At 69.0% G+C, this 56,035-nt stretch carries 52 protein-coding genes (2 of these 52 running past the window's edge); 20 read left to right on the top strand and 32 right to left on the bottom strand.

All coding sequences use genetic code 11. The features are described from left to right. Together EV640_RS04345 and EV640_RS04350 are read left to right on the top strand one after the other, a co-directional pair. Positions 1 to 1,853, top strand: the 3' portion of a protein-coding gene (locus tag EV640_RS04345; RefSeq protein WP_051501451.1) for a heavy metal translocating P-type ATPase. Its footprint begins 67 nt before the window's first position; the window shows 1,853 of its 1,920 coding nt (coding positions 68-1,920); the start codon falls outside the window, past its left edge; its stop codon occupies positions 1,851 to 1,853. Positions 1,854 to 1,978: 125 nt separating this feature from the next. Further along, positions 1,979 to 2,269, top strand: a complete 291-nt coding sequence (locus EV640_RS04350) for a hypothetical protein (protein ID WP_133725894.1) — start codon at positions 1,979 to 1,981, stop codon at positions 2,267 to 2,269. Here the strand turns inward: EV640_RS04350 and EV640_RS04355 are convergent. From EV640_RS04355 to EV640_RS04400, 10 genes are all read right to left on the bottom strand, one after another. Continuing rightward, complete coding sequence (locus tag EV640_RS04355) at positions 2,197 to 3,117, bottom strand: ABC transporter substrate-binding protein (protein WP_133725895.1); 921 nt, start codon at positions 3,115 to 3,117, stop codon at positions 2,197 to 2,199. The two genes, EV640_RS04350 and EV640_RS04355, sit on opposite strands and share 73 nt — an antisense overlap. 115 nt (positions 3,118 to 3,232) lie before the next feature. Next, positions 3,233 to 3,952 carry an ABC transporter permease gene (locus EV640_RS04360; protein ID WP_133725896.1) on the bottom strand — a complete coding sequence of 240 codons (720 nt, stop codon included), beginning with the start codon at positions 3,950 to 3,952 and terminating at the stop codon, positions 3,233 to 3,235. Continuing rightward, positions 3,949 to 4,710 (bottom strand): ABC transporter permease, encoded by a 762-nt coding sequence (locus tag EV640_RS04365; RefSeq protein ID WP_341802704.1) that lies wholly within the window; start codon positions 4,708 to 4,710, stop codon positions 3,949 to 3,951. The genes EV640_RS04360 and EV640_RS04365 overlap by 4 nt, the downstream gene beginning before the upstream one ends. After that, positions 4,707 to 5,822 carry an ABC transporter ATP-binding protein gene (locus tag EV640_RS04370; protein ID WP_133725897.1) on the bottom strand — a complete coding sequence of 372 codons (1,116 nt, stop codon included), beginning with the start codon at positions 5,820 to 5,822 and terminating at the stop codon, positions 4,707 to 4,709. Before EV640_RS04370 ends, EV640_RS04365 begins: the two co-directional genes overlap by 4 nt. Positions 5,823 to 5,949: 127 nt before the next feature. After that, a complete protein-coding gene (gene purM / locus EV640_RS04375) occupies positions 5,950 to 7,137 on the bottom strand; it encodes a phosphoribosylformylglycinamidine cyclo-ligase (protein WP_036477663.1) in 1,188 nt (395 codons plus the stop codon). Next, complete coding sequence (purF, locus tag EV640_RS04380) at positions 7,134 to 8,690, bottom strand: amidophosphoribosyltransferase (RefSeq protein WP_036477665.1); 1,557 nt, start codon at positions 8,688 to 8,690, stop codon at positions 7,134 to 7,136. Before purF ends, purM begins: the two co-directional genes overlap by 4 nt. Further along, a complete protein-coding gene (locus tag EV640_RS04385) occupies positions 8,677 to 9,000 on the bottom strand; it encodes a hypothetical protein (protein WP_036477668.1) in 324 nt (107 codons plus the stop codon). The genes purF and EV640_RS04385 overlap by 14 nt, the downstream gene beginning before the upstream one ends. 90 nt (positions 9,001 to 9,090) lie before the next feature. Further along, on the bottom strand, positions 9,091 to 9,456 hold the full coding sequence (locus EV640_RS04390) for a sterol carrier family protein (protein WP_200869345.1): 366 nt from the start codon (positions 9,454 to 9,456) through the stop codon (positions 9,091 to 9,093). A 13-nt stretch (positions 9,457 to 9,469) separates the two neighbouring features. Further along, positions 9,470 to 10,846, bottom strand: a complete 1,377-nt coding sequence (locus EV640_RS04395; RefSeq protein WP_133725898.1) for an NAD-dependent succinate-semialdehyde dehydrogenase — start codon at positions 10,844 to 10,846, stop codon at positions 9,470 to 9,472. Between the two features lie 240 nt (positions 10,847 to 11,086). Continuing rightward, positions 11,087 to 12,211 carry an asparaginase gene (locus EV640_RS04400; RefSeq protein WP_133725899.1) on the bottom strand — a complete coding sequence of 375 codons (1,125 nt, stop codon included), beginning with the start codon at positions 12,209 to 12,211 and terminating at the stop codon, positions 11,087 to 11,089. Positions 12,212 to 12,289: 78 nt separating this feature from the next. Here EV640_RS04400 and purD point away from each other — a divergent pair, with 78 nt between their 5' ends. After that, positions 12,290 to 14,569: a phosphoribosylamine--glycine ligase gene (gene purD / locus EV640_RS04405; protein ID WP_036477675.1), complete on the top strand. Its 2,280-nt coding sequence runs from the start codon at positions 12,290 to 12,292 to the stop codon at positions 14,567 to 14,569. 7 nt (positions 14,570 to 14,576) lie between these two features. Here the strand turns inward: purD and EV640_RS04410 are convergent, their stop codons facing one another. Continuing rightward, positions 14,577 to 15,752: a MarP family serine protease gene (locus EV640_RS04410; RefSeq protein WP_133725900.1), complete on the bottom strand. Its 1,176-nt coding sequence runs from the start codon at positions 15,750 to 15,752 to the stop codon at positions 14,577 to 14,579. 263 nt (positions 15,753 to 16,015) lie between these two features. On the opposite strand from EV640_RS04410, the gene EV640_RS04415 reads away from it, so the two are divergent. Next, complete coding sequence (locus tag EV640_RS04415; RefSeq protein ID WP_036477681.1) at positions 16,016 to 16,693, top strand: Crp/Fnr family transcriptional regulator; 678 nt, start codon at positions 16,016 to 16,018, stop codon at positions 16,691 to 16,693. Positions 16,694 to 16,865: 172 nt separating this feature from the next. Here the strand turns inward: EV640_RS04415 and EV640_RS04420 are convergent, their stop codons facing one another. Genes EV640_RS04420 through sp36 form a run of 3 tightly spaced genes read right to left on the bottom strand, consistent with a single transcriptional unit; the run spans position 16,866 to position 18,837 of the window. After that, complete coding sequence (locus EV640_RS04420; RefSeq protein WP_243832222.1) at positions 16,866 to 18,197, bottom strand: carboxylate--amine ligase; 1,332 nt, start codon at positions 18,195 to 18,197, stop codon at positions 16,866 to 16,868. Beyond that, on the bottom strand, positions 18,187 to 18,660 hold the full coding sequence (locus EV640_RS04425) for a RidA family protein (protein WP_208292183.1): 474 nt from the start codon (positions 18,658 to 18,660) through the stop codon (positions 18,187 to 18,189). Before EV640_RS04425 ends, EV640_RS04420 begins: the two co-directional genes overlap by 11 nt. A 9-nt stretch (positions 18,661 to 18,669) precedes the next feature. After that, on the bottom strand, positions 18,670 to 18,837 hold the full coding sequence (sp36, locus tag EV640_RS13565; protein ID WP_166645872.1) for a Sp36 family protein: 168 nt from the start codon (positions 18,835 to 18,837) through the stop codon (positions 18,670 to 18,672). Positions 18,838 to 18,986: 149 nt separating this feature from the next. Here sp36 and EV640_RS04430 point away from each other — a divergent pair, with 149 nt between their 5' ends. The 4 genes from EV640_RS04430 to EV640_RS04445 are packed head-to-tail and all read left to right on the top strand — an operon-like array spanning position 18,987 to position 25,985. Beyond that, positions 18,987 to 21,248 (top strand): transglycosylase domain-containing protein, encoded by a 2,262-nt coding sequence (locus EV640_RS04430; protein WP_051501452.1) that lies wholly within the window; start codon positions 18,987 to 18,989, stop codon positions 21,246 to 21,248. 23 nt (positions 21,249 to 21,271) lie between these two features. Next, on the top strand, positions 21,272 to 22,156 hold the full coding sequence (locus EV640_RS04435) for a metallophosphoesterase (RefSeq protein WP_243832223.1): 885 nt from the start codon (positions 21,272 to 21,274) through the stop codon (positions 22,154 to 22,156). 12 nt (positions 22,157 to 22,168) lie between these two features. Continuing rightward, positions 22,169 to 24,052, top strand: a complete 1,884-nt coding sequence (locus tag EV640_RS04440) for an ABC transporter ATP-binding protein (protein WP_051501454.1) — start codon at positions 22,169 to 22,171, stop codon at positions 24,050 to 24,052. Beyond that, entirely contained in the window at positions 24,045 to 25,985 is a 1,941-nt protein-coding gene (locus EV640_RS04445) for an ABC transporter ATP-binding protein (protein ID WP_133725901.1), read from the top strand. Before EV640_RS04440 ends, EV640_RS04445 begins: the two co-directional genes overlap by 8 nt. Before the next feature lie 5 nt (positions 25,986 to 25,990). Here EV640_RS04445 and aroQ read toward each other — a convergent pair whose 3' ends face one another. Together aroQ and acs are read right to left on the bottom strand one after the other, a co-directional pair. Then, complete coding sequence (aroQ, locus tag EV640_RS04450; protein ID WP_036477684.1) at positions 25,991 to 26,443, bottom strand: type II 3-dehydroquinate dehydratase; 453 nt, start codon at positions 26,441 to 26,443, stop codon at positions 25,991 to 25,993. 129 nt (positions 26,444 to 26,572) lie between these two features. Next, positions 26,573 to 28,585 (bottom strand): acetate--CoA ligase, encoded by a 2,013-nt coding sequence (acs, locus tag EV640_RS04455; RefSeq protein WP_051501455.1) that lies wholly within the window; start codon positions 28,583 to 28,585, stop codon positions 26,573 to 26,575. Between the two features lie 117 nt (positions 28,586 to 28,702). Here acs and nth point away from each other — a divergent pair, with 117 nt between their 5' ends. Together nth and EV640_RS04465 are read left to right on the top strand one after the other, a co-directional pair. After that, a complete protein-coding gene (gene nth, locus EV640_RS04460; protein WP_243832224.1) occupies positions 28,703 to 29,485 on the top strand; it encodes an endonuclease III in 783 nt (260 codons plus the stop codon). A gap of 49 nt (positions 29,486 to 29,534) precedes the next feature. Then, the gene (locus tag EV640_RS04465; RefSeq protein ID WP_208292184.1) at positions 29,535 to 30,263 is read left to right on the top strand and encodes an NUDIX hydrolase; all 729 of its coding nucleotides are present in this window, start codon (positions 29,535 to 29,537) and stop codon (positions 30,261 to 30,263) included. A gap of 29 nt (positions 30,264 to 30,292) precedes the next feature. Here EV640_RS04465 and EV640_RS04470 read toward each other — a convergent pair whose 3' ends face one another. Next, positions 30,293 to 31,030: a PIG-L deacetylase family protein gene (locus EV640_RS04470; RefSeq protein ID WP_036477690.1), complete on the bottom strand. Its 738-nt coding sequence runs from the start codon at positions 31,028 to 31,030 to the stop codon at positions 30,293 to 30,295. A gap of 200 nt (positions 31,031 to 31,230) precedes the next feature. On the opposite strand from EV640_RS04470, the gene EV640_RS04475 reads away from it, so the two are divergent. The 5 genes from EV640_RS04475 (at position 31,231) to EV640_RS04495 (ending at position 35,321) form a co-directional block, all read left to right on the top strand. After that, complete coding sequence (locus EV640_RS04475) at positions 31,231 to 32,376, top strand: CpaE-like family protein (protein ID WP_133725903.1); 1,146 nt, start codon at positions 31,231 to 31,233, stop codon at positions 32,374 to 32,376. Further along, positions 32,369 to 33,523: a TadA family conjugal transfer-associated ATPase gene (locus EV640_RS04480; protein WP_133725904.1), complete on the top strand. Its 1,155-nt coding sequence runs from the start codon at positions 32,369 to 32,371 to the stop codon at positions 33,521 to 33,523. Before EV640_RS04475 ends, EV640_RS04480 begins: the two co-directional genes overlap by 8 nt. A gap of 194 nt (positions 33,524 to 33,717) precedes the next feature. Next, positions 33,718 to 34,416: a type II secretion system F family protein gene (locus EV640_RS04485; protein ID WP_133725905.1), complete on the top strand. Its 699-nt coding sequence runs from the start codon at positions 33,718 to 33,720 to the stop codon at positions 34,414 to 34,416. After that, complete coding sequence (locus tag EV640_RS13965; RefSeq protein WP_133725906.1) at positions 34,409 to 35,005, top strand: type II secretion system F family protein; 597 nt, start codon at positions 34,409 to 34,411, stop codon at positions 35,003 to 35,005. The genes EV640_RS04485 and EV640_RS13965 overlap by 8 nt, the downstream gene beginning before the upstream one ends. A 10-nt stretch (positions 35,006 to 35,015) precedes the next feature. Beyond that, positions 35,016 to 35,321 (top strand): thiamine-binding protein, encoded by a 306-nt coding sequence (locus EV640_RS04495; protein ID WP_036477695.1) that lies wholly within the window; start codon positions 35,016 to 35,018, stop codon positions 35,319 to 35,321. Here the strand turns inward: EV640_RS04495 and EV640_RS04500 are convergent. Beyond that, positions 35,308 to 36,276: a DUF4031 domain-containing protein gene (locus EV640_RS04500; RefSeq protein ID WP_036477699.1), complete on the bottom strand. Its 969-nt coding sequence runs from the start codon at positions 36,274 to 36,276 to the stop codon at positions 35,308 to 35,310. The two genes, EV640_RS04495 and EV640_RS04500, sit on opposite strands and share 14 nt — an antisense overlap. 237 nt (positions 36,277 to 36,513) lie before the next feature. Here EV640_RS04500 and EV640_RS04505 point away from each other — a divergent pair, with 237 nt between their 5' ends. Next, positions 36,514 to 37,518, top strand: coding sequence for a TAXI family TRAP transporter solute-binding subunit (locus tag EV640_RS04505; RefSeq protein ID WP_036477701.1), 1,005 nt, complete (start codon positions 36,514 to 36,516; stop codon positions 37,516 to 37,518). Then, a complete protein-coding gene (locus tag EV640_RS04510; protein WP_200869348.1) occupies positions 37,515 to 39,635 on the top strand; it encodes a TRAP transporter permease in 2,121 nt (706 codons plus the stop codon). The genes EV640_RS04505 and EV640_RS04510 overlap by 4 nt, the downstream gene beginning before the upstream one ends. A gap of 92 nt (positions 39,636 to 39,727) precedes the next feature. Here EV640_RS04510 and EV640_RS04515 read toward each other — a convergent pair whose 3' ends face one another. The 4 genes from EV640_RS04515 to EV640_RS04530 all read right to left on the bottom strand — a co-directional run bounded on the left by EV640_RS04515 (position 39,728) and on the right by EV640_RS04530 (position 42,744). Beyond that, the gene (locus EV640_RS04515; protein ID WP_036476260.1) at positions 39,728 to 40,006 is read right to left on the bottom strand and encodes an Lrp/AsnC family transcriptional regulator; all 279 of its coding nucleotides are present in this window, start codon (positions 40,004 to 40,006) and stop codon (positions 39,728 to 39,730) included. Positions 40,007 to 40,082: 76 nt separating this feature from the next. Beyond that, entirely contained in the window at positions 40,083 to 41,213 is a 1,131-nt protein-coding gene (gene menC / locus EV640_RS04520; RefSeq protein WP_133725907.1) for an o-succinylbenzoate synthase, read from the bottom strand. Continuing rightward, positions 41,213 to 41,914 carry a MurR/RpiR family transcriptional regulator gene (locus EV640_RS04525; protein ID WP_133725908.1) on the bottom strand — a complete coding sequence of 234 codons (702 nt, stop codon included), beginning with the start codon at positions 41,912 to 41,914 and terminating at the stop codon, positions 41,213 to 41,215. The genes menC and EV640_RS04525 overlap by 1 nt, the downstream gene beginning before the upstream one ends. Beyond that, positions 41,911 to 42,744: a hypothetical protein gene (locus tag EV640_RS04530; protein ID WP_133725909.1), complete on the bottom strand. Its 834-nt coding sequence runs from the start codon at positions 42,742 to 42,744 to the stop codon at positions 41,911 to 41,913. Before EV640_RS04530 ends, EV640_RS04525 begins: the two co-directional genes overlap by 4 nt. 51 nt (positions 42,745 to 42,795) lie before the next feature. On the opposite strand from EV640_RS04530, the gene EV640_RS04535 reads away from it, so the two are divergent. After that, complete coding sequence (locus tag EV640_RS04535; RefSeq protein ID WP_133725910.1) at positions 42,796 to 43,962, top strand: M20/M25/M40 family metallo-hydrolase; 1,167 nt, start codon at positions 42,796 to 42,798, stop codon at positions 43,960 to 43,962. Positions 43,963 to 43,969: 7 nt separating this feature from the next. On the opposite strand, the gene EV640_RS04540 is transcribed toward EV640_RS04535, so the two are convergent. The 10 genes from EV640_RS04540 to EV640_RS04585 form a co-directional block, all read right to left on the bottom strand. Continuing rightward, entirely contained in the window at positions 43,970 to 44,368 is a 399-nt protein-coding gene (locus EV640_RS04540) for an Rv3654c family TadE-like protein (protein ID WP_036476266.1), read from the bottom strand. Then, entirely contained in the window at positions 44,365 to 44,715 is a 351-nt protein-coding gene (locus EV640_RS04545; protein WP_036476268.1) for a TadE family type IV pilus minor pilin, read from the bottom strand. Before EV640_RS04545 ends, EV640_RS04540 begins: the two co-directional genes overlap by 4 nt. Further along, complete coding sequence (locus EV640_RS13570; protein WP_036476270.1) at positions 44,699 to 44,953, bottom strand: DUF4244 domain-containing protein; 255 nt, start codon at positions 44,951 to 44,953, stop codon at positions 44,699 to 44,701. The genes EV640_RS04545 and EV640_RS13570 overlap by 17 nt, the downstream gene beginning before the upstream one ends. A gap of 390 nt (positions 44,954 to 45,343) precedes the next feature. Then, on the bottom strand, positions 45,344 to 46,366 hold the full coding sequence (locus tag EV640_RS04555; protein WP_133725911.1) for an aldo/keto reductase: 1,023 nt from the start codon (positions 46,364 to 46,366) through the stop codon (positions 45,344 to 45,346). Positions 46,367 to 46,487: 121 nt separating this feature from the next. After that, positions 46,488 to 47,165: a methionine ABC transporter permease gene (locus EV640_RS04560; RefSeq protein WP_036476272.1), complete on the bottom strand. Its 678-nt coding sequence runs from the start codon at positions 47,163 to 47,165 to the stop codon at positions 46,488 to 46,490. Further along, positions 47,162 to 48,190 (bottom strand): methionine ABC transporter ATP-binding protein, encoded by a 1,029-nt coding sequence (locus EV640_RS04565; protein WP_133725912.1) that lies wholly within the window; start codon positions 48,188 to 48,190, stop codon positions 47,162 to 47,164. The genes EV640_RS04560 and EV640_RS04565 overlap by 4 nt, the downstream gene beginning before the upstream one ends. Next, a complete protein-coding gene (locus EV640_RS04570; protein WP_133725913.1) occupies positions 48,187 to 49,197 on the bottom strand; it encodes a MetQ/NlpA family ABC transporter substrate-binding protein in 1,011 nt (336 codons plus the stop codon). The genes EV640_RS04565 and EV640_RS04570 overlap by 4 nt, the downstream gene beginning before the upstream one ends. A gap of 387 nt (positions 49,198 to 49,584) precedes the next feature. Beyond that, positions 49,585 to 52,011, bottom strand: coding sequence for a DEAD/DEAH box helicase (locus EV640_RS04575; RefSeq protein WP_133725914.1), 2,427 nt, complete (start codon positions 52,009 to 52,011; stop codon positions 49,585 to 49,587). Between the two features lie 63 nt (positions 52,012 to 52,074). Continuing rightward, positions 52,075 to 53,121, bottom strand: a complete 1,047-nt coding sequence (locus EV640_RS04580) for a homocysteine S-methyltransferase family protein (RefSeq protein WP_133725915.1) — start codon at positions 53,119 to 53,121, stop codon at positions 52,075 to 52,077. Positions 53,122 to 53,231: 110 nt separating this feature from the next. After that, positions 53,232 to 53,933 carry a GNAT family N-acetyltransferase gene (locus tag EV640_RS04585; protein ID WP_133725916.1) on the bottom strand — a complete coding sequence of 234 codons (702 nt, stop codon included), beginning with the start codon at positions 53,931 to 53,933 and terminating at the stop codon, positions 53,232 to 53,234. 88 nt (positions 53,934 to 54,021) lie between these two features. Here EV640_RS04585 and trhO point away from each other — a divergent pair, with 88 nt between their 5' ends. Further along, on the top strand, positions 54,022 to 54,972 hold the full coding sequence (gene trhO, locus EV640_RS04590; protein WP_084479633.1) for an oxygen-dependent tRNA uridine(34) hydroxylase TrhO: 951 nt from the start codon (positions 54,022 to 54,024) through the stop codon (positions 54,970 to 54,972). Then, on the top strand, positions 54,969 to 56,035 hold the 5' portion of the coding sequence (locus EV640_RS04595; protein WP_133725917.1) for a DUF7059 domain-containing protein. Its footprint extends 619 nt past the window's final position; only the first 1,067 of its 1,686 coding nucleotides appear in the window; its start codon is at positions 54,969 to 54,971; its stop codon lies beyond the right edge, outside the window. The genes trhO and EV640_RS04595 overlap by 4 nt, the downstream gene beginning before the upstream one ends.

The following is a 56,035-nucleotide window of genomic DNA, read 5'->3' on the forward strand; positions in this document are numbered from 1 at the left end:
TCGGCGGTGCCTTGGAGCTGAGTGCTCAGGGACCTGCGGCTCGCTGGCTGATCTCCGGATTCGCCGTGGTCATCGCGCTGCTGCAGGTCCGTCGAATGGTCAAGGACCTGCGCGCCGGAACCTACGGCATCGACCTGCTCGCGGTCACCGCCATCGGCTCCACCGTAGCGGTGGGGGAGTATTGGGCCGCACTGGTGGTCTGCCTGATGCTCTCCGGCGGCGAGGCGCTCGAGGACTACGCCGCCGGCCGTGCCCGCCGGGAGCTGACCGGCCTGCTGGAGAACGCCCCGCACACCGCGCACCGGCTGGGCCCGGAGAGCGGCCCCGACAGCGGCCCCACAGATATCCCGGTGGAAGCGGTCCGCGTCGGTGACCGGCTGCTGGTGCGGCCCTTCGAGGTGGTGCCGGTGGACGGCGTGCTCACCTCTGCCGCCGCCACCTTCGATGAGTCCTCACTCACCGGGGAATCGCTGCCCGTGGAACGTGTCCGCGGCGAGGACCTGCTCTCCGGAGTCGTCAACGGCGGTGAAGCCATCGAGGTGCGCGCCACCGCCGGCGCCTCGGAGTCCCAGTACCAGCGGATCATCGCGCTGGTCCGAGAGGCCCAGGAATCCAAGGCCCCCTTCGTCCGGCTCGCCGACCGGGTCGCGGTGCCCTTCACCCTCGGCGCGCTGGGACTGGCCGCCGGGGCCTGGGCGCTCTCCGGGGACCCCGCACGCGCAGCCGAGGTGCTCGTCGTCGCGACGCCCTGCCCGCTGATCATCGCGGCGCCGGTGGCGTTCATGGCGGGCATGTCCCGTGCGGCCAGCAACGGGATCATCGTCAAGAGCAGCGGCACGCTGGAACAGCTGGCTCGGGTGAGGACCGCCGCCTTCGACAAGACCGGCACCCTGACCCACGGCAGGCCAGAGGTGACCCAGGTCCACGCGCTCGGCCTCGCCCCAGAGCTGATGCTCGCGCTCGCCGCGGGAGTCGAGCAGTACTCCTCGCATCCACTGGCCGCCGCCGTGGTCGCCGCCGCCCGCGCCGGCGGAGCAGGCGTGCCGCCCGCGGAGGAGGTCACCGAAGTCCCGGCCAACGGGGTGCGTGGGACGGTGGAGGGTCGCGTCGTGCTGGTCGGCAGCGTCCGGTTCATCGCCCGGGAGACCGGCTCGACCCCGGACACCCCGCCGGTGGGGCACAGCGGGGTCCACGTGGCCGTGGACGGCCGCTACGCGGGCTATATCGCCCTGGCCGACGAGCTGCGCCTGGAGACCCGGGCCACGATGTCCTCGCTGCACCGGGCGGGGGTGAACACCACGATGATGCTCACCGGCGACGGAGAGCACGTGGCCCGCCATATTGCGCAGCAGGCCGGCATCGACGACGTGCGCGCCGACCTGCTGCCCGAGGACAAGGTCACCGCGGTGCAGGCCGCGCAGCCGCGGCCCGTGATGATGGTGGGCGACGGGGTCAACGATGCGCCGGTGCTTGCGGTCGCCGACGTCGGGGTGGCGATGGGGGCGCGCGGCTCCAGCGCCGCCAGCGAGTCCGCCGACGTCGTCATCACGGTCGATGACCTCGGCCGCAGTGCACGCGCGGTGCACATCGGTCGGCGCACCATGCGGGTCGCCTGGCAGGCGATCTGGATCGGCGTGGGCATGTCCGTGGTGCTGATGCTCATCGCCGCGGCCGGCCTGCTCCCGGCCATCGTCGGTGCCTGGCTGCAGGAGGTGGTCGACCTCGCCTGCATCCTGTGGGCGCTGCTGGCGATGCGCCCGAGCCGGTCGGAGCGGACCGAATCCACCCGGATGGCGCGGGAGCTGGCGGCCGCTGGCACGGCGCCGGGGGACCCCGCGGCGGCGCTGCGGTGAGCGGTGCCCGGGGCAGTGATGACGCCGTTCGAAAGAATCTTTGAGAATCTGCGTGCCGCGAGGCGCTCACCGCCACCACCAGTCAGCTCCTCGGCGCCGGGGACGCCGAGGACGCCGAGGCCACCGTGGTCGACATCGTCACCCAGGGATCCGAGGTGCTGATCTTCATCGACATGTACACCGACGGCTCACGCCCCGCAGGAGACATCGTTGAGGACGTCTACGACCGGGTGCACAGCCTGGTCGCCGCCGAACAGCGAGACTCCACGACCTTGAAGATACGGATTCTCGGGATCACCCGGGATCACCAGCGATCACCGAGCGCAGGCAGCCCGCTTGCGGCTCAGCGGAGCCCGTTCTCGCTGAGCCAGTCCTCCGCGATGCCCCGAATGTTCTCACCGTCGGTGGCGCGCTGATTCATGGTCATGAGGTCATCGGTGCTCAGCTCGGCCGAGACGGCGTCCAGCGCCTCTGCGACCTCTTCCGTGGCGGCCCCCTCCGAAAGGATCGGCAGAATGTTCTCCGCGGCGAAGAGCGACTGGTCATCTTCGAGGACCACGAGCTCGTTCTCCTCGACCTGGGGATCGGTGCTGAAGAGGTTGGCCACGTCGATCTGCCCGCTGGTGACCGCGGTCAGCGTCAGCGGTCCGCCCGCGTCGAGGACCTGGAAGTCCTGGAACTCGAGTCCGTAGACGTCCTGAAGCCCGACCACGCCGTTGTGCCGGTCGATCCACTCGGGCGGTCCGCCCAGGACGAGCTCCTCAGCGTGCGGCTCGAGGTCCGAGAAGGTCTCCAGCTCGTACTCCTCGGCGGTCTCCTGCGTGACCGCAAGGACGTTGCGGTTCTGCGCCTCGGCGGCGTCGAGGCCTGCCAGGCCGCGCTCCGGGAGCAGCTCCTGGAGCGCGGCGAGCACGTCCTCGGTCTCAGTGGCCTCGGACTCGGCGTCCAGGTGCATCATCAGCGCCCCGGCGTAGTCCGGGACCAGATCGATGGAGCCATCCTGGACCGCCTCGATATAGACCTCCCGGCTGCCGATGTTGAAGTTCTCGGACACCTCGATCCCGGCGTCCTGCAGCGCGAGCGAGTAGATGTTCGCGATCAGCTGGCTCTCCGGGAAGTCCGCCGAACCGATGGTGACGGCGCCCGGTTCGGAGGCGTCACCGCCAGCGGCGTCGTCGTTCTCCAGGGGATCTCCGCCACAGGCGGAAAGGGTCAGCAGGCCGGCTGCTGCCACAGCGGCGGAGGTCAGGCTCAGTCGTCTCAAGGGTTCTCCTGTGCGGGTGCGGATGTCGTTGTCTGGAGTGCTCTGGTGTGTGGGTGTGTGGATGCCTGGGTGTGTGGAAGCAACGGTGGGGAAGCCTCGGTGTCGGGGCTGGCCCTCAGGTCGCCGGCGCGGCGCCCGCGGTGACCTTTAGGCGCCGCTCGGAGCGGCGCAGCCCCGGAGAGATCGTCAGGCGCCCGGCGAGCAGGAACCCCAGCTCCAGGACGAGCGCGACGACGGCGACGAGTGCGGCGCCGGCCGCCATCTGGCCGAAGTCGTTGTTCGCGCGCCCATCGATGATGTACCGGCCCAGCCCGTTGAGTGAGACATAGGCGGCCACGGTGGCGGTGGAGACGATCTGCAGCATGGCGCCGCGGACGCCCGAGATCATGAGCGGCAGCGCGCAGGGAAGCTGGACCCGGGTCAGGACCTGCATCGGGGTGTAGCCGAGCCCGGTGGCGGCGTCCACGGCGCTGCGGTCTGCGGTCTGGATCCCGGTGGAGGTCCCGGTGAGGATCGAGGGGATGGCCAGCAGCACCAGGACCAGGATGGCCGGCGCGGTGAACACCAGCGAGCTGCTGAACAGCGGGGCGGCGAGCATCACCACGACGATCAGCAGACCCAGGGTCGGGAGCGCGCGCAGCGCATTCGCCATCCCCGCCACGACGGCCTCGCCGCGTCCGGTGTGCCCCACGTAGATCCCCAGCGGGACGGCGATCGCGAGCGCGAGGCCGAGTGCGATGAGCGAGTTGAGCAGGTGATATCCGATCCGGACCGGGATCCCGGTGCTCCCGCTCCAGTTCCCCGGATCCGCGAAGAATTCGATGAGTCCGCTCATGACAGGACCCCCTTGCCGGATCCCTCGGAGGGTGATGGCCGGCTCGGGCCTGTGGTGGCGCCCGCGCTGGCGGGCCGGGTCTTGGTGGCGCTGGCGGACCGGGCCGTGACGGACCGGGCTGCGGCTGGCCGCCAGGGGGTCAGCATCCGGGAGAGCCCGAGGATGAGCAGGTCCAGGACCACGGCGATCAGCAGGCACAGGATGATGCCGGTGACGATCGGGGTCATCAGGCCCAGCGAGTAGCCCTGGGTGAAGAGCGAGCCGAGCTGCTGGACGCCGATGATCGCGGCCATGGTGACGATGCTGATGTTCGAGACCACGGCCACCCACAGCCCGGCCAGGATCACCGGCACCGCGACCGGAAGCTGCACCCGGGTGAAGCGTTGGAAGGCGCGATACCCCATCGCCTCAGCGGCCTCCACCGTCTCGCGGGGCACTGCGGCGAGGCCGTCGGCGACCACCCGGACCATCAGGGCCAGGGTGTAGATGGTCAGCGCGATGACCACGTTGATCGGGTCCAGGATCTGGGTGCCGATCACTCCGGGCAGCAGGACGAAGAAGGCCAGGGAGGGGATGGTGTAGAACAGCCCCGAGGTGCCGACGATCAGCCCGTAGAGTCGCGGAACCTGGTGGGCCCACCAGCCCAGCGGCAGTGCCAGGGCCAGTCCCACCACGGTGGGGATCAGCGTGAGCCAGAGGTGCGCGAGCGTCAGCTCCAGGATCCAGGAGAGGTTGGAGCTGAGCCAGGTCAGGTTCACGACGCGGCCCGGGTGGCGGCTGCGGCACCCTTGGCGCGGCGGATGGCTGCGACTACGTCGTCGGTGCTGACCACCCCGAGCAGGGCGCCCTCGGCGTCGGTGACGATCCCGTCCCCGTTGGGGCTTGAGAGGGCGGCGTCGAGGAAATCGCGCAGCGGTGCGCCGAGCGAGGCGGTGGAACCGGCGTGGTTGATGGCGGAGTCCTGCAGTGCGGCGCCCACCTGGTCACGGTGCGCCCAGCCGATGGGACGACGCTGGGCGTCGACGGCGACGAGCCACCCGTCCGGGCGGAAGCGCAGCGCCTCGGCAGCTTCGCCGAGCACCGCAGACGCCGTCTGCAGGATCGGGGTGTGTTCATCTGCCCCGGTGAAGCCGAGCGAACGGTACCCGCGTGAGCGGCCCACGAAGTTCGCGACGAAGGCGTCGGCCGGATCCCGGAGCAGCACCTCCGGTGACGCGACCTGGGCGAGGTGACCGCCCTGGCGCAGCACCGCGATCTGATCGCCGAGGATGAGCGCCTCATCGATGTCGTGGGTGACCAGGACGATGGTCTTGCCGATGCGCTCCTGGAGCCGGAGGAACTCCTGCTGCAGCTGGGCCCGGACGATCGGGTCCACCGCGCTGAAGGGTTCATCCATCAACAGGAACGGCGGGTCGGTGGCCAGGGCCCGGGCCACTCCCACGCGCTGCTGCTGGCCGCCGGAGAGCTGCCAGGGATACCTCTGCGCCAGCGACTCATCCAGTCCCACCAGCTCAAGCAGCTCCATGGCCCGTTCTCGTGCCGGGGACTTCTTGGTCCCGAGCAGCCGGGGGAGTGCACCGACGTTGTCGACCACGGTGCGGTGCGGGAAGAGCCCGGCGTTCTGGATGACGTAGCCGATCCGACGGCGCAGCTCGACCTTGTCGATGCCGGAGGTGTCTTCGCCGTCCATGGTGATGCTGCCCGAGGTGGGATCGATCAACCGGTTGATCATCCGCATCGAGGTGGTCTTCCCGCAGCCGCTGGGCCCGACCAGCACGGTGATCTCGCCCTGCGGAGCCTCGAGGCTCAGGCTGTCGACGGCCACGGTGCCGTCCGGGTAGGTTTTCGACACCTGGTCGAAGACGATCATCCGGGTTCTCCTTGTCTCCTCCGAGCCCATGGGACACCGGACGATCGTTCCTGACCTGCGATGAGACACCCCTGGGTTCCGGGGTGGGGGCCTCGCTCAGCGGTCGCAGCGTCGAGGCGAGGTGGGCTCAGGAGCCGTAGCGATTGGTCAGCAGCACGCCGCCGCCGTCGACGCCCTTGGCGCCCTGCACGAAGTCCAGGCCGGCGTCGGCCACTCGGGACTCCTCGGGACGGTAGGCGCTGACCTCGCCCATCACCCAGGCGGTCTGGCCCGAGGCGGTGAGGTGAGCCACGGCGTCCTCGGCCCTCTCGGCGGAGACCACCGCGACCATGCCCACACCGAGGTTCAGCGTGCGCTCCAGATCGGCCTGTGGGACCGAGCCCAGCCGGGCGATCAGCGAGAACACCGCGGGCCAGGACCAGGTCGAACGGTCCACGGTGGCCATCAGCCCCGCGGGCAGCACGCGCGCCAGGTTGGCCGCGAGGCCACCGCCGGTGACGTGGCTGAACCCGCGCACCGGAGCCTCGGGGGAGATCTCACCCTCGGTCGGGTCGCCGTTGAGCGCGGTGACCAGGTCCAGGCAGGGCGTGGTGTAGAGCCGGGTGGGTTCCAGCAGCTCCTGGCCCAGCGTGCGGCCGAACTCCTCGACCTCGCGCTCGTAGCCCCAGCCTGCGGAGGAGACCACGCGGCGGACCAGCGAGTAGCCGTTGGAGTGGATGCCGGAGGAGGCCATGCCGATGATCACGTCTCCGGCGCGGACCCGCTCCGGGCCCAGCACGGCGGAGGCGTCCACGACGCCGGTGGCCGCGCCCGCGACGTCGTACTCATCTTCGGCCAGCAGTCCGGGGTGCTCGGCGGTCTCCCCGCCGATCAGCGCGGTGCCGGTCTCGGCGGCGGCCTTGGCGATCCCGGAGACCACCGCGGCGATCCGGGCGGGCTCCACCTTGCCGGTGGCGATGTAGTCGGTCATGAACAGCGGCTTCGCGCCCATCACCACGATGTCATCGACCACCATGCCGACCAGGTCGAAGCCGATGGTGTCGTGGATGTCCATCGCCTGGGCGATGGCCACCTTGGTGCCGACCCCGTCGGTGGAGGTGGCCAGCAGCGGCCGGGGCAGCCGCTTGAGCTCGGAGGCGTCGTAGAGCCCGGCGAAGCCGCCCACACCGCCGAGCACCGCCGGGGTGTGAGTGGCCTCGATATGGGCCTTCATCAGCTCCACGGCGCGGTCACCGGCCTCGACGTCGACTCCGGCGGAGGCATAGGTGATCGGAGCGCCGGAGCTGGTCTCGGCGCTGGTGTTCTCAGAAGTCACTTCTTGGCCTCCGCGAGGGGGATTTCGTCGATTTCGAATTCGGCATCGGGTCCTGGGTCGCAGCCGCCGCCAGGGTTCTGCGAGGAATCGGCCGGCTGCTCCAGCAGCATCTTCCCCCGGCGGCTCTCCGGCGGAAGCTTGATCGGGTAGACCCCGGAGAAGCAGGCGGTGCACAGGGTGGAGCGGGGCTGCTGGGTGGCGGCGATCATCCCGTCCTCGGAGATGTAGGCCAGCGAGTCGGCCCCCACCGCCTGGGTGATCTCGTCCATGGTGGCGCCGTTGGCGATCAGCTCGGCCCTGGAGGCGAAGTCGATCCCGTAGAAGCAGGGCCATTTCACCGGTGGGGAGGAGATCTTCACATGGATCTCGGCGGCGCCGGCCTCCTTGAGCATCCGCACGATCGCACGCTGGGTGTTGCCGCGCACGATCGAGTCATCCACGACCACCACGCGCTTGCCGCGGACCACATGGTCCTGGACGTTGAGCTTGAGCCGGATCCCGAGCTGGCGCAGGGTCTGCGAGGGCTCGATGAAGGTCCGACCGACATAGGCGTTCTTGATGAACCCCTGCGCGAACGGGAGCCCGGAGGCCTCGGCGTAGCCCACCGCCGCCGGGGTTCCGGATTCGGGGACCGGAATCACGATGTCGGCGTCGTGGGTGTCCTCGCGGGCCAGCTGGCGGCCCATCTCGACCCGGGACTCATAGACCGAGCGGCCATTGATGTTGGCATCCGGGCGGGCCAGGTAGACGTATTCGAAGACGCAGCGCGAAGGGTTGGCGGCGGCGAAGCGGTGGGAGCGCACGCCGTCGGAGTCGATGGCGATCAGCTCGCCGGGCTCGATCTCGCGGATCACCGAGGCGCCCACGGTGGCCAGCGCCGACTGCTCCGAGGCGACCACCCAGCCGCTGGCGAGGCGTCCCAGCACCAGCGGGCGCACGCCGTGCGGATCCCGGGCGGCGTAGAGCGTGTTCTCGTTCATGAACACCAGGCAGAATGCGCCCTCCAGGGTGGGCAGCAGCGCCATCGCCTGAGCTTCGAGGCTGTCTCCGGGCTGTTCCTTCAGCAGCGCGGTCACCAGCGCGGTGTCGGTGGTGTTGCCCTGGTTGAGTTCGCCGAAGTCGGCACGTCCGTGGCGTTCGATGATCCGGTCGCGCAGATCTGCGGAGTTCGTCAGGTTGCCGTTGTGGCCCAGGGCCACGGTGCCGTGCGGGGTGTCCCCGAGGGTGGGCTGGGCGTTGGACCACTGGCTGGCCCCGGTGGTGGAGTAGCGGCAGTGCCCGACGGCGATGTGCCCGGTCAGCGAGTTCAGCGTGGACTCGTCGAAGACCTGGGAGACCAGGCCGAGGTCCTTGTAGACCCGGATGCTCTTGCCGTCGGAGGCGGCGATCCCGGCAGACTCCTGGCCGCGGTGCTGCAGCGCGTAGAGCCCGTAGTAGGCCAGTTTGGAGACTTCCTCTCCGGGTGCCCAGACGCCGAAGACACCGCATTCGTCCTGCGGCAGCGGGTCCTCGTCGAGGAGATTGAAGTTCAGCCGACCATCATTCCGGGTCATGCGCAGGAGTCCTCTCTGCAGAGTCGAGCTTCTGCAGGTCATAAGTGCGGGTGCGCTTCCGAGAGCGCCAGTCGATGAACAGCCAGGTCACAGCGCCCAGGGCGAGGCCAGGCATCGCGAAGGCGACGGTGAGATAGCCCAGCGAACCGCCGAGCGAATAGTCATCAGCCGGTCCGGTGACCAGCACGACGACGACGGCGGCCAGCACGGCCGCGAACACACCTGCGATGAGGAAGGGGCTCAGTCTGGGGGTGGGACGAACGGTCACCTGCCGAGGCTCCGACTCGCCGGACTGCTCGCGTGAAGACATATCCCACATGCTACCGGCCCAGCCTGGGTGCCTGGCACCTGCGAACTGGTGCTCGGGTTGATCGGCCGCAGCGGCGGGGCCGGGGAGGGTTCACCGGTGGCGCGGCAGCAGGGGCAGCAGCGCCGAGAGGTCCGCGCGGGTGCCGGAGGCGGAGATCCGCCCGGCGGCACTGGCGCTCGCCCAGCCGGTGGCCCCGGTGGCGAGCTCCAGCCAGTCCTGCGGGGCGAGTTCGACCACGTTGGGCGGGGTACCCCGGGAGTGGTTGGGCCCCTCGATGCACTGGGTCACCCCGAAGGGCGGGACCCGGACCTCCACGGAGTTCCCCGGGGCCAGCTCGGCAAGCTCCTCGAGGCAGTACCGCACGGCAGCGGCCACGGTCCTGCGGTCGGAGTCTCCTGACTCCCACGCGCGGACCGCGGCCCTGCCGTCCTCGGCGCTGATGCGACGTCGTGGCATGCTCAGCGGCTCATCATCCGGCGATCTTGACCAGACGCCGGTTGACGAACTCCGCCATGCCGTAGGGGCCGAGCTCGCGGCCCACGCCGGAGCGCTTCACACCGCCGAAGGGCAGCTCGGCGGAGGTGCCGGCGGGCTCGTTGACGAAGATCATGCCGGTGTGGATCTGCTCGCCCACCCGCTGGGCGTGGGCGACGTCGGTGGCGAACACCGAGGCTGAAAGGCCGTACTGGGTGTCGTTGGCCAGTGTCACAGCCTCTTCCTCGTCGGCGACCTTGTAGACCATGGCCACCGGTCCGAAGAGCTCTTCGCCGTAGGCGCGCATCTCTGGGGTGATCCCGGTCAGCAGGGTGGGCTGGTACCAGGCGCCCCCACGCTGGTCGAAGTCTCCGCCCAGGTGCAGGGTGGCGCCCTTCTCCACGGCGTCATGGACCTGCTCGTGGAGATCCTCGGCGGCCTGCACCGAGGACATCGGGCCGATGAACGCCTCCTCGGAGAGCGGATCGAGCAGCTCGATCTTCGAGAGCGCCTGCTGGAACTGCTCGAGGAACTCGTCGTAGAACTCCGCCGGGACGATGACACGCTTGGCGGCGTTGCAGGCCTGCCCGGCGTTGGCCATCCGGCCCTGGACCGCGCCCTTGACCGCCTGGGGCAGGATCTCGCGATCCAGCACCAGCAGCGGGTCGTTGCCGCCGAGCTCCAGGACGACCTTCTTCAGGTGCTCCCCGGCGGTGGCGGCGACCTTGGTGCCGGCGCGCTCGGAGCCGGTCAGCGAGATGCCCGCGACGCGGGGGTCCGGGATCACGATGTCGGCGATCTGCCCGCTGGAGGCATACACGTTGGTGTAGGCGTGCTCCGGGAAGCCGGCGTCCCGGAAGATCTGCTCCATCGCCGCGGCGGACTCGGGGCACTGTGAGGCGTGCTTGAGCATGATCGTGTTGCCGATCATCAGGTTCGGCACCGCGAAGCGGGCCACCTGGTAGTACGGGAAGTTCCACGGCATGATGCCCAGAAGCACGCCGAATGGGCGGCTCTGCATCACGGCGCTGCCGTCCGGGGCGTCGGTGATCGGTTCATCGGCGAGGAACTCGGCGCCGTGGTCGGCGTAGTAGTGGAAGATCGAGATCACGATGTCGAGCTCGGAGCGGGCCTGCTTCATCGGCTTGCCCATCTCGCGGGTGATGATCGTGGCCAGCTCGTCCTTGCGCTCCTGGTAGATCGCGGCCGCGCGGCGCAGCAGCTCGGCGCGCTCGGAGAGCTCGGTCTTCGACCAGCTGGTGAAGGTCTCGGCGGCGTGATCGAGCGTCTCGCGGAGCTGATCGTCGGTGAGGGTGGCGAACTCCGCCTCGACCTCACCGGTGGCTGGGTTGGTGACTTTGTAGTCGGCCATGGGAATCTGTGCCTCGCTTTTCAGTGGTCGATAGGTGACCTGTCCGCCGACGCGGCGGACTTCATCGACGGTATGGCTCCGCGCGGTGCGGCACAAGCCGATCGGGCGCTGAGCGGGGGTAGTTCACCACTGCGCGAAACCGGAACGATCTGAGGAATATAAACAGCGTGCAGCACACCTGTTCCGGGAGGTCTCGCCGGGAGCCCTTGCCGCAGCGGCGGCGGGGCCTGGAACCGGGGTTCAGAGGCGTTCGAGCAGCGCCGGGGCCAGCCGGATGCTGCCCACCTGCTCCGCGCCGAGGCCACCGGTGATCGGCTTGACGATCTTGCGCAGCACCGGTCCCAGGGCGTCGAGCTCGATCACGCCGCGGGCCGCGAGCATGCTCAGTGCCACCAGGTTCGTGGCGCGGGAGGACCCGTCGAGGACCTTGACCGCGACGGCGGTGCCGTCCGGCGCCCCGACCACCAGGACGCCCTCGGCGCCGAGCTTCGCGGTCAGGCCCAGCTCCTCGAGCACCAGGGTGTTGGCCTCGCCGCGACCATGCACCGCCCACGGGTAGTCCAGCATCGCCTGGTTCACCGTGAACGCGTGGACCTCGGCGTCTCGGCGCGAGGTGGCGGCGGTGAGCTTGGAGAAGCCGCGGGCCAGCCCGGTCAGCGAGAGCGCCGGGGCGGGCGCGCCGCAGCCGTCGACCCCGACCACGGTGGGGGTCTCGCCGCAGTACTCGGTGATCACGTCCATGATCACCCGCTGCAGCGGGTGGGAGCGCTCGAGGTAGGTGTTGAGCCGCCAGCCGTTGGTGCGGGTCGCGGCCAGGAACGCTGCATGCTTGCCGGAGCAGTTGAAGGCCAGCGGGGTCTCGGTCTTGCCGGCCTCCAGGTGCACCCGCAGGTCCTGGTGCCGGGCGGGCCAGGCCGCCGGGCACTTCAGCGCCGAGGCGTCGAGGCCCTCGGCGGCGAGGACGCTCGCGGCGAGCTCCTGATGCTTGCGCGAGCCCACATGGGACCCGCAGGCCAGGGCCACCGCCTCCGGGGAGATCAGCGCGCCGGACCGCAGCGAGGCGATGGCCTGGAACGGCTTCAGCGTGGAGCGCGGGAACATCAGCCGCTCAGGAGCGCCGATGGACTCCAGCACCACCCCGTCGGGACCCACCAGCACCGCGGAGCCGATATGTCGGGATTCCACGACGCCGGCGCGGGTCACCACGGCGAGTTCGGCGGACTCCGCGACCGAGGCCGGCTCCAGGCCCGGCTGCTCGAAGGTTCCGGCATCGGATCCGGCGGAGGTCCCGACGGAGGCTCCCGCGGAGGCTCCGGAGGAGGACGGCACCGAGGGTGCAACGGGTGAGCGGCGCGCATCATTCATGGCCTCAGTCTACGGAGTGCGGGCCCCACGCTGCCGGAGCGGACCTGCGTCCGTGTGCCGTTCGATAGGCTGAGCGACGTGAAGGTACTTGTAGTCGGCCCCGGAGGCCGCGAGCACGCCATCGTCCGAGCACTGCTGCGCGATGAAGCAGTCACCACCGTGGAGGCCGCGCCGGGCAATGCCGGCATCGCGGCGCAGGTCCGCTGCCACAGCATCGATGCCCAGGACGGGGCCGCGGTGGCCGCGCTCGCCGTCTCCGGAGGCTTCGATCTGGTGGTCATCGGTCCCGAGGCGCCGCTGGCCGCCGGGGTGGCCGACGCCGTCCGGGCCGCCGGGATCCCGGCCTTCGGGCCCTCCGCCGCCGCCGCGCGGCTGGAGGCCTCCAAGGCCTTCGCCAAGGAGATCATGGCCGCCGCCGAGGTGCCCACCGCCGGAGCGGTGCATGTCACCGACCTCGCCGCCGCGGCCTCCGCGGTGGACCGGTTCGGCGCGCCCTATGTCATCAAGGACGACGGCCTCGCCGCCGGCAAGGGTGTGGTGGTCACCGAGGACCGCGCCGAGGCGCTGGCCCATGCCGAGGCCTGCTTCGCCGCCGGGGGCTCCGTGGTGATCGAGGAGTTCCTCGACGGCCCCGAGGTCTCGCTCTTCGTGCTCTCCGACGGGGTGAACCTGGTGCCGCTGTCCCCGGCGCAGGACTTCAAACGGATCTTCAACGACGACGCCGGCCCCAACACCGGCGGCATGGGCGCCTACACCCCGCTGGACTGGTTGGAGGGCTACACCGAGACCGACGCCGCCGGCGTGCAGCGCGACTTCGTGCAGATCGTGGTCGACACCGTCGCCGCTCCGACCCTGGCCGAGATGTCCCGCCGCGGAACCCCCTTCGTCGGGGTGCTCTACTGCGGGCTCGCCGTCACCTCCCGCGGCGTGCGCGTCATCGAGTTCAACGCCCGCTTCGGCGATCCGGAGACCCAGGCGGTGCTCGAGCGTCTCGCCACCCCGCTGGGTCAGCTGCTGCTGGACTGCTCCACCGGCTCGCTCGGCTCCGCCCGCTCCCTGGACTGGGCGCAGGGCTACGCCGCCGACGTCGTGCTGGCCGCTGCGGGCTACCCGGAGGCCCCGCGCAAGGGTGACCTGATCAGCGGCACCGCGGAGGCCGAGAGCCTCGAGGGTGTGGCCGTGCTGCACGCCGGCACCGCCGCCGACGAGCAGGGCCGGCTGACCACGGCCGGCGGGCGAGTGCTCGCCGTCGTCGGGACCGGGGCGTCGCTGGCCGAGGCCGTGGACCGCGCCTATGCCGGCGTGCAGAAGATCAGCTGGACGGGCGCGCAGCACCGCACCGACATCGCCGCGAAGGCGCTCGCCGGAGAGATCAAGCTCGGCGGGGGACCTCGCGGGTCAGCGGAAGGCGAACCAGCGCGCCCCGCCGAGACCGGGTCCACTGACGCCGGGTCCGTGGCCGCGTCTGAGCAGGAGCTCCCCGGCTGGGTGCACCTGTCCTCCGGGAAGGTCCGCGACCTCTACCGGCCCGCCCCCGGATCGGCCTGGGCCGGACAGGACGTGGTCCTGATGGTCGCCAGCGACCGGATCAGCGCCTATGACCACGTGCTCTCCACGCCCATCCCGGACAAGGGCATCATCCTGACTCAGCTGAGCCTGTGGTGGTTCGACCAGCTCGAGGCGGCAGGGATCTCCCACCACGTGGTCTCGGTGGAGGTTCCCGAGGCCGTGGCCGGACGCGCCATGATCTGCCGAGACCTGCAGATGATCCCGGCCGAATGCATCGCCCGCGGCTACCTCACCGGGTCCGGGCTCGCCGAGTACCGGCAGAACGGCACCGTGACCGGACTTCTGCTGCCGGAGGGCCTCACCGACGGCTCGCAGCTGCCGGAGCCGATCTTCACCCCCTCCTCGAAGGCCGCCCAGGGTGACCACGACGAGAACATCAGCTTCGAGACGCTCACCGAGAACGTCGGAGTCCCGGTGGCGGGGCAGCTGCGCGAGGCGACGCTGCGAATCTACGTCCTGGCCGAGGAGATCTGCCGCGAGGCCGGGGTGATCCTGGCCGACACCAAGCTCGAATTCGGCTTCGACCCGGGCGGGGCGCTCACCGTGGCCGATGAGGTGCTCACTCCGGACTCCTCACGCTTCTGGCCCGCGGAGAGCTGGGAGCCCGGCGCGGCGCAGCCCTCCTTCGACAAGCAGTTCGTCCGGGACTGGCTGACCTCGGACGAGTCCGGGTGGGACCGGAGCTCGAACCAGGCCCCGCCGGCGCTGCCGCAGCGGGTCACCGACGCCACCCGTCAGCGCTACCTGGACGCCTACCAGCGGATCACCGGGACCGAACTGATCTTCTGACCCGCGTTCAGCGGTCGGTGCACTGCCCGGTGGAGACCGTCTCGGAGTAGCGGTCCGGGTCGGTCAGCACCGGCCCGGCCTGGTCTGCGGTGATCGCGAAGCCGACGTTGCTGCCCTCCACGGCGCGGGCGAAGACGACCCCGGCCACATCCCCGGACTGATCGATCAGCGGTCCGCCGGAGTTGCCCTGCCGGACATCGGCGCTGAGCTGGAAGATCTCCAGTGTGCTCGGGGAGCTGCCGTAGATGTTGTTGACCTGCGAGACGTCGCGCGCCTGGACCACCGCGCTGCCCGCGGAGAACGGGCCCCCGGCCGGGTAGCCCATCACGTAGCCGGAGTCCCCGACGTCGAGGCCCTGGCTGATCTGAAGCGGCGCCACATCCAGCCCGTCCACGGCGATCAGAGCCAGGTCGGAGGCCGGATCGAAGTGCACGGCGCGGCCGCTGAGCACCTCACCGTCCGGCATCTCCACAGCGGGCTCAGCCACCCCGGCGATGACATGAGCGTTGGTCACCACACGGGTGGGGGAGACCGCGAAGCCAGACCCTGACTGGGACTGTCCACACTGTTCGGCCACTCCGGTGATCCGACCCACCGAGGCGGCGGAGGCGAGGCCGGCGTCGTTGAGATCCTGGTCCTCGGGCAGCTCCGCAGGTTCGGGCACCAGCTGAGCGATCTCCGGGATGTCAGAGTCCAGCACCGCGGTGCGGACCTGGGCGAACCAGGACTCCGCCTGGTCCGGGACCGCGGAATCGATGGTGCTCAGCACGGTGGACTGCTTCATCGCCTGGTTCACCGCGGGGAAGCCCATGGCGGAGATGGAGAAGGACAGCAGCGCGATGACGAACACGGCGACCACCACGTTGACCAGCCCGCCGACGAGCGAGCTGATTCCGCGCACGGCGCGGGAGTTGAACATCCGCTGGACCTCGGCCCCGGCGGCGGAGCCCAGCCCGTGGCCGGCGGTCACCAGCACGATGACGGCCGCGAGCACCGCGATCACCCGCCAGAGCGGATCAGGGACCCAGGACGCGACCAGCGGGACTGCGAAGAAGGCCGCGGTGGCACCGACCAGGAAGCCGAAGACCCCGCCCAGGGTGGCCCAGACGCCCTTGCGCAGGCCTGCCAGGAGGAAACCGAGCAGCACCACCACCAAGATCACGTCGAGTAGGGTGATTCCCATCGGTGGCGGACTCCTTATGGTTCAGGTGGCTCTGGCTCTGGCTCTTGCGCGGGATCGCGGCGAGGAAATGCGGCTCGGAGCGGCGGTTCGGGACTGCTGCACCGGGGCCGCTGCGTCGAGCCTCGGGCCGCACGGATCGGTCCCCAAAGAATGACATAGAATCCTTGGCCGCTTGCTGAACGTTTCCGCACGTCGAGGCGAACTGGTAACTTCTAAGCAACGAGACTCTGTTATCTCACACATCCAGGAAGAACGGATCGCCCATGGATCTTGAAGTACTGCGCCGCGCACCGCTGTTCGCCACGCTCGACGACGACGTCTTCAGCGCCCTCATCAAAGAGCTCAATGAGGTCGACCTCTCCCGCGGGTCATCGGTCTTCCACGAGGGTGACCAGGGTGATCAGCTCTACTTCATCATCTCCGGGAAGATCAAGCTGGGACGCACCACACCGGATGGCCGGGAGAACCTGCTGGCCGTGCTCGGCCCGGGTGAGATCTTCGGTGAGATGGCGCTGTTCAACCCCGCGCCCCGCACCGCCACAGCCACCGCGGTGTCCGAGACTCGGCTCGCCGGTCTGCGCCACGACAGCCTGCGCAACGTGATCACCACCAACCCCGAGGTCTCGGTCCAGCTGCTGCAGGCCCTGGCCAAGCGACTGACCCGGACCAACGAGTCCCTCGCGGACCTCGTCTTCTCGGATGTGCCCGGCCGTGTGGCCAAGGCGCTCCTGGACCTGGCCGACCGCTTCGGTCGTCCGGCTCCGGACGGCGTGTTGGTGGCCCACGAGCTCACCCAGGAGGAGCTGGCCCAGCTGGTCGGAGCCTCCCGCGAGACCGTGAACAAGGCTCTGGCCGAGTTCGTCCAGCGCGGCTGGCTGCGCCTCGAGGCGCGCGCCGTGGTGATCCTGGACATTCAGCGGATCCGCCAGCGCTCGCGCTGAGCTGAGCCCGCTGGTTTCGCCCAGCACCGACTCCAAAGATGAGTCTGCAGACACAGAAGGAGCGCCCGGCTCAGTGCCGGGCGCTCCTTCTGTGTCTGCCTGCGTCTGTGGGGGAGGCGGGGCTGCGCGACCGGCAGGGATCGCGCAGGATCGCCCGAGGTGCGCCCTGAGGCTATTCCCCGGTGACCCGTGAGGGTGGATAGAACCGCAGGAATTTGCGCACCAGCGAGGCCTGCGCGGCCAGCAGCAGCGCCATGCGGCGCGGGCTGCGGTCGGCCGCGTAGAAGAACGGGTTCCGCCTGCCGCCAGAACGCAGGATCCGGGCGATCCGGCGTCGTCGTTCCGGGTCTGAGACGTAGCGGCTGGCCAGCCAGCCCGGCAGCACGGTGTAGACCGTCTCGGCCTGGTCCTCCACGCGGGTCGTCTCGCCCTCGGCGGAGAGCTCCCCGCGGATGAAGTCCCGCACGTAGTACTCGACCGGGTTGTTGCCAGCACCGGTGATGTAGTAGCTGGAGCGGCCCAGACGCGGGTTGAGCTCGAAGAACTTGGTCTTGCCGTCGCGCGGATCGTATTTCAGGTCGAAGTTCGCGTAGCCCACCCAGTCCAGCTCGGTGAGCAGCTTCTGTGCCTGATCCACGGCTTCGGAGTTCTTCGTCGTGAGGATCACCGAGGGGTTGCCCAGCGCGGCGGGGGAGTGGTCCTCCACCACGGTCTCGCCCCAGGAGGCGAACCTGATCACCGAGTTCTGATCGGCATAGCAGGTGAGTACCCGCATGTTCTGGTCGTCGCCGGGAACCTCCTCCTGCACCACGAAGCTGGCCCGGTACCCGGCGGCGTGGACCTTGCCGAAGAGCTCGGCGAGCTCCTCCGGGGTCTGCACCCGGTGGACCTTGTGCTTGCCCTCGAACTCGGTCCAGTACCAGGCGGTCACATCGGCAGGCTTCGCCCAGACCGGGAAGCTGAGCTCCAGCGGGAGCTGGGCGTCCAGATCGGCGCCGAAGTCCACCACCCGGGTGACCGGATGGTCCACGCCGAGATTCTCGGCCAGCGCGGTGAAGTTGTCCTTCACGGTCGCTGCGTCGAACCGAGCCCGGTCGACATAGGGGACGACCACGTCCTGGCCCAGGTCCTCCGGGTGGGCCTCGCGCAGCTCGATGATCGCCTGCACTGTGGAGTCGATGGCGCCCAGCAGCAGGATCGGAATGCCCTGATCCCGCAGCCGCCGGATCGGGGCGAGGTTCAGCCCGGTGCGCACATGCTCCATCACCGTGCCGTTCTCGATCTCAAGGTGGGTGATGATCTTGGAATGCTTGATCATCCACATCTGGTGCTTCGAGAGCACCAGTGAGGTGATGCCGTAGGCCTCATGGAAGGCGCGGGCCGCGCCATAGGCGCCGGCGTCGCCGCCGATGATCACCGGGGCGAAGCCGACCTCGGCCCAGGCGCGCTCCTGCTCCTGCCACCGCGGGTCCTGGGTCAGGACCGGGGAGGCCTCAGCGGACATGGGCGATGAGGTCGACTTCCACCGGGGTGTCCAGCGGCAGCACCGGCACGCCGACGGCGCTGCGTGCGTGCTGCCCGGCCTCGCCGAAGGCCGCCCCGAGCAGCTCCGAGGCGCCGTTGAGCACCTTGGGCTGACCGGTGAAGCTCGGCACCGAGGCGACGAAGCCGCCGACCTTGGCGATCCGGGTGATCCGGTCGAGGTCGCCCACGGCCGCCTTCAGCGCGCCGATGCAGTTGAGCGCGCACTGCCGCGCGAGCTCATAGGCCTGCTCCTCGGTGACCTCGGCGCCGACCTTGCCGGTCATCGGCAGCGCGCCGTCGATGAAGGGCAGCTGTCCGGAGACATAGACGACGCCGTCGGCGATGACCGCCGGCTGATAGGAGGCCACCGGGGGGACCACCTCGGGAACGCTCAGGCCGAGCTCGGCCAGGCGCGCTTCAACAGCAGAGATCTGCTCAGCCATATGTCTGACTCAGTTTCGCGGGCGCTTGAGGTAGGCGACGGGGGCGTTGCCCTCCGGGCCGGGCAGCACGGTGACCAGCTCCCAGCCGTCCTCGCCCCACTGGTCAAGGATGCCCTTGGTGTTGTGGATGATCAGCGGAATCGTCGCGTATTCCCATTGGGTCTCAGATGCACTCATATTCTCAGACTAACGGACGCCCGCCGCGACCAAGAAGCGTCCGACCCGATCCGCGCCGATCCGCGCCCGGATCCCCGCCCCGATCCGCACCCAGGTCCGTGTGACGTCACCTCCCGCGTGGCTTTGACCTTGCCGCTAGGATGAAGCCCATGGCGTCGCGTAAATCTCCCCTGTTTGATACTGCCACCACGGTCGGCAAGATCATGTCCTTCCTGGGCGTGAGTGCTCTCTGTGGCCTGCTGGCAGCAGGGTTGATCTTTCCGCTGGCAGCCTCCGGAGGCGCCGCCGCGGCCGCCGGCACGGACATCCTCGAGGACATCCCCGCCGAGCTGGCGGAGGAGCCGCTGAGCGTGCCCTCTCACATATACGCCTCCGATGGCACCGAGCTGGCGACCTTCTACGCCGAGAACCGTCAGCCGGTGGCACTGGAGGACATCTCCCAGGAGATGATCGACGCCATCATCGCGATCGAGGACGAGCGCTTCTACGAGCACGGCGGCGTCGACCCCCGCGGCCTGTCCCGCGCGCTGGTGCACAACGCCACCTCGGATTCCCAACAGGGCGCCTCCACGATCACCCAGCAGTATGTGAACAACATGTTGATCAACGCGGTCGTGATCACCGGTGAGGGCCGCCTGACGATCTCCGGCACCGGGGAGAAGACCTACGCCGACAAGCTGCGCGAGATGAAGCTCGCCGTCGCGGTGGAGCAGGAGATGACCAAGGACGAGATTCTCGCGGGCTACCTCAACATCGTGCTGCTCGGTGGCCGCACCTACGGCGTGGAGGCGGCCGCGCAATATTATTGGGGCATCCCGGCCTCTGAGCTCAACGTGGCCCAGTCCGCGGTGCTGGCTGGCATGGTGCAGTCGCCCAACGGCTACAACCCCGAGGTCGACCCCGAGGCCTCCCAGGCTCGCCGGGACATCGTGCTCGGCTCGATGCTCGACGAAGAGGTCATCACCGAGGAGGAGTACGACGAAGCCGTCGCCTCCGGACTCGGACTGGACATCAGCCGCGAAGAGGTCGGCTGCGTCTCCGCCAGCATGGGCGAGTACTTCTGTGACTACGTGCGCCGCGAGATCCTCGCCAGCGACACCTTCGGCCCGGACGAGGCGGCCCGAGAAGAGCTGCTCGACCGGGGCGGCCTGCGGATCACCACCACCCTGGACCCGGACGCGCAGACCGCGGCCGAGGAGGGCGTCATGGAGACCGTTCCCGCCGATGACAGCTCTGGCGCCGGTGCCGCGATCTCCTCTGTGGAGCCGGGGACCGGCAACATCCTCGCCATGGCGCAGAACCGCGTCTTCACCCCGGAGCCGGGCGACGGAAACACCACGTTGAACTACAACGTTGATGCGGAGGACGGCGGCGGCAACGGGTTCCAGCCCGGATCCTCGCTGAAGCCCTTTGTGGTCGCGGCCTATCTCGAAGAAGGCGGGGAGACCGACGACGTCGTCGACGCCTCCGTCGACGAATGGGGTGACACTTCGCGCTGGGAGGCCAGCTGCCTGGAGCGCGGGTACACCACCTCGGACCAGGACTGGACCGTGGGCAACGTCGAGGAAGACTCCAACCGTCGGATGACCATCGACTATGGCGTCTACTTCTCGGTCAACACCGCGACGCTGGCCACCGCTTCGGACATGGACCTCTGCGCGATCACCAACCTCACCGACCGCCTCGGCGTCCACCGGGCCACCGACACCAGCCAGGGGCTCTCCCCGCAGAACCCCTCGTTTGTGCTGGGCACCGATGAGATCGCCCCCCTGACCCAGGCGGCCGCCTACGCGGCCTTCGCCGCCGACGGCACCTTCTGCGAGCCCCGCGCGATCCTGGAGGTCACCGACACCCACGGCAACGAGTACGACGTGCCCGAGGCCAACTGTGATCAGGTCATCGACGAGGACATCGTGGCCCAGGTCAACGACATCACCATCAACATCGCCGAGGGCACCATCGCCGCCGGCGACCCGCCGTTCCCCATGGCCGGTAAGACCGGAACCACCGACGAGGCGGCTCACACCTGGTTCGTCGGGTACTCCTCCGGAGTGTCCACCGCGAGCTGGATCGGCAACCCCGAGAGCAACCAGGGCTACCGCGGACGCACCGTGGCCGGCGAGTTCTACGAAGAGTTCTTCGGCTCCACCCTGGCAGCCCCGATGTGGTTGGACTACATGGAGCAGGTCGGAGGCGACTATGACACCTCAGACTTCCGTGAAGCCGATGATTCCCCGTTCGAAGACCGGCGCGACCGTGAGCGCTACCGCGACGGCGGCACCGTCTCCGAGGGTGGTGACCCCGGCACCGACGGCTCCGCTGTCGATTCCGAGGACGATTCCGACGACGATTCCGACGACGAGAACTCGAACAACGGCGGCAACAACGATTCCGACGGAGACGACGACTGAGCCCCACCGCATCCCTGAAGGTGGTGGGCCTGGGTGTCAATGACTTCCAGGTCCGCCATGTTCCTGTGCCGCTGCGTGCCGGGGCCGGACTCCGGATCCTGCACATCTCCGATATTCACTACGTCCCGGGCCAGCGCAAGAAGTTCGCCTGGCTGCAGTCCCTGGCGGAGCTGAACCCCGACCTGGTGATCAACACCGGGGACAATCTCTCGCACCCTGATGCGGTGGGAGAGGTGCTGGAGGCGTTGGGGCCGCTGCTGCGGTTCCCGGGAGTCTTCGTCGGTGGATCCAACGATTACTTCGCGCCGACCTGGAAGAACCCGCTGCGTTACTTCCGAGGCCCCTCGAAACTCGATGCGCACCCCGAGGATCTGGACTGGCAGCGCCTCTTCAGCGCCTTCGAGTCCAGCGGCTGGAAGAACCTCAACAACCGGACCGCCGAACTGAGCGTGGCCGGTCAGACCCTGAGCTTCTCCGGGGTGGATGATCCACACATCGGCCGAGACGACTTCCGGGGTTGGCCCGCAGACGCGGCCGCCTCGCCGGAACAGGACTCGAGTGCCGACCCGCTGCGCATCGGTGTGGCCCACGCTCCGGTCTCCGCGGCGCTGAACACGCTGGCCGGCAGCGGCGCCGAGCTGATCCTCGCCGGGCACACCCACGGCGGGCAGGTCTGCCTGCCTGGTGGTCACGCCCTGGTCACCAACTGTGACCTGCCGCGTCCTCAGGCCAAGGGCCTGAGCTCGGTGCAGGTCCCGGCACGGAAGGTGTCAGGCCATCCGGAGGAGCCCGCCCGGACCGTCCCGCTCCACGTCTCCGCAGGCATCGGAACCTCCCGGACCGCCCCGGTGCGGCTGTTCTGCCCTCCGGAGGCCACCATCATTGAAGTTCAGCACGAAACGACATAGGTTAGTTGCTTGATGCAACGAGTAGTTGGAGTTGAGAGAACCGAGACCTCCGGGCGCAGTCGCACGCTCTGGCAGGCCCTGGCTCGGCTCGGCCCCTATCTCGAGGGCCTCAAGCTCCGCTGGACCCTGGGCCTGATCGCAGCAATCGGCGCCGGCATCGTCGCACTGTCCATCCCGCAGGTCCTCCAGGTCCTGGTGAACTCGCTGCTTGATGACGACGCCCAGCTCAGCGCCGTGTGGGGCGCCGCAGCGGTGATCCTCGCGCTGGGCGTGCTGGAGGCCGGACTGGTCTACCTGCGCCGGTTCTTCGTGATCCCGCCAGCCTCGGATGCCGAGACCTCCATGCGCACCCGGCTCTTCGACAAGCTCCAGGACCTCTCCGCCTCCTTCCATGCCGCCTGGGGAGCCGGGCAGCTGCAGTCCCGCGCGATCGCCGACCTGAACCTGCTGCGCCGATGGTTCGCCTTCGGCTCGCTGATGCTGATCACCTCGGTGGTCAGCCTGCTGGTGGGCTTCACCCTCATGGCCACGCTCTCGCCGCTGCTGGCGGTGGTCTTCCTCTGCGCCGCGCTGCCGATCATGATCATCGGGCCGCGGTTCCGGAAGAAGTTCGTGTACTACTCGCGGGCCTCGCAGGACCAGGCCGGGGACGTGGCCACCAAGGTCGAGGAATCGGTGCATGGCATCCGGGTGCTGAAGGCCTTCGGCCGCGGGGACTACGCCCAGGAGGGCTTCACCGAGGAGGCCGACGAGCTGCGCGACCTCGAGGTCTCTAAGGCTCGCACGCTGGCGAAGTTCCTGATGGCCATGGTGATCCTGCCCGAGGGGATCCTCGGGCTGTGCCTGCTGATCGGGCTGTGGCAGGTCGCCAACCAGGAGACCACCGGCGTGACCATCGGCGCGCTGGCCGCATTCTTCGCCACCGCCGCGGTGCTCAAGGGCCCGATCGAGGGCGTGGGCATGATGCTGGGCATGACCTTCACCGCCAAGACCGCCATCGACCGGCACGCCGACGTGATGGACACCGCCACCGAGATCACCTCGCCGGAGGCCCCCGTGGTGGCCCCGGAGCGCGGGGTGCTTCAACTCGAGGACGTCCATTTCCGCTACCCCGACACCAAGCCCGGGGACCGGGACCTGATCGACGGGGTCACCTTGGAGGTCCGGCCGGGCGAGACCATGGCACTGGTCTCCGCCACCGGCGGGGGCACCTCCACGCTGCTGAACCTGATCCCCCGGCTCTATGAGGCCACCGGCGGTGCGATCCGGATCGACGGGGTGGACGTGAAGGACTTCAGCCTGGCAGATCTGCGCTCCCGGATCGGGGTCGCCTTCGAGGACCCGATCCTGTTCTCCACCTCGGTGAAGTCCAACGTGCTGCTGGGCACCTCCCACCTGCGCGACGTCGACGACCCGCAGGACCCGCACCGTGACGCCGCACCAGCACCAGATGAGCTCGACGAGGTGCTGCGCCGATCCCTGACCACCGCCGACGCCGAGTTCGTCGACACCCTGCCCCGGGGTGTGGACACCCCGGTCGGGGAGGAGGGGCTGAGCCTCTCCGGCGGTCAGCGTCAGCGCCTGGCGCTGGCCCGCGCGATCGCCTCCGCCCCTTCGGTGCTGCTGCTCGATGATCCGCTCTCCGCCCTGGATGTCCGCACCGAGGAGGCGGTCACGCACCGGCTGCGCGAGGTGCTGAACCGGACCACCACGCTGATCGTCGCGCACCGACCCTCCACCGTGGCGATGGCGGACCGGGTGGCGATGCTCGAGCACGGCCGGATCAGCGACGTCGGCACCCACTCGGAGCTGCTGCAGCGCAGCCCCGCCTACCGCGAGGTCATGAGCGCCAGCGTGCGCCCCATCAGCGCCGAGGAGGTGCTCAGCCATGAGTGAGGCTTCCGAGCGAGCGACCGGCGGAGGCCGCCGCGCCGTCGCGGGTGAGGCCCCCGACGCCGAGGCCGCCCACGCTGGCGTCCCCGACGCCGGGGCCAACTTCGCCGCCGATGACCGCTTCGCGCACCTGCGCGGCACCGCCGGCGAGGAACAGATCCAGCTGGACAAGGCCGAGCGCCGGTTCATCCGACGTCGTTCCTGGAAGCTGCTGGTCCAGCTCTCCGTCGGGGTGCGGCGCAAGCTGCTGCTCACGGCGATCTTCGTGGTGATCGCCCAGGCCGCCCAGGCCTCGATCCCGCTGATCGTCGCCTGGGCCATCGACTGGGGGCTGCCACGGATGATCGAGGGGCAGAGCTCGGGCATGTGGCTCCCCGGCCTGTCCTACATCGCCTGCGCGGTGATCGCGGGAGTGCTGATCTTCCACTACACCCGGATGACCGCCGAGGCCTCGCAGCAGATGCTCTTCACCCTGCGCGGAGAGGTGTTCCGCAAGACTCAGGCGCTGAGCCTGGACTTCCACGAGGACTACACCTCGGGCAAGGTGATCTCCCGACAGACCTCGGACCTGGAGTCGCTGCGCGAGCTGCTCGACGGCGGGATCAACTCGCTGGTCCAGGGTGTGATGTTCATGTTCTTCACCGGTGTGACCATCTGGATCATGGACATCCATTCGGGCCTGATCCTGGTCGCCGCGCTGTTCCCGATCGCGGTGCTGGGTCGCTGGTACCAGCGCAACTCCGAGGTGGCCTACCGGCGCACCCGGGTCTCCTCGGCCAAGATGATCGTGCATTTCGTGGAATCCATGACCGGCATCCGCGCCGTGCAGGCCTTCCGCCGAGAAGACTCGCGATCCCGGCAGTACCGGCGCCTGGCGGCAGACTATCGAGAGGATATGGTCCGCTCGATCTCCCTCTTCGGGGTGCTCCAGCCCTCCCTGATGCTCATCGGCAATGTCACGGTCACCGCGGTTCTGCTCTGGGGCGGCTACCGGGTGCTCGAAGGTGATCTCGGGATCGGTGTGCTGGTCGCCCTGGTGTTGGCGACCAAGCGGGTCTTCCAGCCGCTGGACATGATCGCGATGTTCTACAACTCCCTGCAGTCGGCCACCGCGGCCCTGGAGAAGGTCTCCGGGCTGTTGGAGGAGAGCCCCACCGTCACCGAGGCCCGCCACCCGCGGCATCTGAACGAGGCCCGTGGCGAGCTGGAGTTCAGCCAGGCCTCGTTCCGCTACGCCGAGGACGGCCCGGTGGTGCTCCACTCCCTGGACCTGCACATCCCAGCAGGTCAGACCGTGGCCGTGGTGGGACGCACCGGTGCCGGGAAGTCCACCCTGGCGAAGCTGCTGGCGCGCTTCTACGACGTGAGCAGCGGCGCGGTGACCCTCGACGGCGTGGACCTGCGGGACCTCGCGACGGCCGATCACCACCGCCACGTGGCCATGGTGACCCAGGAGGCGTTCCTGTTCTCCGGGACCATCCGAGGCAACATCGCGCTGGGCCGGCCGGAGGCCTCCGAGCAGGAGATCATCGCCGCGGCCAAGGCCGTGGGCTGTCATGACCTGATCCTGGAGCTGCCCGAGGGCTACGACACCGATGTCAACAAGCGTGGCGGAAGGCTCTCAGCCGGCCAGCGGCAGCTGATCTCCTTCGCCCGGGCGTTCCTGGCAGACCCTGCGGTGCTGATCCTCGATGAGGCGACCTCCTCGCTGGACCTGCCCAGTGAGGCGCTGGTGCAGCAGGGGCTGGAGCGGCTGCTTGGCAACCGCACCGCGCTGATCATCGCGCACCGGCTCTCCACCGTGGCGATCGCGGACCGGGTCCTGGTCATCGACGACGGCCGGGTAGTGGAGGACGGAGCACCTGAGGAGCTCGCGTCGCAGGGCGGCTACTACGCCAAGCTCGACGCGGCGTGGCGCAGCTCCATGGGAGCCTGAGCAGCTCAGTTCTCGCGCAGCAGCGAGGCCAGGTGGTCGATGGCGTAGCGGTAGCCGTTGAGCCCTGCGCCGGCGATCACCGCCGCCGCGGCGGGGGAGACGTAGGAGTGCCGGCGGAACTCCTCGCGGGCGTGGACGTTGGAGAGGTGCACCTCCACCACCGGCAGGTTCACCGCGCGCAGCGCATCGGCGATCGCCACCGAGGTGTGGGTGTAGGCCGCCGGGTTGATCACGATCCCCGAGGCGTTGTCCTTCGCGGCCTGGATCGCATCGATGAGGGTGCCCTCATGGTTGGACTGCAGCAGCTCCGCCTCAAAGCCGAGCGCGGCGGCGGACTCGCGGCACAGGGTTTCGATGTCGGCGAGCGTGGAGGAGCCGTAGATTCCGGGCTCCCGGGTCCCCAACAGGTTCAGGTTGGGTCCGTTGATGATCAGCAGGCGCGGAGTCTCAGTGGGCATGTTCACACCTTACCGGCCACGCTGAGACCCCCACCACGCGCTGAGGGGCGGATTCTCCGGGTATTCAGCCCCTCGAAGGGGGCATAATGCCCGGAAAATCCGCCCCTCAACACGGGGTGAGCGGTGCGGCTAGGAGGCGCCGTGCTTGGCGCGCATGTCCTCCGCGATCTGCAGCATCACCGTGGGATCGGCCAGCGTGGAGGCGTCTCCGGCCTCGCGACCCTCGGCCACATCCTTGAGCAGCCGGCGCATGATCTTGCCGGAGCGGGTCTTCGGAAGCTCAGGCACCACCAGCACGTTGCGCGGCTTGGCGATCGGGCCGATCTCCTTGCCCACATGAGTGCGAAGATCCTGCTCCATCTGCGCCTTGTCCCCGCCCTCGGAATCGCCGCGCAGGATCACGAACGCCACAACAGCCTCGCCGGTGGTCGCGTCCTTGGCTCCGACGACGGCGGCCTCAGCCACCGCCGGGTGTGAGACCAGCGCCGATTCGATCTCGGTGGTGGAGAGCCGGTGTCCGGAGATGTTCATGACGTCATCCACCCGGCCCATGAGCCAGACGTCGCCGTCCTCGTCGGTGCGCGCGCCGTCGCCGGCGAAGTACACGTCACCGAAGCGGGACCAGTAGGTCTCCTGGTAACGCTCCGGGTTCTTCCAGATCCCGCGCAGCATGGCGGGCCATGGCTCCTTGATGACGAGCAGGCCGGCCTCGCCCTTCTCCAGCGGGGTGCCCATCTCATCGACGATGCCGATGGAGATGCCGGGCACCGCGGTCTGCGCGGAGCCTGGCTTGGTCGCGGTCACACCGGGCAGCGGTGCGATCATGTGCGCGCCGGTCTCGGTCTGCCACCAGGTGTCCACGATCGGAGCCGGCTCCTCCTTGGGAGCCTTGCCGACGCCGTTGTTGGCGCCGATGACGTCACGGAACCAGAGCCAGGCCTCAGGGTTGATCGCCTCGCCCACGGTGCCCAGCACCCTCAGGGTCGAGAGGTCGAACTGGTCCGGGATCTCCCGGCCCCACTTCATGCAGGTGCGGATCAGCGTCGGCGCGGTGTAGAACTGCGTCACCCCGTACTTCTGCACGATCTCCCAGAGCCGGCCCTTATGCGGGGTGTCCGGGGTGCCCTCGTAGATGACCTGGGTGGCACCGTTGACCAGCGGGCCGTAGACGATGTAGGAGTGCCCGGTGACCCAGCCGACGTCGGCGGTGCACCAGTAGACGTCGGTCTCTGGGTGCAGGTCGAAGGTGTCCCGGTGGGTCACCGCGGTCTGGGTCAGGTAGCCGCCGGTGGTGTGCAGGATGCCCTTGGGCTTCCCGGTGGTGCCGGAGGTGTAGAGGATGAACAGCGGGTGCTCGGAATCGTGCGCCACGTAGCTGTGCTCGGTGGACTGCTGCGGCACGACATCGTGCCACCAGACGTCGAGGTCCTCGTTGAAGGCGACCTCCTCGCCGTTGCGCTTGACTACGATCACGTGCTCCACGGTGTGCCCGGGCGCCGCGAGCGCGTCGTCCACGGCTGGCTTCAGTGTGGAGGGTTTGCCGCGGCGGTAGGAGCCGTCGGCGGTGACCACCAGCTTCGCCTCGGCGTCATCCACGCGGGAGCGCAGCGCATCGGAGGAGAACCCGCCGAAGACCACCGAGTGGATCGCGCCGATGCGGGCGCAGGCCAGCATGGTCACGATAGTTTCGGGGATCATCGGCATGTAGATGGCGACCCGGTCACCCTTGGTGAGGCCGAGGGATTCGAAGGCGTTGGAGGCGCGGGCGACGTCGTCGGCCAGCTCCTGATAGGTGATGCTGCGAGAGTCACCGGGCTCACCCTCGAAGTGCAGCGCGATGCGGCTGCCGTTGCCGGCCTCGACGTGGCGGTCCACTGCGTTGTAGGCCGCGTTCACCTCGCCGCCGACGAACCATTTGGCCACCGGGGCCTCGGACCAGTCGAGCACCTCGGTGAAGTCTTTGTCCCAGCTCAGCACGGAACGGGCCTGATCGGCCCAGTAGCCGAGACGATCCTCGGCGGCCTTGTCATACCGGTCCTGCGTGGCCACGGCGTTCTTCGCGAAGGTTTCGCTCGGGGGGAAGACCTGACCCGACTTTTGCATCGAGTCCAGTTTGTTCTCTTGCTGGGGATTCGGGGTCATGTGGCTCCTCCTTGGATACTCCTGTGTTGCCGCTCACAATACATCCTTTGCCGCCGTGGGCCTGAGGCGAATATCACATAGCGGACACCCCTCCTGGGCTTTCGTAGAATGGTCTCGATGCCTGAAGAGACCCTGCTGGGAAAGAAGCGCCGCGTGCGCCGGATTCACCGTGTCCTGGGGCAGGTGTACTCCTACGCCGTGGCCGAGCTGGACTTCAGCAATGCCTTCGAGCTGCTGATCGCCACCGTGCTCTCCGCGCAGACCACCGATGTGCGGGTCAACGCCGTCACGCCTGAGCTGTTCCGGCGCTGGCCGGATGCGCACGCCATGGCCCACGCCCCGGAGGAGGAGCTGGCCGAGGTGATCCGGTCCACCGGTTTCTATCGCGCCAAGACCCGTTCGCTGCTGGGGCTCTCGAATGCGCTGGTCAGCGATCACGACGGCGAGGTGCCGGGTTCACTGGACGCGCTGGTCAAGCTGCCCGGGGTGGGCCGCAAGACCGCTTTCGTGGTGCTCGGGGATGCCTTCGGCAAGCCTGGGCTCACCGTGGACACGCACTTCGGCCGGCTGGCCCGCCGGCTGGGAATGACCCAGCAGCAGGACCCGGTGAAGGTCGAGCAGGAGGTGGCGGAGCTTTTCGAGCGGCGGGACTGGACCGATCTGTCCCACCGGCTGGTCTTCCATGGTCGTCGGATCTGCCACTCCCGCCGACCCGCCTGCGGCGCCTGTCCGATCGCCTCGCTGTGCCCCTCCTTCGGGGCCGGAGAGGTCGACCCCGAGACCGCCGCCACGCTGCTGAAGTATGAGTTGGCGCCGGGACGCGATGAGCTGCTGGCCAAGATGCAGGCCGGGCAGACCCGCAGGCAGCTGCGCGCCCAGGGGTACCCGCTCAGTGCGTGACGCCGAGACTGCCCCGCAGGGTCCCGATACGCCTGGCATGGACGCGCCCGTGGGGTTCTCGCTGACCGGCGCCACGGTCCCGACCAGGCTCGAGGCGCTGCTGCAGCAGGGTCGCGACTACGTCCTGGCGCATCCGGAGTCCTCGGGGTCCGGCGGCTGGTGGAATCAGCGTCCGGCCACCACAGCGCCCCGGAGCACCCCGGCCGGGATGCAGGACGCCCGGCAGGCGGCGGTGCTGATGCTCTTCTGCGCCCCCACGCCCGAGGACGACGAGGCGCACCTGCTGCTGACCGAGCGCTCCCCAGGACTGAAGAAGCACCCTGGTCAGATATCCTTCCCCGGCGGCGCTCAGGAGAAGTCTGATCGCGACTCGACGGCCGCGGCGCTGCGCGAGGCTCAGGAAGAGGTGGGGCTGGACCCCGCCCGGGTCCGGGTGCTCGGCGCCCTGCCCCCGGCTCCGGTGCCGATAAGCGGCTTCATGGTGACGCCGGTGATCGGCATGGCCGGACACACCGGTCTGCTGCGCCCGCAGTCCGGAGAGGTGGAACGGGTGCTCACCGTGAGCCTGAAGGCGCTGATCCACCCGGAGAACCGGCGCACCGCGGCCCTGCATCGGGCGGGCACGGTGTTCAAGGCCCCGGCGTTCCTCGTGGAGGGCACGCTGATCTGGGGCTTCACCGGCATCTTGGTGGATCGGGTGCTCAATCGGCTGGGCTGGGAGGAGCCTTGGGACCCCGGTCGCATCGTGGACCCGCAGGACTACCTGCCGGGTCTCTAGGTTCGGGTCGCTGGGCGCTGCGGCGCGAGTCAGGCCATGCGGTGCACGGCCACGCCCAGGGCGTGGTCCACCCCGGGCAGGCCTTGGGCCTGCTGAGCGGCCATGGACTCGAGCATCTCTCGGGTCTCGGCGGCGCCGCCCAGCTCGGCCAGATACTGCTCGTGCGCCTCCAATGAGGCGAGCCCTCGCTGCAGCGGCTCCCCGCTGATATCGATCACATGGGTCGGCCCGGCTCCGAACACCAGCAGCTCGCGCACCGCCCAGGGCTCGAGCCGTTCCTGCTCCAGGAGTTCACGGAACACCCAGGGGTTGTCCGCGTCGCGGATCGCGTCCAGGGTGGCCAGTCCAGCGGCGCGGTGATCCGCATGGTTCAGCCCCCAACCGACCTCCAGCGCCCAGGTCTGGGTCAGCACGACCTCGGGGCGCAGCTCTCGGATGCGTCGGGCGATCTGCCGTCGGGCGTCCAGCGAGGCCTGAAGCGTGCCGTCGGGCAGATCCAGGATCACCAGGTCTGTGACCCCGACCAGCTCGCAGGCCCGGCGCTGCTCCTCGGCGCGGATCGCGGCGGCCTCCTCGGGATCCTGGCTGCGCATCCCGGCCTCCCCCGCGGTGAGCAGCAGGTAGGAGACTTCGGCGCCCTGGGCGGTCCAGCGGGCGACGGCGGCCGAAGCGCCGTACTCCATGTCGTCCGGGTGCGCCACGACGCACAGGACCCGGCGCAGCTCTGCGTCGGGATACTCGGGCAGGGCGGCGGGATCTTTGCTCATCTGCCCAGTCTAGGAGCGGCTGGGTGTCCGGGCGGAGGGACTGGTGCCGGCTGCCGCGCAGCGTTGTCGGGTGCCCCGCCGCGTTGCCGGGTGCCGCCAGCGTTTTCCCCACCCTGGTATGAACTGCGCGAGGCAGAGTCGCTGCCCACAGCCCCGCCGTCCCCGCGCTCCGCCGATGCCGAACCCGGCAGGGTGGGTTCATGGACGTCGCACCTCGCCTGCTGCTGATCACCGAGGATCGAGCGCTGCGCGATGACGTCGCGCTGATCGCCGCCACCGTAGGGGCCGCGCTCGAGTCCCGCCCGCGCTGGGAGGCAGTGGTGCCGAGGGAATGGGCAGTGCTGATGTGTGGGACCGACCGCCTGCCGCCGCGCTCATGGCTGGGACGGGGAACGCTGCTGCTGGGAATCACCGGGGAAGCTCAGAGCCAGAGCCAGAGCCAGAGTCAGTGTGAGGAGCAGCAGCTGTGGAAGCTCGCGGCGGAACAACCAGGGCTGCAGCCTGTCCCGCTGCCGGCGGGGGAGGCCTGGCTGGCCAGACATCTGGGCGCGCGGGTGCTGGATCGGAACCCTGGACGGGTGCTGGCGGTGGCCGGCGTGTTCGGAGGCGTCGGAGCGAGCACCGTGGCGTACCTGCTCGCCGCCGAACAGGCGGTGAGAGGAGCCTCGGTGCTGCTCGTCGATGCCGACCCGGCCCCCGGGGCTGGTCTCGCCGGGCTGCTGGGCGCTGAGGAGGGACGGTCCGGTGACCGAAACCGACGCGTCAGGTCGCTACGTCGCGGCGGCGGGGAGGCCGGGCTCGGCGAGGCGCTCGGATGGGCGGAGCTCGCCGCTCTTGAAGGAGAGCTCGCCTCCCCACAATTGGCGGCCGCACTGCCGATCCACGACGGGTTCCATGTGCTCAGCGGAGCGCCCGGCGTCGAGGTGCGGCGGCGCATGCTTGAACCGGTGGTGCGCTCGGCCCGGCGGGTCTTCGACACGGTGGTCGTCGATGTCGGGCGCGATTCTGACGCGGTGTCCCTGGTGCGCGAGCACCTGGATCAGCTGCTCCTGGTCACGCCTTGCACCGCACGGGGCGCCGCGACCGCACGGCAGCTGGGCGAGTCAGAGACGGGGGTGCCGTTGAGGCTGGTGGCCAACGGCGCCTCACACGCCGGGTGGAGTCCACAGGAGCTGGCGGTGGCCACGGATCTCCCACTGGCCGGGGACATCCCGGAGCAGCGCTGGCTCCGCCGGGAAGATGCCCTCGATGCCGCCTATGAGCTGCTGCGCTCCCGTCGCGGTGCGGCCTTCATAGGGGCGCTGCTGGAGGTCTTGGACCTTGAGGAGCAGGTGCGGCATGAGTGACCAGCAGCTTCACGCGCTGCGCGAGACCCTGACCAGCTCCACCGAGCCGGTGACCGCCGCCCGGATCGCCGAAGCGGTCCGCGCCTCGGGACTGGCGCTGGGGTCACGCACCACCGGGGAGCTGGTCAGGACGCTGCGCGATGAGCTCGTCGGGCTCGGCCCGCTGCAGCCGCTGGTCGAACAGCCCGGTGTCACCGATGTGCTCATCGACGGTCACCGTCAGGTGTGGACCGACGGCCCGGAAGGGTTGGCCCAGACCGCGGTGCGCTTCGCCACGGAAGAGCAGGTGCGCGGACTGGCCAGGCGGCTCATCGCGCTGTCCGGGGGTCGGCTTGATGAGGGCCGGCCCTGTGCCGACGGGCGGATCGGTGACTGTCGGGTCCATGCCGTGATCCCGCCGGTCGCGGTGGAGGGGACGATGATCTCGGTGCGGATCTCGCGGGGCTCCGCGGCGACGTTGGAGCAGCTTGCCCTCCAGTGGGACGCCCCCGAGGTCTGGCTCCCGGTGATCCGCGGCGTCGTCGACGCCCGGTTGAACTGCTTGATCTCTGGAGCCACCGGCTCTGGGAAGACCAGTCTGCTGGGGGCCATGCTCGCGGCGTGCCCGCACCAGGAACGGATCATCATCGTCGAGGACACCACCGAGCTGCGGCCGGATCATCCGCATGTGCTGCATCTGCAGCAGCGTCGGGGCAACGTGGAGGGAGCCGGTGAGCTCGGGATGGGCCAGCTGGTCCGCGAGACGCTGCGGATGCGCCCGGACCGGCTCATCGTCGGGGAGTGCCGGGGAGGCGAGCTCAAGGACTTTCTCACCGCGATGAACACCGGACACCAGGGCGCGGTGGGGACGGTCCACGCGAACTCGCCGCATGCGGTGCCGGCCAGACTCATCGCGATGGGAGCGCTCGCCGACCTGCCTCCGGAGTCCGTGGCGCTTCAGGCGGGGGCCGCCCTGGATGCGGTCATCCACATGGAGCGTCGCCGAGGTCGACGGATGCCCGTCGCGATCTCGATGATCCGCTGCATGGGGCGGGCGCTTCAGATGGTGCCGGCGCTTCTCGCAGAAGACCTCGACTCAGGGGACCCTCCGGGCGTGCAGACTCAGGTCGGCTGGGATGAGCTGACCCGGAGGATCGGACTGCGATGACTGATCCTGCGCAGCTGCCCCTGCTGGCCGTCCTCAGCGGTGCCATGATCGTCGCTGGGCTTCTGGGCATCACCCCACGTCGGGGAGCTTCGAGGGGGCCGTGGCGCCCCAGGCCGCTGCGCTCTGGACTGCTGATCGGGTGGGTCTGGCTTCGCGCGCTGCCGCGGAGGTGGAGATCCGGCCAAGGAGGCGAGGTGAATGATCTGCGCTGCAGCGCAGGGTCTCTGCTGCACCAGTACGCCGCACTGCTGCAGTCGGGACGCTCCCAGGCCCAGGCCTGGGTTGACCTGAGTGATCATTGGCGCTCGCGAGAGGACGCGCAGCTGCTGGCGCAGATCTGTGAACGGGCGGCATCCGCGGAGCAGGCCGGTCTCGGCGCGGTGGTCGGGCTTCGGCGGAGCCTCGCGGAGGTCGCCGCGGCGCACCGCCCCAGGGCCGGGCCCGTCGGCTGGAGCCATGTGGTCACCGAGTCCAGGACTGCTGCCGAGCCCGCCGCTGATGCCGGTGCCGGTCCCGGCCCCGGTCTCAGCCTCGGTGCCGCGGCGGTCCTCACCGAGGTGCTCCAGGGATTGATCAGCATCCATGCGCTCTCACAGTCCACCGGCGCACCCCTCTCGAGGTTGTGCCGCAAGGCCGCGGATTCGCTGGAAGACTCCGCTGCGCTGGACGCCGCCGTGCGAACCGCGGCGGCCGGCCCGCGACTGACCCAGCTCATCCTCGCGGCGCTGCCTCTCGGCGGACTGGCCATGGGTGCACTGATGGGGGCGCAGCCCCTCGCGGTGCTGTTCGGCTCGACTCTGGGGTGGGGGTGCCTGGTGTCGGGTCTGGGTTGTCTGCTGCTCGGCTGGCGCTGGAGCGCCCGGATGATCCGCGCGGTGACGCCGCATGGCTGAGGGACAGGTGCTTCTGGGGCTCGCATGCACCCTGCTGATGGGGCTCCTCGTGCTGCTGCTGCCGGTTGCGTCCTCACCGCCGCGCCGACGGCCAGCCGCCGAGTGGCGTGCTTCCCGCAGGGCGAGGACAGCCCACAAGCGGGCATCGGGAGCGTCCCCGCGGGACACCCCCGATGCCGCGACGCTGCTCGACCTCACGGCGGCGATGCTGCGCGCCGGAGTGGGCATCGAGCCCGCGGTGCACCGGATCTCCGAAGATGTCCCAGGCTGTGCGCCGCTGGGCCGAGTGCACCGGCGACTCGTGGCCGGACAGCCGTGGAGACAGGCCTGGTCCTGCGTGGACTCCCAGCCCCAGCTGCGCGAATTCGGCGAAGAGCTGGCGTTCGCCCATGCCACTGGCGCGCCGACGGTGGAGCTGCTGGAGCTGACCGCGCTCCAGGCGCGCCGACGTCGCCGCGCCGCGGTGGAGGAACAGGCAGCCCGGCTCTCGGTGCAGATGGTGCTGCCGCTGGGGCTGTGCTTCCTGCCGGGATTCATCCTGCTGGGGGTGATTCCGGTGGTGCTGGGCCTGGTCGAGGAACTGGCGTAATCTATGACCCATGTTGGCAGCCTTCTCCGTTGCGCCCGTCGCCGCAGACACCCCCGATGGTTCGCTCAGCGCAGCCGTGGCCGAAGCCGTCCGAGTGGTGCGTGATTCTGGGCTTCCGCACGAGACGACCTCGATGTTCACCACCATCGAAGGTGAGTGGGACGAGGTCTTCGATGTCATCCGACGCGCCACCGAGGCGGTGAGCGCGGTCAGTCCGCGGGTCAGTCTCGTGGTCAAGGCCGACATCCGGCCCGGCTTCACCGGTCAGCTCAGCGAGAAGGTGACCCGGCTCGAGGAGCGCCTCAGCGGCGGCTGAGCTGCGCAAGCTCGCGCGACAGATTGTCCCGGGCCTGAGGCTCCCAGCGCTGGATTCCCGTGGCAGTGCGAAACAGCGAGGGAGAGCCGAGCAGCTGCCGGAGCACCTGTGCCCTGCCGTGGCGGAAATCTTCCTCAGCCACATGGCTGTAGTCCACCCGCACGGCCGCGGTGTAGCGCGCATAGTCATCCGGCGCCTGAGCGAGCACCTGGAGGTCGGCGTCCACCAACACGGCCCCCCTGCGATCGGCAGGGTGAGGATCGTGACTCGCCGTGAGTCGAACCAGCCGCGCGGTCTCTTCCACCGCGTGCTCGGGAAGCAGCGCCTCGAGCCGGGTTTCCGCCAGCGTCGCTGACTCCTGCTCATCGGTTCCGGCGACGCCGGTGTAGACGGCGTCGTGGAACCAGGCGGCCAGGGCCACGACCGGACGCTGTCCTGTCTCGAGCTCTCCCGCCCGCTGCAGCGTGCCCACACCGCGCAGCACCGCGCTGAGGTGGGTCGGCGCATGATAGCTCCGGTGCGGCTCGGACCAGCGGGTGAGCAGCTCCTCGCCCAGCGCCAACCACGCCCCGTCCGCGGCGAGCGAGCGGGTCAGCGCAGTGCCGTCCTCGGTCTCACCGGCAGATTCGGCCAAGGCCCACTGCGTCCCCAATCGAACCCAGGCGCGCAGGAGATTCCGGCGCAGCTTCTCGGGTCGCTGCTCGGCCGGGATGCGCAGCCCGCAACCGAGCAGGATCCGGGTCAGCTCACGCCCCGAGACCGGCACCGCGCCCAGCGCCGTGAGGTCCTCGAAACGGTGGGCCGGGACATCGTAATGGTCCTGGTCGAAGGCGCGGATGCTGATTCCAGCGGCACCGGCGATACGGTGCAGCTCCTCGAGGGAATGATCCGAGATCAGATGGGAGAACACGGTGCCGTGGGCTGGCCAGCTGGGCGGGTCGATGTAGATCGTCATCTCGACTCCTCCCGGCCATCGCGGCCGTCGTCACGGTTTCATTCTGCGGAAAACACGAAACACCCTGCTCATCCGTATAGGACAGTCTATGGAGGGTATCCAGGGAGCCGGTAAAGTGTCTTACACCACGGTAGGGTGGCTGACTACACATCGCACCGTGTACTCAACCCGCTGGGCACTCAACGAACCTCTGACGACCCACCGCACCTTTGAATCACTTGACTGAGGAGAAGACTCATGAAAATGCGTCGCACAACAATTGCAGTCACTGCTGCAGCCGCTCTTGCCCTGTCCGCCTGTGGCGGAGACGACAACGGTGGAGACGAAGACGTCCAGACCGGAGACGAGGACAGCTTCACCAATGAGCTGACGTTCGGCACCGGTGGCGTCGCCGGCACCTACTTCCCGCTGGGCGATGAGCTCGCCTCGATCTTCGAGGACAACATCGAAGATGTCTCGGTCACCGCGATCGAGACCGGCGGCTCCGCAGACAACCTGGGCGGCATCTTCCAGGAAGAGATGCAGCTCGGCCTGACCCAGAACGACACCGCAGAGATGGGCGTCAACGGCGAGATCGATGACCTCGACGGCATGGAGCTGGACAACTTCGGCTGGATCGCGAACCTCTACCCCGAGGCCGCGCACATCATCGTCCGCGAAGACTCCGGCATCGAATCCATCGAGGACCTCGAGGGCCAGACCATCGCCGTGGGCGACGTCGGCTCCGGCACCCGCGCGATCTCCGACGCTATCCTCTCCACCCACGGCATCGAGGAAGGCGACTACACCGCTGAAGTCGCCGACTTCGGCACCTCCACCGAGATGCTCGCCGACGGCCAGATCGATGCGTCGATCTTCGTGGTCGGCGTTCCCGTGGCTGGTCTGACCCAGCTGGCAGCCTCCACCGATGTCGCGCTGCTCGGCATCGAGGATGACATGACCGAGTCCATCTCCGGTGAGTCCGGCGCCGAGTCCTATGACATCTCCGCCGACGCCTACGACTTCCTCGACGAGGACGTCACCACGGTCTCGGTGTTCGCGGCCCTGGTCGCCTCCACCACCCAGGTCAGCGAGGACCTCGGCTACGAGATCACCGCCGCCACCCTGGAGAACGCCGAGGACGTGACCCTTGAGATCGGCGAGAACATCAGCGAGGAGAACGCCCTGACCGGCATCGGGAGCATCCCGCTGCACCCCGGCGCGGAGCGTTACTTCGAAGAGCAGGGCATTGACCTGCCGTGACACGCAGCACTGCTGAGAATCGTTCCCCGGCTCCTGCTGATGTGCAGGAGCCGGGGGTCGGTGGTGAGGAGCGCGCAGCCGAGATCCTTCGGAAGGTCGACACCTCGAGCCGCTTCCGGACGGATCTGGGCTGGTGGACATGGATCGTGGGCGGCCTCTCGGTGGCCTTCACGCTCTACCACCTCTATTACGCACTCGAGCGACCCTTCACCGGCTGGATCCACGGCGCGCTGCACCTCGCAGGCGCCACCTCCCTGATCTTCCTGCTCTACCCGGCGAGCAAGAGGCTGCTCAACGCCACGCCCAGCGGTGTGCTCTGGAAAGACCTGCTGCTAGGCCGTGGCCGGGGAGTTCCCTGGTACGACGCACTGCTGGCCGCGGCAGGCATGGCGGTCAACCTCTACATCGTCTTCCGCTACGAGTACCTGGTCGGCAACGCCGTGCAGATCCTCGGCTTCAGCGCGCTGGACTACACCGTGGCCGTGGCCGGCACCCTGCTGGTCCTGGAAGCCACCCGTCGCTGCGTCGGCCTGCCCATCGTGATCATCGCCGCCTGCGCCATCGCCTACGCCATCTTCGGCAATATGAGCCCGATCTTCCCGCACCGCGGACGATCCTGGGACGCCTTCGCCACGGAGACCTTCCTCTCCACGCGCTCGATCTTCGGCACCCCGCTGCAGGTCTCGGCGAACTTCATCTTCCTCTTCCTGCTCTTCGCGGTGGTCCTGCTTCGGACCAACATCGGACAGTTCTTCAACGACCTGGCCTTCCGCGCGGCAGGCAAGTACACCGGTGGCCCGGCCAAGGCCGCCGTCGCCGCCTCGGGCCTCCAGGGCATGGTCTCCGGGTCCTCGGTGGCCAACACCGTGGCCTCCGGCTCGTTCACGATCCCGATCATGAAGAAGGCCGGGTTCAAGCCGCACTTCGCCGCCGCCACCGAGGCCACGGCCTCCACCGGTGGACAGCTGATGCCCCCGATCATGGGTGCTGCGGCGTTCATCATGGCGCAGAACGTGCCGAACCTGGAGTACAACGAGCTGATCGTCATCGCGATCATCCCGGCGCTGCTCTACTTCCTGGGTGCGTTCCTCTCGGTGCACTTCGAGGCGAAGCGCCGGGAGATCAAGGGTCTGCCGGTCGAAGAGCTGCCCAGCATCCGGTCGCTGGTCACCCGCGCCGACCTGCTCCTGCCGCTGGTCGTGATCATCAGCACGCTGATCGCCGGACTGACGCCCACCCGGGCGGCGCTGCTGGGCATCGCGACGGCGATCGTGCTGAGCTTCTTCCGGTCCTCCACCCGGCTGAACGTGCGCGGATTCGTGGAGCTGTTCATCGCCGCCGCGCGCACCGCTCTGCCGGTGATCGCGGCCTGTGCCACGGCCGGCATCGTGGCAGGAACCGTGACTGCAACGGGGCTGGGCGGCCAGCTCGGCCGCGGACTGGTGTCCCTGGCCGGCGGCAGCTTCCTGCTGGTGCTCTTCTTCGTGATGATCGCCTGCATCATCCTCGGCATGGGCCTGCCGACCACTGCGAACTACGTGGTGACCGCCTCGGTCGCGGCGCCGATCTTGTACAACAACTTCGACGTCCCGCTGATCGCGGCGCACATGTTCGTGTTCTTCTTCGGCATCCTCGCCGACATCACGCCACCGGTCTGTCTGGCGGCCTACGCCGGCGCGGGCATCGCCGGGGCCAACCCGATGGCCGCCGGTGTGGCGGCGGTGAAGATCGCGCTGGCCGGGTTCCTGATCCCGTATGTGTTCATCCTGCAGCCGGCGCTGCTGCTGCAGGGAACCTGGGACGAGCTCACGATTGCCCTTGTCACCGTGATCGTGGGGTTGATCGCATTGTCCTCGGGCCTTGCCGGGTATCTGTTCCTGCGCGCCACGGTCATCGAGCGGACGCTGTTGATCGTCGGCGGTCTGCTGCTGATCTACCCGGATCTGACCTTCTCGGTGGGCGGCATGGTCGCCCTCGCCGTGGCTGTGGCGCTGCAGTTCATACGCCGCGGACGTGGGGACGGATCTGCGGAGAAGTCCGCATCCGAGGACGACGGCGCCCAGGTCAGCGCGCGCGGTGGCGGTTCTGTGGAGAACCCCGCACCGGGGATGGCCTGAGCCGGAACGCCCCTGCTGAACACGCTGGACCCTGCAACACCGAGGGCCCGACCGGAATCCGGTCGGGCCCTCGGTGTTGCAGGACGGTGGTGCTACTCCCCGCCGAGGCTGAAGCTCGCCTCGAGCTCCTGGTCCGAATAGGTCCGGAACGCGACCATCGTCTCGGTGTCATGGACCGTGGCCACCTTGGAGATCTTCGCCGGGACCAGGTCGCTGAGATCCTCCAGGTTCGGGGTCTTCACCATCGCGACCAGGTCCCACTTGCCGGTGACCGAATAGACCGCCTGGACCTCTTCGATGTTGGCGATGTCCTGCGCGGACTCAGGGATCCGATGGGGATCGGTCTTCATCATCACGAATGCGGTGACCATGGTGATCGCTGCCTTTCAGCCGGTGAGACTTCTCGAGCGCTGCTCCCTGTCAGGATACTGCGCCACAGGCGGAGGCTCAGGCCTTGAACCGTTGCTGCCTGGTCGCATGCGCCGCGATGACCTCGGGGAGCACGCCGTGCCCCAGCCCCGGCGCGGTCGGGACCTGCACCACTCCGCGCTCGGCGGTGACCGGGGGATCGATGATGTCCTGGGCATAGTATTTGCTCGAGGCCGAGACGTCGGAGGGCAGGGTGAAGCCGGGCAGCGAGGAGAGCGCCACATTGGCCAGTCGGCCGACGCCGAACTCATGCATCCCTCCGCACCAGACCGGCCAGCCCGCGGCCGAGGCCATGGCATGGGCGTCGCGCGCAGCGCTGAGTCCGCCCATGCGGGAGACCTTGATGTTGAGCACGTTGCCGGCCTTCAGCGCCAGCGCGGTGCGCAGGTCGTCCAGGGTCTCGACCGACTCGTCCAGGCAGACCGGGGTGTCCAGGGCTGCGGTCAGCTTGGCGTGGTCCAGGAAGTTCTTCGGCGCGAAGGGCTGCTCGATCATGGTCAGCCGGAACGGATCCAGGGCGCGCAGCACATCGAAGGCCGCCTCGCCGCCGGCTTCGGCGGTCCCCGGGTAGGCGCCGTTGGCGTCGACGTGGACATCGAGATCAGGGAAGGCCTCACGCACGGCCCGGACCGGCTCCACGTCCCAGCCGGGTGCGATCTTCAGCTTCACCCGGGGATAGCCGGACTCCACGTGGCGGGTGACCTCGGTCAGCAGCGCCTCGATGCTGGGCTCTATGCCCAGGGAGACGCCCGCGACCACGGAGTCACGGTCCCCGCCGAGAGCCCGCGCCAGCGGCACCGACTCAGCGGCGGTCCACAGCGTCCAGGCGGCCATCTCGATCCCGGCCTTGGCGAAATAGTTGCCGCGCACCTTGGCATAGAGTCCGGCGATCTCGTCGGGGTGGACCCACTCTGCGCCGAGCACCGCGGGAATCAGGTGATCGACGGCGGTCTGCCAGGCCGTCGTGGTGGTCTCGGGGGCATAGAAGGGACCGGCGGGGGAGGCGATCTCGCCCCAGCCGGTGGTGCCGTCCTCTGCGGTCATCTCCACCAGGAGGTGGCGCAGCGAGGATTTCCGGTGCGAGCTGGTCTCGAAGGCATGTCGCAGGGGCAGCTCGACGTCGTGGAGCACGATCTCTGTGGCGCGCATCAGATATACAGTCCCATCTCTTGGATCAGTGATTCTCTCTCGGTCAGCCGACGGCGGCTGCCCTTGGCACTTGCGGTGGTCAGCGCGGTGAGCAGGTGGATCACCGCAGCGATGCCGGTGGCGGAGTCCGTCACCGAGGCGGAGTCGGTGGGCACGATCACGAGCTCGCTGGCGGGCTCCACCAGCGGTGACTCGGTCGAATCGGTCACCGCAACCACGGTGCCCCCGCGCTGGGCGAAGGCTCGCACCAGTTCGGCGGTCTCCCGGCGGTATCGGCGCAGCGAGAACGCGACCAGGACGTCGGTGCCGCGCACATCGGTGAGCACGTCGATGCTGCGAGTGCTCTGGCCGTCGATGAGCGAGACCTGGGAGAGCCCGTGGGAGAGGTCCAGGTCCAGCAGGTGCGCGAAGGCGGCCGACCTGCCGTGGCCCACGATGAAACGGCGGCGCGCTCCGGCGATCAGCGCCGCGGCCCGGGCCACCGATTCCTCGGTCTCGAAGCTGGCGAAGACCCGTTCCAGGTTCTCGCGCTCCTTGCGGATCAGGCGGGCCTGCAGGGTCTTGGCCGAGGCGCGCGGGGCCATGCTGGCTCCGAAGCGCGCGGCCGGATTGTCCGGCCCGCGGTGGGTCTGCGGCGTCCTCTCCTCGGGTGGGTCCTGCGGCCCACCGATCGGGGATGCCCCGCTCTCGATCCCGCTCATGCCCGCCGGGTGAAGCGGTAGACCGCCAGATCCTCGTCCACGCGGCGGCAGGAGACCGCCACGAACCCCTCGGTGAAGATCTCATGGAAGCGTGTGCGAAGCAGCTCGATCACGGTGGGGTCGGTGGGCTGCTGGGTGGGAACGGCGAGCGCCGTGGACTCGGCGTCGGCGCGGATCTCCCCGGCGACGGTGAGCGGGTGTGCCGCCAGCCCTGCCTCGAAGTCATCCTCAGACGCGCTCCGCTGGTCCCGTGTGGCCTGGTGGGGGGCGGTGCTCTTCTCGCCGAGTCGCCATTCCACGGTGATGCGGTCGGTGCCGGGCCCGGCAAGCGCGTCGCGGGTGAACCAACGGCCCTGTGCGCCGAGCACGTCGAGGTTGAAGTGGGCGTTGCGGCTGATCATCGGGTTGTAGGTCCAGCGCATCCGGCTCGATCCCTGCCGGTGGGCGACGGCGGCCTGGACGGTCTTCAGCGCCCGCCCGACCCCCTGGCCCTGCAGGTCAGCGGAGACCACTGCGGCCTGGGAGAAGTGGTAGACATGCGGATCCTCCGGATCGGTCTCCACGGCGGTCCAGCCGAAGGCCATCCCGCGCAGGTCGCCGGCGGCGTCGAGTGCCCCGATGACGGTGCCGCCGTAGGTGAGCAGGTTCTTCAGCAGGCGGGCGTTGATGCCCTGGTCCTCCCCGCTGTAGGCGAAGACCTCACGGTAGAGCCGGCAGGCGGCTTCCAGCTCGGCGACCTCGGTGAGGCCACGCACGGTGATTCCACCATCCAGGCTGATCGATTCCGGCATGGCGGGGGAAGCGGGTGCGGCTGCATCCTGATGTGTCATGCGGTCCTCTCGAGGCCTGGTCAATGTTCTTACGTTGCGTATCATAGCCTCATGGACAACTCTTCTGGCACTGCTCTGCTTGATCTCGCAAGGAATCGGTATGACCGAACCCTGGAACTTCTGGAACGGATGGTGCTGACCGAGTCGCCCACGGGGGACGCTGCGGGGGTCTCTGCCGTCGCGGATCAGGTGCGCGAGCTCTTCGCCGAACACCACGCCGAGGTCTCCGTGCGGGAGGGGGAGTGGGGCACCCACCTGGTGATGGACATCCCCGGCGCAGGCGCCTCGCGAGATGCCGCACCGGTGCTCTTCATCGGTCATTCCGACACGGTGTGGCCGGAAGGGACGCTGGCGGAGATGCCCTTCCGCATCGAGGACGGCATCGCGTACGGTCCCGGGATCTTCGACATGAAGTCTGGGCTGCTGATCATGCACCAGGGGCTCAGTGTCAGCGCGGAGCTGGGATCCTCCCGGCCGCCGGTGCGCGTGATCGTGGTCGGTGACGAGGAGATCGGCTCCCCGAGTTCCCGGGAGCTGCTGCTGGCCAGCGCCGAGGGAGTCAGCGCGGTACTCGGCTTCGAATCTCCTCACCCCGGTGGGGCGCTGAAGATGGGCCGGCTCGGCAGCACCAGGCTGCGCCTGGAGATCACCGGACGGGCCTCCCATGCGGCCCTGGATCCTGACGGTGGAGTCAACGCCATCGAGGAGCTGGTCGATCAGATCCTTGCGCTGCGGAAGATCGTCGGGTCCGCGCAGGAGGCCGCCCCGGGGGACGTGCTGTGCAATGTGGGGACCATCGCCGGTGGCGGAAAGACCAACGTGGTGCCCGCCGCGGCCTCGGTGGAGGTGGGACTGCGATTCCGAACCCCCGACGTGGAGAACCAGGTTCTGGCCTCGATCCGGGACCTGGCTCCGGTACGTCCGGATGCCCAGCTGCAGGTGCACACCCTGTCCCAGCGTCCCGCCTGGCAGGCCGACGCCGCGGACGAGGAGCTGCTCGCCGCCGTGGAAGCCGCTGCCCAGGACGCCGGACTGCCCGCCGTCGGCGGTCATCCCGCGGCCGGCGCCGGAGACACCAACTTTCTCGGTTCAGACCTGCCGACCCTCGACGGCCTGGGTCCCGACGGTGCGGGAGCCCACGCCGACCATGAGCAGGTCCGGCTGGAGTCGATCCCGGAACGGATCGCGCTGTTGGCGGCGCTGCTCGCTCGGCTCTGATCCACGCTCAACCGGGAGGACCGGCGCGCGCCGCCCCACGACCGAGCAGTTCGGAGAGGTCTGTACCACCGGCGTCCATCAGCCGCTCGGGAAGGATCGGCACCGCGGTGCGCACCAGCACCTCGGTGCGGTCCTCGCCGGTGACGGTGCAGCTGGTGAGCTCCACCGCATTGCGCACGGCCACAGCCTCCGCCACGGTGCACGGACTTCCGGTGCTCAGCCCGCGCGCCGCGTCGGCTCCGGCCAGCGCCGCCAGGTCTGCCCCGCGGGCAGCCTGCGCGGAAGATGTCGCGACCATGCTCAGGACCTGTGTCGCGGCGAGCAGGAGGAGCAGCACCATGATCAGTCCCAGCGCCAACACGGTGCCTGAACCCCGCTCGGCCGAGAACCGTCCCGGGGGTCTCATGGCAGATCCTCGACTCGAGCCGTGGCTTGCGCGTCCTGGGTCATCGCGACCTCGACCCAGCCGAGCACCCGGACCGGGCGGACCAGCTCGACGGTGACATAGCCCTGATCGTGGCTGAGCTGGAAGGACACCTCTTCACCGGTGATCCGCCGGGCGGCCGCCTCCGCCGAGGCCGGGTCCTCCCCGCGGGCCAGCTCTCGAGCCGCAGCCCGAGCTCCCGACTCCAGGGTGACCTGGGCGGCGCCGTGCAGCCCGAGCGAGAGCACCAGCAGAAGCACCAGCATGACTCCTGGCAGCGCCACCGCGAACTCTGCGGTGATCGCCCCGCGCTCAGAAGGAGAGTGCACGTTCCACGACGCCGGTCAGCAGCCCTCGGGCGGTGCCTGAGCTCAGCACCGCGACCAGCAGCCCGGCGAACCCGACGGCGGCGAGCATCACGATGCCGTATTCGGCCGTGGCGAGGCCCTCCTGCTCATGATGAAGCCGATGCGCCCAATGCCGGGATCCCCGCGGGCCGCTGCGCGCCGGTGGAGCTTCCAGGACAGCGGGCTGAGTGACCGTGCGTTCCATGACCGGGTGTTCCATGACGGTGCCTTCCGTGATGGTCGCCTGGACCCTGGGGCCGCCGAGCCTGGGAGGATCGAGTCTCAGAGAAGGGAGACTCGGGGACGTGCGGCTCGGGCCCTGGGGGACCTTGACGACGGGTGAGCCCTGCGGTCTGCAGGTGCCACCAGTCTTGGCCGCGCGGCGCTGGATTCCGCGAGAGGACGCCATCCTGTGGAGAGGCGCGATCCAGGACCGGGTGACCGTCAGGGCTGGGGCAGACCCGTGGGAAGGACCGGCGAAGATCCGAGCGCCAGCATCGCATGCGCACTCTGTGCAGGTTCTCGCACGGAGATCACTTCGAAGATCGGCCAGATCGCACAATCGATGCGGAGGCAGGCTGCCCTGCGGGGCGACCATCTGCGAGCCGGGTCAGCCGCGCGGAAGGAGCCCCTCGCGCCCGCCGGAGACCCAGCGCGGATCGAAGCTGCGGTCCCCGGAGACCTGGCCCGCCAGCGCGTCCAGCTCTGCCATGGCCTCCCCGGGAACCTGGACATCCACCCCGCGCTGGAGCTGATCCCAGTGCCCGGCGGTCCGAGTCCCCGGGATCGGGGCGATCTGCACGCCCAGGGCGGCTGCCTGCTGATAGAGCCAGGCCAGCGCCAGCCCCGCGGTGGGCAGCTCCAGGCCTGTGGCGATGTCGCGGACCCGTGCGAGGAGCGCTGCGTTGTGCGGCAGGTTCTCTGGCATGAACCAGGGGAAGTTCTGCCGGATGTCCTCCGCCGGAAGAGCCTGGGGATCGAAGGAATCCGTGAGCAGACCTCGGCCCACCGGGGAGTAGGGCACGAAACCGATCCCCAGCCGCGCGCAGGTCGGCAGCACGTGGGGCTCCACGTCCCGGGCGAAGATGCTCCACTCGCTCTGCACCGCGGTGATCGGGAACACGGCGTGGCCGCGGGCGATCTCCTCCCCCGTGGCCTCGGAGAGACCGATGCTGCGTACCTTGCCCGCGGTGACCAGCTCGCCCAGGGCTCCGACGCTCTCCTCGATCGGTGTCTCAGGGTCCACCCGGTGCAGGTAGTAGAGGTCCAGGTGATCTGTGCCCAGTCGGCGCAGGCTGTGATCGATCTGCTCTTTGATATACGCCGCGTCGCCCCGGGCCCGGCGCTTGCCGACCCCTGCACCCTTCTCGATGCCGACCTTGCTCGCCAGCACGAACTCCTCGCGCCGGTGCTTCAGGAACTTTCCCAAGACCCGTTCGCTCTCGCCATCGCCGTAGATGTTCGCGGTGTCCAGGAAGGTCACCTCGCGCTGCGCCACGTGCTCCAGGAGGGCGATCGAGTCCGACTCGGTGATGGCCCCGTAGGCGCCGGCCAGCGACATCGCGCCGTAGCCCAGCGCTGAGGTCTCGAGCTGATGCGAACCGGTTCCCAGGGTGAGGGAGCGCAGAGTCATGGGTGGATCCTTCCGTGGTGCATGTGCATGTGCATGTGCAGCGGGCAGAGAGCAGGGACAGGGGCAGGGGGCGGGGCAGAGCAATGACGACGACGACGCGGCGGCCGGGTCACTGACAGGCTCAGCGCCGCATGACCTTGCGTGCCGCCCAGTTGCCCACCAGCTGCAGCGACTGGACGAAGACGATCACCACGATCACCGCCAGCCAGGTCACTTCGGGGTTGAACCGGTTGTAGCCCTCGACGATGGCGAAGTTGCCGATGCCGCCGCCACCGATGATCCCGGCCAGGGCAGACATGTCGGTGAGCGCGATGATCACAAAGGTATACCCCAGGATCAGCGGACCCAGCGCCTCCGGCAGCAGCACGGTGAGGATGATGCGCAGTCGGGAGGCGCCCATGGCGCGTGCCGCCTCGATCACTCCGGGGTCGATCGAGACCAGGTTCTGTTCCACGATCCTGGCGATCGCGAAGGTGGAGGCCCAGATCATCACGAAGATCACCGCATCGTTGCCGATCCCGGAGCCGATCACGTAGATGGTCACCGGCTGCAGGGCCGCGATCAGGATCACGAAGGGGATCGGCCGGATCAGGTTCACGATGAAGTTCATCGCCATATAGGCGGGCTTATTCGCCAGCAGCCCTCCCTGACGGGTGGTGTAGAGCGTCAGGCCGATGGCCAGTCCGAGGAGCCCGCCGAGCAGGAAGGCCCAGGCGACCATATAGATGGTGTCGAAGATGGCCTCGAGCAGCTCGGGCCCGTAGTAGCTCCAGTCAAGAGCTCGATAAGTGTCGATCATTCCTGCACCTCCTGGACCTCTCCGGCGGAGTTCAGCGCCGCGACGAAGGCCTCGACCGCGCGATCCTCGCCCTGCAGGGCGAGGGTGAGCAGGCCGTAGGACGCGTTCTTCGTGGTGTTCATGCCGCCATGCACGATCTCGAAGGAGACCCCGTGTGCGGCGGCCTCGCCCAGCACGGAGCTGACCGCCGCCGCGTTCTGCAGCGAGACCACCACAAGCCGTCCGCTGGCATGGCCGCGGATCCGCTGCACATCCTCTGCGGTGGGCCGGTTCTTCAACGCCGCACCGACGAAGCTGGCGTCCTTGGTCTCGCGCGGGCTGGAGAAGACGTCATAGACCAGCCCGGACTCCACGATCCGGCCCTGGTCCATCACCGCGACCCGGTCCGCGATGGAGCGGATGACCTCCATCTCGTGGGTGATCGCGACGATGGTGATGCCGAGCTCCTCGTTGGCGCGGCGCAGCAGCCGCAGGACCTCACCGGTGGTGTTGGGGTCCAGCGCGGAGGTGGACTCATCGGCCAGCAGGATGTCCGGCTTCGCGGCCAGCGCGCGGGCGATCCCGACCCGTTGCTTCTGCCCGCCGGAGAGCTGCTCCGGGTGTTGCGCAGCCTTCTCGGTCAGTCCCACGAACTCCAGCAGCTCCTCCACCCGGGCTTCGCGCGCGGGCTTCTTCCAACCAGCCACCTTCAGCGGGTATGCGACATTGCCGGCGACGTTGCGGGAGTGGAACAGGTTGAACTGCTGGAAGACCATGCCGATCCGGGAGCGGACCTTGGCGAGCTGGCCCTCACGCATGGCGGAGATCTCCTGGCCCAGCACATGGACCGAGCCTGCGGTGGGGCGTTCAAGCCCGTTGATCAGCCGGATCAGGGTGGACTTCCCGGCCCCGGAGAACCCGATGACGCCATAGACCTCACCGCGGTCGACGCGCAGGCTCACGTCCTCGACCGCGGTGACGGTCTTGTCTCCCGTCCCGAAGGTCCGCGAGACGTTGTTGAACTCGATGAGCGGGGCTGTGCTCACGCGTCCTCGTCCGCTTCCTCGGCCTCGCCGGCCTCGTCGTCACCGGTCTCGGCGCCCGCGTTGCGCAGGGAGTCCTCGTAGTCGACCAGGGACTCCTGGAGCTGCTCGGCGGTGACGTCAGAGGCGGGGACCGAGGTCTCGGCCGAGAGCTCCGCGTCGATCTCGAGCACCCGTTCGTCGTGGTAGACCGCCGCGATCTCGCGCAGCGCCTCGTTCTCGCTGTCCTCGGCGCGGGTCACGAAGGCGTTGATATAGGGAAACGCTGAGGCGTCGGTGGGATCATCCGAGAAGATGCCGTCACCCTCGGGGTCGAGCTCGGCGTCCTGGGCGAAGTTGTTGTTGATGATCGAGCCCTGAACCGATTCCAGCGCGTTGACCGTCTGCTGAGCGGCGACCGGCTGCACCGTCACGGTGGAGGCCTCCTCGTCGATGTGGCGCGGTTCGGGCTGGCGAGTCTCCTCCGAGAGCTCCAGCAGTCCCGCCTGCACCAGCACGTTGATCGCACGCCCCTGGTTCACCGCATCGTTGGGGATCGCGATGGTGTCGCCCTCGGTGAACTCGCTGACATCGTCGTACTCGTTGGAGTACAGGGTCAGCGGCACAGCGGCGGTCGCGCCGATGGGCTGCAGGTCCTCCCCGGAGCTGACGTTGTAGTCCGCTAGGTAGGCGATGTGCTGGAACCAGTTGGCGTCGATGTCGCCGCTGGTCAGCGCCGGGTTGGGCTGGGTGTACTCGGTGAACTCGACGAGTTCGATCTCGTAGCCCAGTTCCTCCTCGGCGATGCGTTCGACCTCGCGGTGGCTCTCGTTGGCGCCCACGACGCCGATGGTGAACTCCTGCTGATCCTCCGGTGCGGCTTCGGCCTCGTCACCGCCGCGATCGAAGGCGCTGCAGCTGCTCAGCGCCAGGGCGAGTGTGGCGCTGAGGGCCAGGGCTTTGAGCCCGCGGCGCCGAGGGCCGGCGGTGGGTCCGGAGGGGGGTCCGGAGGGGGTCTGCTGGTGGGTCATGAGTGATCCTTCGGTCTGTGTGGGCGGATCTTCGCCCGGAAAAGTGACAGGGGTGCCCTGAGAGGGATGTCTGGGGCGCTCGCGAATGTTCACGCGCGAACGCAGAGTGCACCGATGGGTGCGGGGAGTGTCCTTTCGACGCTGCTCTTGCCGGTTCCAGTCAGCACCACAGTCGAGCCTCTTTGAGCTCCACCGATGGTGAGAACAAGCCGCTTCGTGATCCGGGACCACCCTTGAACATGGGGTTGGTGAGTGACCGTGAACGGATCGTCGGATCACCGCCAGCGGCGGATCTCCAGGTCACTTCTCTTGAAGCAGGTTCAATCCTAGCTCACGTTTCACGCCCGCACTGCGCACATTCATATTCCGTCACGGTGCCGGGTGTGTTCAGCGTTGCGCCGCCTCAGGGCCCGAAGCGGAGGTGGATTCCTCGGGCCGGGCGGTGAGTATCGCGCGCAGCAGGTTCAGCGCGGGCTGCTTCTCCAGCGGGTTGTTCTTGTTGCCGCATTTAGGGGACTGCACGCAGGAGGGGCAGCCCGTGGCGCAGTCGCAGCCGGCGATCGTCTCGGCGGTGGCCCCGATCCATTCGGCGGCCAGCTCGAAGCCGCGCCGGGCGAACCCGGCCCCGCCGGGGTGCCCGTCGTAGACGAAGATCGTGGGCAGCTCGGTGTCGCGGTGCAGCGCGGTGGAGACCCCGCCGATGTCCCAACGGTCCCCGGAGGTCAGCAGCGGCAGCAGCCCGATCATGGCATGTTCGGCGGCATGCAGCGCCCCGGGCACGAGCTCCGGGATCACCCCGGCCTCCGCGAGCTCGGTCTCCGGGGCGGTGATCCACATCGCCTGGGTGCGCAGCGAGGAGGGCGGCAGGTCCAGCGGCTCGTCGGAGAGCACCTCGGAGGAGCCCAGCGCCTTGCGCTGGAAGCCGACCACGGTGCTGGTCACCTCCACCATCCCGGAGTGCAGCCGGTAGCGGCCCCAGTCCATGGCTTCTTCGGTCTGCAGCACCTCGATCGAGGTGGTCTGCCGGGCCTGGGTGTAATACGGCGGGCTGGCCGGAAACACCAGCACGGCGCTGTTCTCGCGGTCGAGCTCCTCCACGATGTAGCTGCGGCCCTGGTGGAGGTAGACCGCTCCTGGGTGGGCCTGGGGCTGCGCCTGGGCGGAGCCCATGTCCCCGATCACGGTGCCGTCTTCCGCGTTGACGATCGTGTAGGGCCCGCCGCCGTCGGAGCGCAGCTTGACCCAGGCCGCTGCGGAGACGTCGTCGTGGGCGAAGAACCAGCCGCGCGGCCGACGTCGCAGGTGTCCCTGCTCGGTGAGCGACTCGATCAGCCAGGACTCGAACAGCTCCAGGTCCGGGGTGGTCAGCGGGAGCTCCTGAGCGGCGGCGAGGATATGCGGGGCGGCCACATGTGGATTCCTCGGGTCGGTCACGGCGTCCTCGACCGCGGTGTCGAAGATCGCCTCCGGGTGGTCCAACAGATAGGAGTCCAGCGGATCATCCCCGGCGATGAAGAACGCGGCGCCGCGCTGGCCCGAGCGCCCGGCGCGGCCCAGCTGTTGGAAGAACGAGGCGCGGGTGCCGGGCCAGCCGGCGATGATCACCGCATCCAGCCCTGAGATGTCGATCCCGAGCTCCAGCGCCGGAGTGGAGGCGACGCCGAGCAGCCGGCCTTCGCGCAGCGCGTCTTCGAGCTCGCGGCGCTCCTCCTTCAGATACCCGGAGCGGTAGGCCGCCACCCGTCCGCTCAGGTCACGGTCCACCTCGGCGAGTGAATCGGCGGCGATCTGCGCGATGGTCTCCGCCCCGCGGCGAGACTTGATGAAGGCCAGCGTGCGATGCCCGGCGACCACCAGGTCGGTGAGGATGTCGGCGGCCTCCACGGTGAGGCTGCGCTTGAGCGGAGCGGCGTTGTCGCCGGTCAGCGTGGAGTCCGAGGCCTCCCAGAGGTAGATGTCCACGGCCCCGTGGGGGGAGGCGTCCTCGGTGATGGCTTCGACGGCGGACTCCGGGTGGCCGATGAGCCGGGAGAACGACGTCGCCGGGTCGCCGCTGGTCGCCGAGGCTCCGGTGAACACCGGGTGGGCCCCGTAATGGGCGCAGATCCGACGCAGTCTGCGCAGCAGCAGCGCGATGTGTGAGCCGAAGATCCCCCGGCAGCTGTGCGCCTCATCGATGATCACGTAGCGCAGCCGGGCGAAGAACCTAGCCCAGGCCCGGTGGTTGGGCAGGATCCCGACGTTGAGCATGTCGGGATTGGTCAGCACCACATTGGCGTGCTGACGGACCCAGCGGCGCTCGGTGGGATCGGTGTCCCCGTCATAGGAGGCTGGCCGAATCCCGCCCTGGGTCCCGGCGGGCCCGGTGGCCTCGGCGAGCTGGGTCAACGCCTCGAGCTGATCCGCGGCCAGCGCCTTGGTGGGGGAGAGGTAGAGCATGGTCGTGCCCACGCTGGGCGGGGGACCGACGCCGCCGGGTGAGGACGCCGGCAGCGCCCCGCGCGGGCCGCCGGAGATCTCGGCCAGTCCGGGCAGCTGGGTGCCCAGGGACTTCCCTGAGGCGGTGCCGGTGGCCAGGATCGTATGGCGCCCGGCATGCAACGCCTCGGCGGCGAGCACCTGGTGGTTATAGAGTCCTGAGACCCCCAGCTGCCGGTAACCCGCACGCAGCTCGGCGGGAACCCACTCGGGCCAGGCAGCGGTGCGCGCCTGCCGGGCCGGCAGGGTGCGGACATGGCGCAGCGGACCGGCGTCGCCGATCTCCGTCGGCAGACCTGCACGGCGCAACAGCTCAAAGGGGTCCTGATCGGGCATCCCCCTCAGGCTACGGCAGGATGGCGCTGCATTCCCCGGCGCACCGGTGAGCACTGCTGCCGGTCAGGCGCGGCCGCCCAGGGACCGGATGTGATCGGGCAGCCGATCGTGGGATCCATACATGAAATGGTTCTCCATGCGCTCGGAGTAGCGGCTGGCCTCGGTGCTGCGACCCACCGCCTCGGCGGTCTCCCGGATATGCATCGGCGAGGCCCCGCAGCAGACGCCCAGGTAGTTGATCCCCAGATCGTAGGCCTCCTTGGCGAACGCGCCGATCTCATAGCGATTGCTGAACAGCGGATCCAGCGCGGTGGGGAAGGTCCGGCCGTGCGGGGAGGGCACGCCGGCGCGGACATCGGAGAGGTTGAAGAAGGTGGGCTCGCTCGGGGTGGTGCGGTAGGGCACCGGCAGCGCGGCCACGTGGCAGGAGACCGCCTCCCGGATCTGGCGCAGCCAGGGCAGCATGGTCTCGGGTCCGCGGAAACAGTTGAGTCCGACGACGTCGGCTCCGGCCTGCTCCAGGCGCTGAGCGGTCTCGACCACGCCGGGCCCGTCGGCCATCTCCTCGAAACCCATGGGCGCCAGGGTGAGCACCACCGGCAGCCCGGAGGACCGGGCCACCTCGAGGGCCGCGAGTGCTTCTCCGGCGTAGTAGAAGGTCTCGCCGATGATCAGATCCGCGCCCTCCTCCACCGCCCAGTCGACCATCTCCTGGAACATGCCGCGGACCTCGTTCTGGCGCTGGACGTCCGAGGGGTCCCAGATGTTGGTGTTGGAGATGTTGCCCGCCACGAGATCTCCGGGCCGGGAGTCGGCGACCTCGCGGGCGATGCGCAGGGCGGCACGGTTCAGCGGCTCGAGCAGGTCCTCCTTGCCGATCACGCGCATCTTCTCGCGGTGCCCGTTATAGGTGAAGGCCTCGACGATGTCAGAGCCGGCACGCTGGAAGTCCCGGTGCAACCCGCGCAGCGCGTCCGGGTTCTCCAGCGCCACCTCGGGCACGAACTCACCGGCGGTGAGGTAGCCGCGCCGCTCAAGCTCGAAGAGGAATCCCTCGGCGCAGATGACCGGGCCTGCATCGAGTCGGTCGGTGAGCGGGTTGGCGGCCATGGGGAGCTCCTTCGGCGACAGTATGGAGCTGCATCGTCCCCCGATAATGAGTGAACAATTGAACTTAATGCAGCAAGTGTGCCGATCCTACCGCACTGCCCGGGCGGGGCCTAAGCGTTGAGGTCGTCGAACTGGGAGTGACTCGGCCGCAGCCGCCCGCCGGAGGTGGCGCCGTAGACGTGGACGTCGCCGAGCAGGGTCCAGCCCAGGAACTCGTAGAGCTCCCGACCGTCCCCGGTGGCCACGAGCAGACCCTCTTCGACGTCGTGCTCGTGGGCGATCGCGATCAGCGCGCGGGTCACAAAGGTGCCCAGGCCCTGGCGGCGGTATTCGTCGTTGGTGTAGATCCGGTCCAGGATCGCGTAGTGGCCCACGGTCGCGACGCGGCCTCGGGCGGCGATCGTGTCACCGTCACGCACGGTGAAGCGGGTCCAGCCGTCGTGGTCCTCACGAGTCGTGGTGTAACCCTCTGGCGTGATCGGATCCTCCACGTCCTGGGTGTCCATGTCCACGACCATCAGCTTCTCCTCATCGCTGATCAGCTGCAGCCCGTCCACCGGGTTCTGGCTCAGCGACTCGGCACCGGGTTCTGCGATCACGGTCAGCAGTCGGGCAGAGTCCTTCGCCACGGCGGCGGCGATCTTGCGCAGATCGGTGTCCTGTGGGGAATACAACACGTACTCCCACTCGTCGGAGTCCCCGGAGCGCAGAGCCGAGTGGACGCCGCCCTCGTGCTGGACGTCGTAGTCGTGAGTTCGCGCCCATCCGGTTACCCAGTGGCGTACAAGGTCATCGCTGAGCTCAGAAGTCATAGTCCGACCATACAAAGAAAAAGCAGCGCACCGTGAGAGGACAGGACAACGAGTTCATAAAGATGTTGTTCAGAACTACCCTTGAGAGGTGAGCATGTCCCGGATCGTCCTCTATTACGCCTTCACCCCCCTCGCAGATCCCGAGGCGGTGAAGCTCTGGCAGCACACGCTCTGCCGGGAGCTCGGCCTCAGGGGCCGGATCCTGATCTCCCCGCAGGGGATCAACGGCACCGTCGGCGGCGACATCAACGCGGTCAAGCAGTACGTGAAGCAGACCAGGGCCTACGCCCCGTTCCGTCAGCTGGCCTTCAAATGGTCCGAGGGCGGGGCGGAGGACTTTCCCCGGCTCTCGGTCAAGGTCCGCCCCGAACTGGTGGCCTTCGGCGTGCCCGAGGAGATCGAGGTCGATGCTCAGGGCGTCGTCGGCGGCGGCGAGCACCTGCAGCCGCAGCAGGTCCATGACCTCGTCGAGGCGAAGCGGGCGCAGGGCGTGGAGGTGGCCTTCTTCGACGGCCGCAACGCCGTGGAGGCGCAGATCGGGAAGTTCAAGAACGCCGTGGTGCCGGAGACCGAGACCACCCGCGACTTCATCGCCGAGCTGGACTCCGGGCGATACGACCACCTCAAGGACCAGCCGGTGGTCACCTACTGCACCGGCGGGATCCGCTGCGAGGTGCTCTCGGCGCTGATGCGCCGGCGCGGCTTCGAGGAGGTCTATCAGATCGACGGCGGGATCGTGCGCTACGGAGAGACCTTCGGCGACCAGGGGCTCTGGGAGGGCGAGCTCTACGTCTTCGACTCCCGGATGAACACCCGCTTCTCCCCGGAGGCGAAGACCATCGGGGAGTGCAGCTGCTGCGCCAGCCCCACCAGCTCCTTCTATAACTGTATGGACCGGGGATGTTCCACGCTGGCGCTCTACTGCGAGGACCACCGCCACATCCCGGAGACCACCCGCTGCGGCAACTGTCAGGCCCGGCTGGCCCAGGACCCCACCGACCCCAACGCCGGCGCGCTGGGCAAGGTGCGGCGCGGATGAGTCCCGCACAGCATCAGCCCGCGATCCTGCCCGCCCCGGAGGCGGACTCGAAGCTGCTGGCCGGCCTGCGCGCGGATCTGCTCGCCGCACGGTTCACCAATGAACGGGTCGCGCAGCTGTTGGGCGAGGACGCGCTCGCCGCCCTGCAGCGTGACCAGCCGGTGCCGGCGGAGCTGCGCGTGCACCAGCTGCTGCGCGCCGAACCGGCTCCTGACCCCTGCGCGGTGCTCACCGGGCTCTGGCTGCTCGGACTCGAGATCCCCGCCGCGCAGCTCCAGGAGGCCCTGCCCCAGGTCGGCGTCGAGGGCCTGTGCCGCCTGAACCTGGTGCACCCGGCAGCCCCCGGGTCCGCGGCAGCCCCTGGGTCACCGGTGACCGAGGCGCCAGCAGCCGGGCACGACGTCGAGCGGTACCGTCCCAGCGTGGACCTGCGGCCCTATCAGGCCGAGCAGGCCCACGGGCTGTGCGACCTCTGGGTGGCCAGCGACCTGCCGGCCGCGCAGGTGACCGGACCGCTGCATCCCGAGCATGTGCTCGGGATCGGCGGCGCGAGCCTGACCCTGGCGGCGAGCATCCACCGCGCCCCGGTGCGCAGTGCCCTGGAGATCGGCACCGGCTGCGGCATCCAGCTGCTGCACCTGCTGGACCACGCCGAGCATGTGGTGGCCACCGATCTCAGCCGCCGCGCCCTGGACTTCACCAGGTTCAACCTGGTGCTCAACGCCGCAGCGCTGCGCCTGGACCCGATGAACCTCGAGGCACGGGTGGAGCTGGTGCAGGGCAGCCTGCTGGAACCGGTGGCCGGGCGTCGATTCGACCTGATCATCTCGAACCCGCCCTTCGTCATCACCCCGCGCCCGAAGCACGAGCAGATCGACGCGCGCTACACCTACCGCGACGGCGGCAGGGCCGGGGATCTGCTCATGGCGGAGCTGATCGCGGCGCTGCCCGAGCATCTCGCCGAGGCCGGGTCCGCGCAGCTGCTGGGCAACTGGGAGATCCAGGACCACGCCGCCTGGGACGCGCGACCGCGGCTCTGGTGCGAGGCGTTCCCCGCGCAGGT

The sequence above is a fragment of the Nesterenkonia aurantiaca genome (assembly GCF_004364585.1).
In the GTDB taxonomy this organism is placed as follows: Bacteria; Actinomycetota; Actinomycetes; order Actinomycetales; family Micrococcaceae; genus Nesterenkonia; species Nesterenkonia aurantiaca.

What these genes read in the sequence shown, in the direction of transcription:
- EV640_RS04360 (WP_133725896.1), bottom strand. Translation starts at nt 3,952, where the DNA reads ATGAGCGGACTCATCGAATTCTTCGCGGATCCGGGGAACTGGAGCGGG.
- EV640_RS04370 (WP_133725897.1), bottom strand. Translation starts at nt 5,822, where the DNA reads ATGATCGTCTTCGACCAGGTGTCGAAAACCTACCCGGACGGCACCGTG.
- purF (WP_036477665.1), bottom strand. Translation starts at nt 8,690, where the DNA reads ATGACCCGGAATGATGGTCGGCTGAACTTCAATCTCCTCGACGAGGAC.
- EV640_RS04385 (WP_036477668.1), bottom strand. Translation starts at nt 9,000, where the DNA reads ATGTCTTCACGCGAGCAGTCCGGCGAGTCGGAGCCTCGGCAGGTGACC.
- EV640_RS04390 (WP_200869345.1), bottom strand. Translation starts at nt 9,456, where the DNA reads ATGCCACGACGTCGCATCAGCGCCGAGGACGGCAGGGCCGCGGTCCGC.
- EV640_RS04395 (WP_133725898.1), bottom strand. Translation starts at nt 10,846, where the DNA reads ATGGCCGACTACAAAGTCACCAACCCAGCCACCGGTGAGGTCGAGGCG.
- EV640_RS04400 (WP_133725899.1), bottom strand. Translation starts at nt 12,211, where the DNA reads ATGAATGATGCGCGCCGCTCACCCGTTGCACCCTCGGTGCCGTCCTCC.
- EV640_RS04410 (WP_133725900.1), bottom strand. Translation starts at nt 15,752, where the DNA reads ATGGGAATCACCCTACTCGACGTGATCTTGGTGGTGGTGCTGCTCGGT.
- EV640_RS04415 (WP_036477681.1), top strand. Translation starts at nt 16,016, where the DNA reads ATGGATCTTGAAGTACTGCGCCGCGCACCGCTGTTCGCCACGCTCGAC.
- EV640_RS04420 (WP_243832222.1), bottom strand. Translation starts at nt 18,197, where the DNA reads ATGTCCGCTGAGGCCTCCCCGGTCCTGACCCAGGACCCGCGGTGGCAG.
- EV640_RS04425 (WP_208292183.1), bottom strand. Translation starts at nt 18,660, where the DNA reads ATGGCTGAGCAGATCTCTGCTGTTGAAGCGCGCCTGGCCGAGCTCGGC.
- sp36 (WP_166645872.1), bottom strand. Translation starts at nt 18,837, where the DNA reads ATGAGTGCATCTGAGACCCAATGGGAATACGCGACGATTCCGCTGATC.
- EV640_RS04430 (WP_051501452.1), top strand. Translation starts at nt 18,987, where the DNA reads ATGGCGTCGCGTAAATCTCCCCTGTTTGATACTGCCACCACGGTCGGC.
- EV640_RS04440 (WP_051501454.1), top strand. Translation starts at nt 22,169, where the DNA reads ATGCAACGAGTAGTTGGAGTTGAGAGAACCGAGACCTCCGGGCGCAGT.
- EV640_RS04445 (WP_133725901.1), top strand. Translation starts at nt 24,045, where the DNA reads ATGAGTGAGGCTTCCGAGCGAGCGACCGGCGGAGGCCGCCGCGCCGTC.
- aroQ (WP_036477684.1), bottom strand. Translation starts at nt 26,443, where the DNA reads ATGCCCACTGAGACTCCGCGCCTGCTGATCATCAACGGACCCAACCTG.
- acs (WP_051501455.1), bottom strand. Translation starts at nt 28,585, where the DNA reads ATGACCCCGAATCCCCAGCAAGAGAACAAACTGGACTCGATGCAAAAG.
- nth (WP_243832224.1), top strand. Translation starts at nt 28,703, where the DNA reads ATGCCTGAAGAGACCCTGCTGGGAAAGAAGCGCCGCGTGCGCCGGATT.
- EV640_RS04470 (WP_036477690.1), bottom strand. Translation starts at nt 31,030, where the DNA reads ATGAGCAAAGATCCCGCCGCCCTGCCCGAGTATCCCGACGCAGAGCTG.
- EV640_RS04475 (WP_133725903.1), top strand. Translation starts at nt 31,231, where the DNA reads ATGGACGTCGCACCTCGCCTGCTGCTGATCACCGAGGATCGAGCGCTG.
- EV640_RS04480 (WP_133725904.1), top strand. Translation starts at nt 32,369, where the DNA reads ATGAGTGACCAGCAGCTTCACGCGCTGCGCGAGACCCTGACCAGCTCC.
- EV640_RS13965 (WP_133725906.1), top strand. Translation starts at nt 34,409, where the DNA reads ATGGCTGAGGGACAGGTGCTTCTGGGGCTCGCATGCACCCTGCTGATG.
- EV640_RS04495 (WP_036477695.1), top strand. Translation starts at nt 35,016, where the DNA reads ATGTTGGCAGCCTTCTCCGTTGCGCCCGTCGCCGCAGACACCCCCGAT.
- EV640_RS04500 (WP_036477699.1), bottom strand. Translation starts at nt 36,276, where the DNA reads ATGACGATCTACATCGACCCGCCCAGCTGGCCAGCCCACGGCACCGTG.
- EV640_RS04505 (WP_036477701.1), top strand. Translation starts at nt 36,514, where the DNA reads ATGAAAATGCGTCGCACAACAATTGCAGTCACTGCTGCAGCCGCTCTT.
- EV640_RS04515 (WP_036476260.1), bottom strand. Translation starts at nt 40,006, where the DNA reads ATGGTCACCGCATTCGTGATGATGAAGACCGATCCCCATCGGATCCCT.
- menC (WP_133725907.1), bottom strand. Translation starts at nt 41,213, where the DNA reads ATGCGCGCCACAGAGATCGTGCTCCACGACGTCGAGCTGCCCCTGCGA.
- EV640_RS04525 (WP_133725908.1), bottom strand. Translation starts at nt 41,914, where the DNA reads ATGAGCGGGATCGAGAGCGGGGCATCCCCGATCGGTGGGCCGCAGGAC.
- EV640_RS04530 (WP_133725909.1), bottom strand. Translation starts at nt 42,744, where the DNA reads ATGACACATCAGGATGCAGCCGCACCCGCTTCCCCCGCCATGCCGGAA.
- EV640_RS04535 (WP_133725910.1), top strand. Translation starts at nt 42,796, where the DNA reads ATGGACAACTCTTCTGGCACTGCTCTGCTTGATCTCGCAAGGAATCGG.
- EV640_RS04540 (WP_036476266.1), bottom strand. Translation starts at nt 44,368, where the DNA reads ATGAGACCCCCGGGACGGTTCTCGGCCGAGCGGGGTTCAGGCACCGTG.
- EV640_RS13570 (WP_036476270.1), bottom strand. Translation starts at nt 44,953, where the DNA reads ATGGAACACCCGGTCATGGAACGCACGGTCACTCAGCCCGCTGTCCTG.
- EV640_RS04555 (WP_133725911.1), bottom strand. Translation starts at nt 46,366, where the DNA reads ATGACTCTGCGCTCCCTCACCCTGGGAACCGGTTCGCATCAGCTCGAG.
- EV640_RS04560 (WP_036476272.1), bottom strand. Translation starts at nt 47,165, where the DNA reads ATGATCGACACTTATCGAGCTCTTGACTGGAGCTACTACGGGCCCGAG.
- EV640_RS04570 (WP_133725913.1), bottom strand. Translation starts at nt 49,197, where the DNA reads ATGACCCACCAGCAGACCCCCTCCGGACCCCCCTCCGGACCCACCGCC.
- EV640_RS04575 (WP_133725914.1), bottom strand. Translation starts at nt 52,011, where the DNA reads ATGCCCGATCAGGACCCCTTTGAGCTGTTGCGCCGTGCAGGTCTGCCG.
- EV640_RS04580 (WP_133725915.1), bottom strand. Translation starts at nt 53,121, where the DNA reads ATGGCCGCCAACCCGCTCACCGACCGACTCGATGCAGGCCCGGTCATC.
- EV640_RS04585 (WP_133725916.1), bottom strand. Translation starts at nt 53,933, where the DNA reads ATGACTTCTGAGCTCAGCGATGACCTTGTACGCCACTGGGTAACCGGA.